The sequence below is a fragment of the Kandleria vitulina DSM 20405 genome (assembly GCF_000702065.1).
Taxonomy (GTDB): Bacteria; Bacillota_I; Bacilli_A; order Erysipelotrichales; family Coprobacillaceae; genus Kandleria; species Kandleria vitulina.
The window spans coordinates 1-44,012 of record NZ_JNKN01000017.1; the positions used below are offsets into that span (position 1 = coordinate 1).

General features: G+C 35.0%; 40 protein-coding genes, 8 tRNA genes and 1 other annotated feature. Of the genes, 6 read left to right on the forward strand and 42 right to left on the reverse strand.

Annotated elements, in window-relative coordinates; genetic code table 11:
- Positions 1-369: 369 nt before the first annotated feature.
- From T513_RS0105530 to T513_RS0105635, 22 genes are all read right to left on the reverse strand, one after another.
- Entirely contained in the window at positions 370-837 is a 468-nt protein-coding gene (locus T513_RS0105530) for a hypothetical protein (RefSeq protein ID WP_031589319.1), read from the reverse strand.
- 67 nt (positions 838-904) lie between these two features.
- The gene (locus T513_RS0105535) at positions 905-1,897 is read right to left on the reverse strand and encodes a sensor histidine kinase (RefSeq protein WP_031589320.1); all 993 of its coding nucleotides are present in this window, start codon (positions 1,895-1,897) and stop codon (positions 905-907) included.
- A complete protein-coding gene (locus T513_RS0105540) occupies positions 1,894-2,556 on the reverse strand; it encodes a response regulator transcription factor (RefSeq protein WP_029069877.1) in 663 nt (220 codons plus the stop codon). The genes T513_RS0105535 and T513_RS0105540 overlap by 4 nt, the downstream gene beginning before the upstream one ends.
- Before the next feature lie 108 nt (positions 2,557-2,664).
- Positions 2,665-6,378 carry a GH32 C-terminal domain-containing protein gene (locus T513_RS0105545; protein ID WP_051654405.1) on the reverse strand — a complete coding sequence of 1,238 codons (3,714 nt, stop codon included), beginning with the start codon at positions 6,376-6,378 and terminating at the stop codon, positions 2,665-2,667.
- Positions 6,379-6,553: 175 nt separating this feature from the next.
- Positions 6,554-6,636, reverse strand: a tRNA-Leu gene (locus T513_RS0105550).
- Between the two features lie 12 nt (positions 6,637-6,648).
- Positions 6,649-6,724 (reverse strand) — tRNA-Val (locus T513_RS0105555).
- A 32-nt stretch (positions 6,725-6,756) separates the two neighbouring features.
- Positions 6,757-6,839 (reverse strand) — tRNA-Leu (locus tag T513_RS0105560).
- A gap of 8 nt (positions 6,840-6,847) precedes the next feature.
- Positions 6,848-6,923 (reverse strand) — tRNA-Lys (locus tag T513_RS0105565).
- A 5-nt stretch (positions 6,924-6,928) separates the two neighbouring features.
- Positions 6,929-7,004, reverse strand: a tRNA-Thr gene (locus T513_RS0105570).
- Between the two features lie 7 nt (positions 7,005-7,011).
- Positions 7,012-7,087: transfer RNA gene (locus T513_RS0105575), tRNA-Val, on the reverse strand.
- A 4-nt stretch (positions 7,088-7,091) separates the two neighbouring features.
- Positions 7,092-7,167 (reverse strand) — tRNA-Glu (locus T513_RS0105580).
- 2 nt (positions 7,168-7,169) lie between these two features.
- A tRNA-Asn gene (locus T513_RS0105585) sits at positions 7,170-7,246 on the reverse strand.
- Between the two features lie 112 nt (positions 7,247-7,358).
- Positions 7,359-7,703, reverse strand: coding sequence for a tautomerase family protein (locus T513_RS0105590; RefSeq protein WP_029069876.1), 345 nt, complete (start codon positions 7,701-7,703; stop codon positions 7,359-7,361).
- 18 nt (positions 7,704-7,721) lie between these two features.
- Entirely contained in the window at positions 7,722-8,906 is a 1,185-nt protein-coding gene (locus tag T513_RS0105595) for an aminotransferase-like domain-containing protein (protein ID WP_031589322.1), read from the reverse strand.
- A 172-nt stretch (positions 8,907-9,078) separates the two neighbouring features.
- Complete coding sequence (locus T513_RS0105600) at positions 9,079-10,356, reverse strand: O-acetylhomoserine aminocarboxypropyltransferase/cysteine synthase family protein (RefSeq protein ID WP_031589323.1); 1,278 nt, start codon at positions 10,354-10,356, stop codon at positions 9,079-9,081.
- Between the two features lie 240 nt (positions 10,357-10,596).
- Positions 10,597-10,896: a YjgN family protein gene (locus T513_RS0105605; RefSeq protein WP_029069873.1), complete on the reverse strand. Its 300-nt coding sequence runs from the start codon at positions 10,894-10,896 to the stop codon at positions 10,597-10,599.
- The gene (gene lgt, locus T513_RS0105610) at positions 10,889-11,692 is read right to left on the reverse strand and encodes a prolipoprotein diacylglyceryl transferase (protein WP_031589324.1); all 804 of its coding nucleotides are present in this window, start codon (positions 11,690-11,692) and stop codon (positions 10,889-10,891) included. The genes T513_RS0105605 and lgt overlap by 8 nt, the downstream gene beginning before the upstream one ends.
- 2 nt (positions 11,693-11,694) lie before the next feature.
- Positions 11,695-12,630, reverse strand: a complete 936-nt coding sequence (gene hprK / locus T513_RS0105615) for an HPr(Ser) kinase/phosphatase (RefSeq protein ID WP_031589325.1) — start codon at positions 12,628-12,630, stop codon at positions 11,695-11,697.
- A gap of 9 nt (positions 12,631-12,639) precedes the next feature.
- Positions 12,640-15,462, reverse strand: a complete 2,823-nt coding sequence (uvrA, locus tag T513_RS0105620) for an excinuclease ABC subunit UvrA (RefSeq protein ID WP_031589327.1) — start codon at positions 15,460-15,462, stop codon at positions 12,640-12,642.
- Positions 15,449-16,792, reverse strand: coding sequence for a CCA tRNA nucleotidyltransferase (locus tag T513_RS0105625; RefSeq protein ID WP_031589328.1), 1,344 nt, complete (start codon positions 16,790-16,792; stop codon positions 15,449-15,451). Before T513_RS0105625 ends, uvrA begins: the two co-directional genes overlap by 14 nt.
- The gene (uvrB, locus tag T513_RS0105630; protein ID WP_031589329.1) at positions 16,782-18,755 is read right to left on the reverse strand and encodes an excinuclease ABC subunit UvrB; all 1,974 of its coding nucleotides are present in this window, start codon (positions 18,753-18,755) and stop codon (positions 16,782-16,784) included. The genes T513_RS0105625 and uvrB overlap by 11 nt, the downstream gene beginning before the upstream one ends.
- Before the next feature lie 11 nt (positions 18,756-18,766).
- Positions 18,767-20,173: a S41 family peptidase gene (locus T513_RS0105635; RefSeq protein WP_035876763.1), complete on the reverse strand. Its 1,407-nt coding sequence runs from the start codon at positions 20,171-20,173 to the stop codon at positions 18,767-18,769.
- 275 nt (positions 20,174-20,448) lie between these two features.
- On the opposite strand from T513_RS0105635, the gene T513_RS0105640 reads away from it, so the two are divergent.
- Entirely contained in the window at positions 20,449-20,964 is a 516-nt protein-coding gene (locus T513_RS0105640; RefSeq protein ID WP_031589331.1) for a phage tail tip lysozyme, read from the forward strand.
- An 84-nt stretch (positions 20,965-21,048) separates the two neighbouring features.
- On the opposite strand, the gene gap is transcribed toward T513_RS0105640, so the two are convergent.
- The 6 genes from gap to T513_RS0105670 form a co-directional block, all read right to left on the reverse strand.
- On the reverse strand, positions 21,049-22,059 hold the full coding sequence (gap, locus tag T513_RS0105645) for a type I glyceraldehyde-3-phosphate dehydrogenase (protein ID WP_029069865.1): 1,011 nt from the start codon (positions 22,057-22,059) through the stop codon (positions 21,049-21,051).
- Positions 22,060-22,302: 243 nt separating this feature from the next.
- Positions 22,303-22,635 (reverse strand): DNA-directed RNA polymerase subunit delta, encoded by a 333-nt coding sequence (rpoE, locus tag T513_RS0105650; protein WP_031589332.1) that lies wholly within the window; start codon positions 22,633-22,635, stop codon positions 22,303-22,305.
- Between the two features lie 11 nt (positions 22,636-22,646).
- Positions 22,647-24,308 (reverse strand): arginine--tRNA ligase, encoded by a 1,662-nt coding sequence (gene argS, locus T513_RS0105655; protein ID WP_029072557.1) that lies wholly within the window; start codon positions 24,306-24,308, stop codon positions 22,647-22,649.
- 75 nt (positions 24,309-24,383) lie between these two features.
- Complete coding sequence (cls, locus tag T513_RS0105660) at positions 24,384-25,901, reverse strand: cardiolipin synthase (protein WP_029069862.1); 1,518 nt, start codon at positions 25,899-25,901, stop codon at positions 24,384-24,386.
- Positions 25,898-26,281 (reverse strand): DUF1934 family protein, encoded by a 384-nt coding sequence (locus T513_RS0105665; RefSeq protein ID WP_029069861.1) that lies wholly within the window; start codon positions 26,279-26,281, stop codon positions 25,898-25,900. The genes cls and T513_RS0105665 overlap by 4 nt, the downstream gene beginning before the upstream one ends.
- On the reverse strand, positions 26,259-27,533 hold the full coding sequence (locus T513_RS0105670) for an HD domain-containing protein (RefSeq protein ID WP_031589333.1): 1,275 nt from the start codon (positions 27,531-27,533) through the stop codon (positions 26,259-26,261). Before T513_RS0105670 ends, T513_RS0105665 begins: the two co-directional genes overlap by 23 nt.
- A gap of 84 nt (positions 27,534-27,617) precedes the next feature.
- Here T513_RS0105670 and T513_RS0105675 point away from each other — a divergent pair, with 84 nt between their 5' ends.
- Positions 27,618-28,433: a purine-nucleoside phosphorylase gene (locus T513_RS0105675; RefSeq protein ID WP_031589334.1), complete on the forward strand. Its 816-nt coding sequence runs from the start codon at positions 27,618-27,620 to the stop codon at positions 28,431-28,433.
- A gap of 45 nt (positions 28,434-28,478) precedes the next feature.
- Here T513_RS0105675 and T513_RS11745 read toward each other — a convergent pair whose 3' ends face one another.
- The 4 genes from T513_RS11745 to T513_RS0105695 all read right to left on the reverse strand — a co-directional run bounded on the left by T513_RS11745 (position 28,479) and on the right by T513_RS0105695 (position 34,251).
- A complete protein-coding gene (locus T513_RS11745) occupies positions 28,479-32,306 on the reverse strand; it encodes an EAL domain-containing protein (protein ID WP_051654406.1) in 3,828 nt (1,275 codons plus the stop codon).
- Positions 32,307-32,451: 145 nt separating this feature from the next.
- Positions 32,452-32,976: a hypothetical protein gene (locus T513_RS0105685; protein ID WP_031589336.1), complete on the reverse strand. Its 525-nt coding sequence runs from the start codon at positions 32,974-32,976 to the stop codon at positions 32,452-32,454.
- Between the two features lie 228 nt (positions 32,977-33,204).
- Positions 33,205-33,498: a Dabb family protein gene (locus T513_RS0105690; protein ID WP_031589337.1), complete on the reverse strand. Its 294-nt coding sequence runs from the start codon at positions 33,496-33,498 to the stop codon at positions 33,205-33,207.
- A 45-nt stretch (positions 33,499-33,543) separates the two neighbouring features.
- Positions 33,544-34,251 carry an HAD family hydrolase gene (locus T513_RS0105695; protein WP_238551733.1) on the reverse strand — a complete coding sequence of 236 codons (708 nt, stop codon included), beginning with the start codon at positions 34,249-34,251 and terminating at the stop codon, positions 33,544-33,546.
- Positions 34,252-34,463: 212 nt separating this feature from the next.
- Here T513_RS0105695 and T513_RS0105700 point away from each other — a divergent pair, with 212 nt between their 5' ends.
- A complete protein-coding gene (locus T513_RS0105700; protein ID WP_031589339.1) occupies positions 34,464-35,087 on the forward strand; it encodes a hypothetical protein in 624 nt (207 codons plus the stop codon).
- A gap of 27 nt (positions 35,088-35,114) precedes the next feature.
- On the opposite strand, the gene T513_RS0105705 is transcribed toward T513_RS0105700, so the two are convergent.
- Genes T513_RS0105705 through T513_RS0105715 form a run of 3 tightly spaced genes read right to left on the reverse strand, consistent with a single transcriptional unit; the run spans position 35,115 to position 36,184 of the window.
- Positions 35,115-35,720 carry a hypothetical protein gene (locus T513_RS0105705; RefSeq protein ID WP_031589340.1) on the reverse strand — a complete coding sequence of 202 codons (606 nt, stop codon included), beginning with the start codon at positions 35,718-35,720 and terminating at the stop codon, positions 35,115-35,117.
- A 57-nt stretch (positions 35,721-35,777) separates the two neighbouring features.
- Positions 35,778-35,939 carry a hypothetical protein gene (locus tag T513_RS12180; RefSeq protein ID WP_155266075.1) on the reverse strand — a complete coding sequence of 54 codons (162 nt, stop codon included), beginning with the start codon at positions 35,937-35,939 and terminating at the stop codon, positions 35,778-35,780.
- A gap of 20 nt (positions 35,940-35,959) precedes the next feature.
- On the reverse strand, positions 35,960-36,184 hold the full coding sequence (locus T513_RS0105715; protein WP_031589341.1) for a hypothetical protein: 225 nt from the start codon (positions 36,182-36,184) through the stop codon (positions 35,960-35,962).
- Positions 36,185-36,323: 139 nt separating this feature from the next.
- Here T513_RS0105715 and T513_RS0105720 point away from each other — a divergent pair, with 139 nt between their 5' ends.
- Both T513_RS0105720 and T513_RS0105725 read left to right on the forward strand, forming a co-directional pair.
- Positions 36,324-36,854 (forward strand): helix-turn-helix domain-containing protein, encoded by a 531-nt coding sequence (locus T513_RS0105720; RefSeq protein WP_029069852.1) that lies wholly within the window; start codon positions 36,324-36,326, stop codon positions 36,852-36,854.
- Between the two features lie 5 nt (positions 36,855-36,859).
- Complete coding sequence (locus T513_RS0105725; RefSeq protein WP_031589342.1) at positions 36,860-37,432, forward strand: hypothetical protein; 573 nt, start codon at positions 36,860-36,862, stop codon at positions 37,430-37,432.
- A 20-nt stretch (positions 37,433-37,452) separates the two neighbouring features.
- On the opposite strand, the gene T513_RS11750 is transcribed toward T513_RS0105725, so the two are convergent.
- The 7 genes from T513_RS11750 to T513_RS0105760 all read right to left on the reverse strand — a co-directional run bounded on the left by T513_RS11750 (position 37,453) and on the right by T513_RS0105760 (position 42,199).
- The gene (locus tag T513_RS11750; RefSeq protein ID WP_051654407.1) at positions 37,453-38,058 is read right to left on the reverse strand and encodes an ABC-2 transporter permease; all 606 of its coding nucleotides are present in this window, start codon (positions 38,056-38,058) and stop codon (positions 37,453-37,455) included.
- The gene (locus T513_RS0105735) at positions 38,055-38,879 is read right to left on the reverse strand and encodes an ABC transporter ATP-binding protein (protein ID WP_031589344.1); all 825 of its coding nucleotides are present in this window, start codon (positions 38,877-38,879) and stop codon (positions 38,055-38,057) included. Before T513_RS0105735 ends, T513_RS11750 begins: the two co-directional genes overlap by 4 nt.
- Before the next feature lies 1 nt (position 38,880).
- Complete coding sequence (locus T513_RS0105740; protein ID WP_031589345.1) at positions 38,881-39,255, reverse strand: GntR family transcriptional regulator; 375 nt, start codon at positions 39,253-39,255, stop codon at positions 38,881-38,883.
- Between the two features lie 97 nt (positions 39,256-39,352).
- Positions 39,353-40,126 carry an ABC transporter permease subunit gene (locus T513_RS0105745; protein WP_031589346.1) on the reverse strand — a complete coding sequence of 258 codons (774 nt, stop codon included), beginning with the start codon at positions 40,124-40,126 and terminating at the stop codon, positions 39,353-39,355.
- Positions 40,123-40,998, reverse strand: a complete 876-nt coding sequence (locus T513_RS0105750) for an ABC transporter ATP-binding protein (protein ID WP_031589347.1) — start codon at positions 40,996-40,998, stop codon at positions 40,123-40,125. The genes T513_RS0105745 and T513_RS0105750 overlap by 4 nt, the downstream gene beginning before the upstream one ends.
- A 91-nt stretch (positions 40,999-41,089) precedes the next feature.
- Positions 41,090-41,812 carry a hypothetical protein gene (locus T513_RS0105755; protein WP_031589348.1) on the reverse strand — a complete coding sequence of 241 codons (723 nt, stop codon included), beginning with the start codon at positions 41,810-41,812 and terminating at the stop codon, positions 41,090-41,092.
- A 117-nt stretch (positions 41,813-41,929) separates the two neighbouring features.
- Positions 41,930-42,199: a GNAT family N-acetyltransferase gene (locus T513_RS0105760; RefSeq protein WP_029069845.1), complete on the reverse strand. Its 270-nt coding sequence runs from the start codon at positions 42,197-42,199 to the stop codon at positions 41,930-41,932.
- Between the two features lie 366 nt (positions 42,200-42,565).
- Positions 42,566-42,791, forward strand: a binding site (T-box leader).
- Positions 42,792-42,832: 41 nt separating this feature from the next.
- On the opposite strand from T513_RS0105760, the gene T513_RS0105765 reads away from it, so the two are divergent.
- A complete protein-coding gene (locus T513_RS0105765; protein WP_029069844.1) occupies positions 42,833-43,858 on the forward strand; it encodes a bile acid:sodium symporter family protein in 1,026 nt (341 codons plus the stop codon).
- The last annotated feature ends 154 nt before the right edge of the window (positions 43,859-44,012 follow it).

Genomic DNA, 44,012 nt, shown 5'->3' on the forward strand with positions numbered 1-44,012 from the left:
CATTCATCACTGAAATATAAGACACCTGTATCTGGCTTGTTTGATAATAATATGCTAATGCCTGATCAGTGGCTCAAGCTCATTGAGATATCACATAAGTACCATCCAGCAGACAATTAATCATTTCTCCAAGCAGTGCTCCAGGAGACGATACCCTCATTGCGCCTTTTTTAGGTGTTTTTTTATTACCTTCATAATCATTCGGTTTAGAAAAATTCAAAATATTCAATTTTAATACTACATGAATGATATCGCATCGTTCATCGATCCCTGAAATCTGTCATTCATCAAGTTTTTCATAAACTTTTGACTCTACCTTCCTCTATAGCATACTTCATGTTCAATTCTCTGTCGTTTGTTCAATATGACTTATTGTGACAGATCTGTCACATTCTGTATGAGAATAAGACTATGAAAGATGGCATATCCCATCAGCATCTTTATAAACATCGAAAGATCCATCATAAATGAATAGCTCATTATCACAAATAGGACACTTGTCACTCCAAGAAAGATCACAAGTTCCATAAAGGATTCAAGACAGATTAATCTTAATCCATACCATCCAATATACTCTTCTCTTTTTTCATTGATTCTCATGTGATTAATAATCAATAATGCACTTGCACAAGCGATAAGAAGAATGATGGTAAAGATGAACATCAAAGATAAAAGCTTCTCCATCTTAAGATGCATTCCTCTTTCTTTTATATGATAGACAGTATAAAACATCGGTAATAGTGTCATCACGAAAAATGTCATCATATAAACAAGTGCACCGCTCTTTAATTGTTCTAAAGCATTACTAAATGCCTTGTTCCATATAGACTCCTTCATAGCTCTCCTCCTGTTATTATCATAGAGAAGAAGATCATTTTTGTCGTTTATTAAAAGTGACAAAACATTACAGTTTTGTCACATAGTATTTTTCTTTATAGAATATCAATGTCACCTTGGTATACTCTCCTTCTTTAGAGTCTATCGTAAGACCGTGATGTAAAGCATCGCATAGTCTTTTAGTAATAAATAGGCCCATACCGGTAGATTTTTCTTCTTCATGACCATTAAATCCCGTATAGGATTTCTTGAAGACCTGAGGCAAATCTGAAGCACGTATACCTATGCCATTATCGTAGATGGAAAGTACAACCTTGTCTTCATCTTCTGTCGCACTAAAACGAAGAAGAGGGTTTTCTTTATGATACTTCATCGCATTAGAGACAATCTGATTTAAAATGAATTCCAACCATTTTGAATCAGATTTCACTTTGCAGTCAAGATGATCAGTTTCAATAGTAAAATGATGCATCAGCAGTTCATCTTTATTATGCATTAAGACATGATTGATGCACTGATCTAATTGATGCTCTTTAATAAGATAATCCTGAGCATCAGATTGACTACGAATATAATAAAGAACCTGCTCAGTATAATTTTCAATACGCTTAAGCTGATTCAAGGCTTTATTGTTTTTATCCTTATGCAACATTAAAGATAAAGCAGAAATCGGTGTTTTTACTTCATGAATCCACATTTCAATATATTCCTTGAAATGCTTTGTTTCACTTTGGTACTCATAGATCTTCTCATTCATAGATTTGGTTATTTCATATAAGGCATCATGCATTATCTCTCCTTCATAAAAAGAAGGACGATTCAATGTCTCAATAATCAAATATTTCTCTTTCATCTTTAAATGATGATCTAATTGTCTATAAAAAGAGACTTTTCTCATATAATCATAAGTGAAGATAATAATGATAAATATGATAGTTAAGATGATCTGAGCATATAGAAAAGCTTTTTCAATATGAAAAGCTTTTCCCATTAAATACTGAATGATGATAAAAACAACGATAAGAAAAATATGTTTTTTGTGGTCTGCTAAATATTTCATGAGAGAATATACCCCTGTCCTTTTCTTGTCATGATAACATCATCATATCCAAAATCTGATAGTTTTCCTCTTAATCTTGAAATATTGACAGTTAAGGCATTATCACTGATATATTCCTTATTGTCCCATAGTTCTGTCATAAGATCATCTCTAGTGACAATCTCATCAATATGAGTAAGAAGAAAATGAAAGATGATCATCTCATTTTTTGTAAGAACTACTTCCTGTTCACTATTCTTTAATGTCCCTTTAGCAAAATCTACTTCTAGATCACGATAGTGAGACAATTGACTATTAGATGGTGAAAGACGCTTCAATACGGCCTGTATTCTCAGCAGCAACAATGTTGGATTATAAGGCTTGGTAATATAATCATCTGCGCCATAGCTCATTGAAAGCACCTCATCTATCTCGTTGCTTTTACTTGTCACCATGATAACTGGCATATCCGATTCTTTTCTTAACTCCCTCAGCAGCGTTTCTCCATTCATATAGGGAATCTGTATATCCAAAAGCAATAGATCCGCATTAGCATCGAGTATCTGTTTTTTTGTTTGAGTAAAGTCTTCAACACATTCTACTTCATATCCTGCACCTTCTAGAAGAATCTTTATTTCTTCTCTAATAGAGGCATCATCTTCTACAATTATGATTTTCATAGGCTTTCTCCTTTTTTCCTATTATACCAATAATATCATTTATCACAACTTTCATATGACATAGAATATAAAAAGAAACTATTTCCTTGGAAATAGTTTCTTTACTTATTATTTAACTTTCACTTTCTTGATAGAAGAGAATGTTCCTTTCTGCTTACCTACTACAGTTCTTACTTTTACTTCATAAGTCTTTCTAGACTTAAGTTTCTTGATAGTCAATGAAGTGCGAGAAACTTTCTTGTAGCTCCATTTCTTTGTACCTTTCTTGCGGTAAGCCACTTCATAAGTTTTCACATTCTTTATTTTCTTCCATGAAAGCTTGATAGATTTCTTCTTTGCCTTTGCTTTAGAAATCTTTACCTTTTCTAATCTTGCATCTTTGATATAGACCTTAATGCTTACAGTCAACTGACGTGCTTTTCCCACTACAATGTAAGTGCCAGGCTTTTTCACATTGACCTTAGAAACATCCCATGTTACTGGTACGTTTTCTTCAGTAATTAAGTTATCACTGCCGGCAAGTTTTACTGTCTTAGGAAGAAGTTTCTTGATTTCATCAAGTGATGCATTAACACGTGGATGTATTCCATCAGCATCCAATACAATACGATCAGGAGTTTCATAGACATAGTATTCAGAAATACGTAGTGTACCTACATTAAAGCCGATTCCTACATAACCGTTGGCATAGAAGTGATCATTTGATACTTTTGTATCAATGGCTTTTTTACCATTGATATAGATCATCAAGTGATGATCACGTACAGAAATCTTAACAAGATCATTACGTGTTACACTTGCTTTACCATTGGCAATAACAGCGTTATCTTTAGTATCTTTTACTACAATGTTCCCTGAATCATCAATAGTAACTTTCCAAGCGCCACCTTTGCCCTTCTTCTGTGATTTTACGATAAACGATACTTCTTCAGTATCTTTCCAGTTGGCTTTAACCTGATAATCGAAATCTTTGTTTCTGATGTATTCACTATAAAGAGTAGATTCTCCATCTTCATATTCACCTACATACTGATCTCCATCGATATACCATTTACCTTCATCTGGTTCAAAGACATTGACATTTGTCTTTAAGTTATTTTCCTTAATATCAATTGTGATTTCTTTAGAATAGCTTGGATCAGCTTTTGCATAGACTCTAACTTTAGCTTTGCCTTTCTTTAGACAAGTAATAGTCGCTTTTGTACCTTCCTGCTTAATCTTAATAAGATCCTTGCCTTCTACTGCTTCATAGACTACATCCTGTTTAATATCTTCAGGTGCTAAGTCAGTATTTACTTCATAAGACTGATTAACATATCCATCAATATGATCAGTGTCACATTCAATACCATTTGGCTTTGTAAGTGTCTGCTTATTTGTCCAGATAGACTTAAGTGGAGTCACTTTCACATTACCAATCGCATTCTTATCACTATAAATCTGTAACCCATTGCTCTTAAATCCAGGGAAAATCTGCATTGCGCCTTCTACTGTATAGTCATTATTGAAGACTTCGACACTGCTTCTATCGACATAGATTTCAAGGTCAACACTGCCATCTTTATTCTTTTTCACTTTATGTGATACATTATTCATATCACCATTAACAATAACACCAGAGCTACTACGATCGATAGTTAATGTTTCTGTATCAAAATTATAAGTTACAAGTGTACCTTCCTTATCGCTTGCACGTACTTTAAATGTTACTTCTTTACTGTCTTTAGGATCAACATGAGCATTAATCACATAACTACTTGATCTAAAATCATTGAAAGCTGTATTCTTTTTCGTTAATTTAACATCCTTGTATTCTTTTGTTTCTTCTTTTAGATCATCATATTCCTTGATTGGTGTCTGTGTTAATTCATAGTTATCCCCTGTTTTCTTGATACCCATCTTTAATGCCAAATTGAATGTTCCATTAAAGACACTGTTGCCATTCTTATCTGGAATAGAATTACAGAAGCCACCTTCCCAAGTGTTCATCCAGTTTACCGCGATAACGTTATCTACAACTGATTTATTATAGCTATTACCTGAACCAAATTCACCAGTATAGTATGTCATAGCGGCATATGAATCATAACCGAAGTTCATGATACCATCATTTTTTTCATCGCCCATTCCTTCTCCGTTCTCACTTGCATATTGAGATAATGGGACAAACTTGTATTGACCATCGACTTTCTTGAAGTCACCAATCTTATATTTTCTACCACCACGTGAGAATACCCATTTTACTTCACCGGTATCTTTGCCATTTTCATCTCTGACAACGACTGGGAATAAGTCTGGACATTCAGTATGACAGTCTTTATAAGCTGATTCCTGATTCCAATGTACTAAATCATCTGATGAATAGATTCTTAATGGTCCACCAGCGACTACCATAAACCATTTATTATCATAACGGAAGACTTTAGGATCTCTGAACGCTGAAGTATTAAGTGAATCTTCTTTCCAATGAATAAGTACTTTTCCTTTTTCATACTTATGGAATGTTTTTCCATCTAAGCTGTAAGCTCCAATGATTTTCTGATCATCATTGCCATTATTACCATTAGCTGTAATTAAGAATACAAGACCTTCTTCTCCTTCTTTAAAGATATCTGGAGCTGTATCATGATTGGCAATGACTGCACATCCTGAATACATTGTTCCATATTCATCTGGATAGAAGGCAATTGGATGTTCTTCCCAATGAATACCATCCTTGCTTGTGGCATGCATCCAATGCATTGGACCCCATTTATCTCCATCATAGTACTGATGGAACAAATGCCATTCTCCCTTGAAGTAGACCATACCATTAGGGTCATTAGCCCATCCATCTTTAATTGAATAATGGAACTGGCCACGCCATTTTTCATTATAGTATGTTTCATCTTTCTGACAGCGATGTAATCTTAGACGATATACAACTTCAGCTGAACCATTTGTAGCTTTTAAAGTATAAGTCTGCATATCTTTAGTGATAGGTAGACCTTCTGAATAATCTACTTGGTTTCCTTCTTCATTATAAGCTGTAACTGTTGTACCCTCGTTCTTATCTAAATCAAGTTTAACTGCATGAGTATCATGCTTAACATTAGCGATATAGACATACTGTCCTTTTTGGAAGAGGATATCTTTATCGATACCACCATCAACCGCATTAAGTTTAATGCCATTTAATTGTGGAGAATTATCATCAGTAATTGTGGCATACTTGATATTACTGTAAGTAACATCGGATTCCCAAGTAAGTAAACCTAACTTACCTTCTGTCAACGAATCATCCTGTCCCCAATGCCCATTGCTCATTGTATAATCGGCAGAATTAAGGACAAGCTGATCATCTACATAATAGACAATGTGATTACCTATAGCGACAACTTTTAAATGATATGTATTGCTGTCTTTTACTTTCACATCTTGACTTGGTCCTAAATCAGCTGGATCTCCAAACTTAAAGACAACAACATGACCGGTTTCTCCATTTAAATTAGCTACATAAGAATATTTACCCTGAGCTCTAAATACCAATGAAGCAGCACCTTTTTTCTCATTGAATTTAACATCTGCTTCATAGACAAAGTCCTTGGCTTCAGTATTGCTGTAAAGGAATCTATCACCACTACCATGGCCTCTGATTCCTCCATCTACTTTTTCATAATCATCATTAAGCTCATCAAACTGCAATTCCGTACTCTTTAAACCTGCCTGTTTCATTACCTGCTGATATGAATAGCTAGGTAGAGTACGAGCATAAGCGGGGATTGTACTTGTAAAAATCATCGTTGCCCCAACAAACGACGCAAAAATCTTACTCCCTTTCATCTTTTTCCTCCTATTGATTTGATATCAATATTTTATAAAAAAGAAAAGATTCCTACTATTCACAAATGTCATCAATGGTAATTAACATATATAATTCAATAATATTGATTTATAAGTCATTTTCATTAAAACACAAAAAAACCTACTTAATTATAAGTAGGTTTAATGTATATGATGGTGCGGGCGACAGGACTTGAACCTGCACGCCGAAGCACTAGATCCTAAGTCTAGCGTGTCTGCCAATTTCACCACGCCCGCATATAAAAAAAATGGTGGGGGCTAACGGGCTCGAACCGCTGACCCTCTGCTTGTAAGGCAGATGCTCTCCCAACTGAGCTAAGCCCCCAATAAAAAAACACCGTTACCAGTGTAATAAGATGGTGCGGGTGACAGGACTTGAACCTGCACGCCGAAGCACTAGATCCTAAGTCTAGCGTGTCTGCCAATTTCACCACACCCGCACTAAGAATGGTGACTCGCAGGAGATTCGAACTCCTGACCCTCTGATTAAAAGTCAGATGCTCTACCAACTGAGCTAGCGAGTCATAAATGGTGCCGGCTATAGGACTTGAACCCACAACCTACTGATTACAAGTCAGTTGCTCTACCAATTGAGCTAAGCCGGCTTATAAATGGTGGGGGCTAACGGGCTCGAACCGCTGACCCTCTGCTTGTAAGGCAGATGCTCTCCCAACTGAGCTAAGCCCCCATAATGGTGACGGATACGGGATTCGAACCCGTGAATGCATGCGTGAAAGGCATGTGAGTTAACCGTTTCTCCAATCCGCCACTGGCGCCTGTTGTAGGACTCGAACCTACGACCCCCTGATTAACAGTCAGATGCTCTAACCAACTGAGCTAAACAGGCATTTGTTTTTCAGTGCTCACATAATATACCATGAGATTTTATATATTGCAATAGCTTTTATGAATTTTTTTACACTTTTTTTATTGAATCAGAAAAAGAGCCTTTCGGCTCTTTATCCATTAAGTTTACCATTAAAACCAAACTCATCAAACTCTTGGATTGTTAAGTAAATATTGTTCTTTGGAATAGCAGTAATTTCTTCTACCTTATCCATAAGAGCTTCAGTGAAAGCCTGACGTTCTTCTTTATTTGCATGTCTATAGATTTTACAATCCACATACATAGCGTCCTGTTCGTCTCCCTGATAATACATAATCTGATTATCTTCAATATGCATCATAAGAGCACTTTCACTCTTGCCTGGGAAAAGTGAAATCACTTTTCCAGCAGCTTCCTTAAGTTTTCTATCCTGTTGTAATGTTAATGTTCTATTAGTTGTAAATCTTAAAAATGGCATAAAACAAACCTCCTAAAATTAGAATGTCTGCGTCATGTCTCCCAATATTTTCACACCTTTGATGATATCCTCACGAGAAGGTGTCGAAAAGTTCATACGAAACGCATGACATTCTTGACTATCATCAGTTAAAAAAGCAGCTCCTGGCACAACCGCCACTTTTCTTTTTAAAGCCTCTTTCACAAAGGCATCTGTATCTACATGAGAAGGAAGGTGCACCCAAATAAACATACCACCTTCTGGAGAAGTGTATGTAACCTGATCAGAAAAGTGCTTTTCCATCTCATTTAACATAAGTTCACATTTTTCTTTATAAATTTTTCTTAGTTTTTCTAAATGTGCATCCATGTCCATGGAATCTAATAAACGAGCAATAACTTTTTGTGCCCATAAGTTTGTATGAACATCCGCTCCCTGCTTTGCGACAACCATCTTTTCAATTAATTCATGATTGGCGATGGCACACGCAACACGCATACCTGGTGCCATGATTTTTGAGAAGCTTGCACCATAGAGAACTAATCCATCTTCATCTAACTGTTTAAGTGAAGGAATATCTTCTCCTTCAAATCTTAGTTCTCCATAAGGATCATCTTCTAAAATAAGCACTTCATATTGTTTTGCCAATGCAAGAACCTTTTTTCTTGTATCTAATGACATTGTTGTTCCCATTGGGTTCTGGAAATTAGGGATTAAATACATAAACTTAGGCTTGGGCTGTGATGATAAAGCAAGTTCTAATGCTGCTAGATCAATTTCACCATCTTTATAAGGTACACCTCTTAATTGACAGCCATTTTCCTTAAATGAATTTAATGACCCAAGAAATGATGGTTCTTCTACTACCACAACGTCTCCTTCGTTGCATAAGACCTTGGATGCAAGATCCATGATCTGCTGAGAGCCTGTCGTCGTAATAATCTGATCTCCTTCTTTAATAATGCCGCCTTTTCTATTAATAAAAGCAGCTGCTTTCTTTAAAAAGAAAGGGTCTCCTTCAGTTAAGCCATACTGCAATACGGAAATAGGGTTATCTTCAAGAAGCTCTTCTGATGCTTTTATTATCTCATCTACTGGAAATGCATCCGCTGCAGGGTTACCTCCTGCAAAGCTAATAATTTCCTTGTCGGCAAGCGCCTTGAATATTTCTCTAATCGCAGAAGCTTTAACGTTCTGCATCTTTCTAGAAAACTGATATTTCATACTGTTACCTCGTTTACTCGCTATTATAGTCCAATTGAAAGCGTTTTACAAGTTACCTGTAACTGTTTTTGCATACGCTTACAAGTTTTATATCTTTATAGCGTAATTTTTTTATTTGATTTATTTTAACATAATATTTAAGAAAAATCATAAAAAGAACTCTAGAAATTTTCTAGAGTCCGATAGATGTGAATGCTTGTGAGAGGTCTTCAATTAAATCATCCACATGTTCAGTACCGATCGATAAACGAATAGTATTCTTATAGATACCAGCTTCATTTAATTCTTCTTCATTAAGCTGTGCATGAGTAGTAGATGCTGGATGAATGACGAGCGATTTTACATCTGCTACATTGGCAAGTAATGAGAATATTTGAAGATGATCGATAAAGTCTTTAGCTTTTCTTTCATCACCTTTAATTTCAAAAGTGAAGATTGAACCTCCTCCATGAGGGAAATACTTCTGATATAATGCATCATTGTTAATTGATGGATGATGTACTTTTTCAACACCTGGATGCTGATTTAAGAAGTTAACAATCTTTAATGCATTTTCTACATGACGTTCTACTCTTAAAGATAATGTTTCCAACCCAAGCAAGAATAGCCATGCCTGGAAAGGTGACAATGTTGCTCCTTCATCACGAAGAAGAATGGCTCTAATTCTTGTAATATAGGCAACTTTTCCTACATCTTTTGCGAAATTGATACCATGGTATGATGGATTTGGTGTAGTAAGACCTGGGAATTTATCTTTGTGGGCAAGCCAATCGAATGTTCCTCCATCTACAATGACACCGCCTACGCCAATACCATGTCCACCGATGAATTTAGTTGCTGAATGAATAACCACGTCTGCACCGTAAGAAATAGGTTTAACAAGATAAGGTGTAGCGAATGTATTATCTATTACTAGCGGTAAGCCGTGCTTATGAGCTACATTTGCAATTGCTTCAATGTCAGTGACTTCACTACGTGGATTTCCTAATGTTTCAATGAAAATTAATTTTGTATTGTCCTGGATTGCGGCTTCAAATGATGCTGGATCTAAATCTTTTACAAAAGTAGTAGTAATACCATCATCAACTAAAGTATGTGCTAATAAGTTATAAGTTCCACCATAAATATTGTTAGCGGCTACCACATGATCTCCAGATTTTGTGATGTTCTTGATCGCATAAGTGACTGCTGCGGCACCAGAAGATAAGGCTAATGCTCCTACGCCTCCTTCTAAGGCTGCAATACGCTTTTCAAATACATCCACTGTTGGGTTAGTTAGTCTTCCGTAAATATTTCCTGCATCTGATAATGCAAAGCGGGCAGCTGCCTGATCCGCATCTTCAAATACATATGCGGCTGTCTGATAAATAGGTACAGCTCTAGCTCCTGTTGTTGGATCTGGCTGCTGTCCTTCATGTAATTGTAATGTTTCAAATCTATAGTTACTCATATTCTTCTCCTCCTCATTATCTATAAATATCTATGTGATTCTTATCTTGAAATGCACATTCGATCTAAGGCGAGAAAATAATCAATTGTCAGAATTTTCATAGCTGCCTCCTTCAACCTACTATGTTTGTAGGAATTAATAATATCCTACCACTTTAGTAGTTTATTGGCAATATAGTAACTTATATGCGTTTTCTATATCTAATTATTAGAGAAATAAAAAAGAGCGAATCGCTCTTTTTTAAATAAAATGAGTATGGGCAACTTTCCATTTTTTCAAAGCAATAGCTACCCAGAAAGAATAAATCCCTAATGTGATAATAATGAGAAACAGCCATTTGATCCATTGTCCAAATAAGCCCATTGCCGTTCCATCAAATCGCAAGCGTCTTCCATCGATGACACTGTGAGAGATTTCCCAACGATAAAGGGTTACTGTGCAATATGGGAAAGCAATCCCAAATGTAATGACTGTCAGTATGAAGCATATAGTTTTTATTACAATCAATGAAAGAAGACTACCATCAAAATAACTATTCATCTACTTGCTTATCCTCTCTTTTAAAGTGAATATAGAGTATTCCTGCTATACCACATACAATGAAAATCAATGAGATGATCTGAGCCATTCTTAATGACCCAAGCATCAATGAGTCAGTTCGCATTCCTTCTACAAAGAATCGAACAATCCCATAACCTACAAAATAAGAGAAAAACTGTATTCCATTCTTTTTTGATATTCTCTTTACTACCAGAATAATCAACAAGAACAAAATGACATTTCCTACTGATTCATAAAGAAACGTAGGATGATGATAAGCACCTTCAATATACATGTGATTAACAATAAATGAAGGAAGATGAAGTCCTTTTAAGAAAGAAAGAGATACTTCTCCACCAAAGGCTTCCTGGTTAAAGAAATTCCCCCATCGTCCACATGCCTGAGCAATAAGTACTCCTGGCATAATAGCATCACCGGCTACAAAGAAATCTATTTGATGTTTCTTAAAATAGTAGACACTATAAATAAGCCCTGTGAAAAGACCTCCCTGTATTGCCAATCCTCCATGCCATATCGCAATGATATCTTCTGGATGACTAGCATAAAGCTCTTTCCACATGAAGATCACATACCAGATACGAGCACCAATAATGCCAGTAACCATTACGCCAAAGAAATAGTCAGATAAAATGTTAGGCGCGTATCCTAATTTCTTGAATCTATATCTTCCTAATTGATATGCAAATAAAGCACCAAGGAGGATGCATACCGCATAATAGCGAATATTAAATCCTCCTATGGATACTAAAGTATGAAAGTTTGGAAATAGCTTCATGACTATTCCCCTTTCATCTTAATATTTTTCATGATTCTATTAACAAATTCTTTACTTGAATCAAAGCCATCAGCCTTAAGCTGCATGTTCATGAGTGCTGATTCAATAATAACTGACATACTACGTCCACCTGTAACTGGAACAACAATCTTTGGAATAGGGACATTTAAGATTTCTTCTGTCACATCGTCTTCTTCTACACCAATACGTGTGTATTCTCTTGATGGTAACCAACGGTCAAGCTGGATAATCAAGTCTACATTATCTTTCGCAAGACATGAGCCAATTCCAAACATCTTTGATACATCAATGACACCAATTCCTCTGATTTCTAGAAGGTTGTTCAATACAGCAGGAGCTTTACCTACAATATGTTGTCCGACATGATAAAGTTCAACAGCGTCATCCGCAATAAGCTGATGTCCTCTTTTGACTAGTTCAAGGGCAATTTCTGATTTTCCAATCCCACTATCTCCACGAATGATAACACCTTTACCATAAATATTTAAGAATACCCCATGAATCAATGTTTCAGGTGCTAGCTTCTCATCCAATTTAGACTGAAGATCAATTGAAACACGTCCAGTTGGCATATTTGTCTCAAATATTGGGAAATTTCTCTTAATAGCAATATTTCTTAAGATATCTGCACATTTATATCCTTTACACACAATAATGCATGGTGTTTCATCATTGACTAACTTAGAGAAACAAGCTAACTGTGCTTCTCTTGTCATTTCATCAATAAATGCATTTTCTTTTTCTCCAAGAAGAATAATTCTTCTGAAGTCACTGTGCTTAAAGAATCCAGCCAATTCGAAACCTGGTCTATTTGTATCAGCTACAAATACTTCTCTTTCAAGAGAGTTTTCATCACCAGAAATCTGTACGAATGTAGACTGTGGTAAAAGATCCTTTAATTTAACTGATTTTGCCATAATGCCTCCTTATAATAAGTCCTTAAGGAACTGTCCAGTACGACTTTCTTCACATTTTGCGACTTTTTCAGGTGTTCCCGATACTACAATTGTACCACCTGCGTCTCCGCCTTCCAACCCTAAATCGATAATGTGATCCGCAACTTTTATGACATCGAGGTTATGTTCAATAATGAGAACGGTATCACCGTTATCTACTATTTTATTTAATACTTCTATAAGTCTTGCCACATCATCACTATGTAAACCTGTTGTTGGTTCATCAAGAATATAAAGGGTCTTTCCAGTTGCACGCTTCTGTAGTTCAGACGCTAATTTAACACGCTGAGCTTCTCCACCTGACAAGGTTGTTGCCGATTGACCAAGCTTAATGTAGCCAAGTCCCACATCATAAAGTGCTTTTAACTTATTATAAATACGAGGAAGATTTTCAAAGAAAGACAATGATTCTTCCACAGTCATTTCTAATACATCATAGATATTCTTATCTTTAAATGTTACCTGAAGTGTCTCTTCGTTATAACGTTTTCCACCACATTCTTCACATGGCACATACACATCTGGCAAGAAGTGCATTGAAATACGTTTTACACCATCACCCTGACACGCTTCACAGCGTCCTCCTTTGACATTGAAAGAGAAACGTCCTTTATCGTATCCGCGCATCTTGGCTTCCTGTGTTTTCGCAAAGAGATCTCTGATATCATCAAAGACGCCTGTATATGTTACCGGATTAGAACGTGGTGTTCTTCCAATTGGTTCCTGAGATACTTCAATGACCTTATCGACATTCTCAATACCTCTTATTTCTCTATGGGCACCTACACGATCTTTAGAATGATAGATTTTTTCTCTTAATCCTCTACAAAGAATATCATTAACCAATGTAGATTTACCTGAACCTGATACACCAGTTACGACAATCATCTTTCCAAGCGGGAACTTCACATTAATATTCTTTAAATTATGTTCCTTAGCTCCCCTTACTTCAAGGAATAATCCATTACCTTTACGTCTTTTCTTAGGTACTTCAATTCTTTTTGTACCTGCAAGATACTGTCCAGTAATAGAGTTAGGATTATTCATGACTTCCTGTGGTGTCCCACATGCGACAACCTGTCCACCATGAACACCAGCTCCTGGTCCGATGTCTACAATATAATCAGATTCTCTCATTGTTTCTTCATCATGTTCAACGACAAGCACACTGTTTCCAAGATCTCTCATCTCACAAAGAGTGCGAATGAGCTTTTCATTATCGCGCTGATGAAGACCAATTGATGGTTCATCTAAAACATAAAGAACACCAGTAAGACGTGAACCAATCTGTGTAGCTAAACGTATACGCTGAGCTTCTCCACCAGATAACCCACCAGCATGTCTTGCTAAAGTAAGATATCCTAATCCTACATTCTGTAAGAATGTCAATCGATCTTTGATTTCTTTTACAATCAATCTTGAAATCTTTTCTTCCATGATAGAAAGCTTTAATGAAGAAATCCATGCTAAAGCATCATTAATAGATTTATTTGTTAAATCATAAATAGATAATCCATCAACCTTAACTGATAAGACCATCTCATTTAAACGTGCACCACCACAAGTAGGACATGTCTGTTCACGCATAAATGAAGAGTACCATTCCTTGGCCCAAGAAGAATTTGTTTCTTCATATCTTCTTGCAATTAAGGTTTTTACCCCTTCAATATACTGCGTTGCACGTGAGATATTTCCTGAAGAAGAAACTGTCTCATACGAAATAGGTTTATCTGATCCAATAAAGATAATCTTTAATTCTTTCTTAGTAAAATCTTTAAGTGGCTTATCTAAATCAATATGATAAGCTTCACATAGCTTAAGGAATTTCTGCCATTCTAATCGATCAGTTCCTACTGCTGTCTTAAAATAGCGCAATCCTCCCTGGTTAATACTTAAAGACCAATCAGGTACAAGCAGATTATCATCTACAACACTTTTAGTACCTAATCCTTTACAATCAGGACAGGCTCCTAATGGGTTGTTAAATGAGAAAAGACGTGGTTCAAGCTTTGGTACACTGAATCCACAAATAGGACAAGCCTGATTTTCTGAGAACAGCTTTTCTGTTTTCTTTGTAAGATTCTCTACAATACATTCTCCACCTGCTAATTTTAATGCAGTTTCTAATGAATCAGAGAGACGTGAACGATATCCTTCTTTTTTGATAATACGATCCACAACTACATCGATCGTATGTTTTTTATTTTTTTCTAAGACTATATCTTCATCAAGAGTAAACATCTCTCCATCCACCTTGACTCTGACAAATCCTTCTTTTCTAAGCTTCTCAAAAAGATCCTTATGTGTCCCCTTCTGATTCATAGCCATTCTTGCTAATACCTGAAGCTTATCTCTTTCATCATATTGATCGACAATATCGCACATCTGCTTAATTGTTTGTGCTTCAATACGAATATTATGATGAGGACAATACGCATGTCCAATACGCGCATATAACAATCTTAAATAATCATAGATTTCCGTAACAGTTCCAACTGTAGAACGTGGGTTATTGGATGTTGTCTTCTGATCAATCGCAATAGCTGGTGAAAGTCCCTCAATACTATCGACGTCAGGTTTCTCCATTCCCCCAAGGAACTGTCGTGCATAGGCACTTAACGATTCTACATATCGTCTTTGCCCTTCCGCATAGATTGTATCAAATGCCAAGGACGTCTTTCCGCTACCTGATAACCCTGTTAAGATAACAAGTTTATTTTTAGGAATCTCTATGTCAATATTCTTCAAATTGTTTTCCCTTGCCCCTTTAATGACAATCTTATCTGAATTCATGCAATAGTCTCCTTAATATACTTTCTTTCTTCATACCCTGAAGCTGCCATTCATAAGCCTGACGCAAAATATCACCGTATTGACGATGATCCTCTATCGGCAATGCCAATAGATCTTTCCCACTCACAAGTGCCTCTTGTGCATGATCTCCATACGAAGACACATATTCCTCTAATCTTTCATTAATCAATTCCATATCTTGAATGGCACATCTTCCTGTTCCCGCTTTATCACATCGCGAAAACCAGACCAGATCATTTAATGGGAAGATGCCATCAATCTTCTTTAATAATCTTTTATAGACAATTGGTCGAGAATGATCATAGAAGATCTTCATCAGTTCCATATGAACAAGAATCATCATTTTCACATAAGCACGAAGCTTCTTATTCTTAATGATCTTCACATCCTTAAAAACCTCCACTCCTGCTTCATGATGACCAATAGCTCTTCCATCTTCTGTTGTCACTAACGGCTTTCCAATATCATGCAACAAAGCCGACCACATAAATGCGAGTGGCCAGCTGGTTTCCCCTTTAACTTCAGCTGCATGATCCAATACTAGCATCGTGTGATTCCAGACATTTCCTTCAGGATGATAATCAGGTCTTTGATGGGTATGAATCAATGCTTCTAAATAAGAAGGCAAAACCCCAACATCCTTTAGAAATGTCATGCCTAATGAAGGAAAATCTCCCATGAGAATCTTGACATATTCCTCATAGATTCTCTCTTCACTTAAATACTTTACTTTTTCTTTCATGTTCTTACAAATTGTCTTAGTACGTTCACTTGCTTCAAGATGAAATCTTGATATAAAAGATGCTCCTCTATATAAACGTAAAGGATCTTCTTGAAAAGATTTTTCATCAATGACTTCTAAACGTTTGTCCATGAGATCATCATAGCCATGAAAGAAATCAAATAATTGTTTTGTCTTATAGTCAACCATCATCGCATTGATGGTAAAGTCTCTTCGTCTTGCAGCTTTTTCTAATGGAAGTTCACTATCGATAATGATATCGAAGTCCTGATGGCCACTTCCTCTGCTTTTTTCCTGTCTTGGTAAAGCAAATTCACAGTTTTGCAACAAATCCAGATGAACAACCGCAAATGATGCCCCAAAGGTTTCTACATGTCCAAAACGTGAAAGTATCTCACAGAGCTTATCATAGGATAGATGAAAGACTTCTACATCGATATCTTTTGATTCTCTTTTTAATAAGGTATCTCTTACAATACCCCCTACAAAAAAGAGCTGTCCTCCTTCTGATACAATTGCATCAAAGACTTCTTTTTCTTTTTCACTGATGGGAATATTAACCTGCATTTTTTATCTCCTCTATCGCATCACGCAGTTCCATTGCACGTTCAAAATCAAGGACTTTAGCTGCTTCACGCATCTGTTTTTCAAGTTCCGCAATCAGTTCACCCTTAGCCTTCTTGCTTACTTTCTTGCCACGCTTAACAAGCTTGCTGGCTTCTTCTTGAACTTCCTGTCCTCTAATTGCATCACGAATTTCTTTCTTGATTGTCTGTGGCACAATATGATGCTCTTCATTATAAGCAATCTGAATCTTACGACGGCGTGATGTTTCATCAATAGCGGCTCTCATTGAATCTGTCATACGGTCTGCATACATAATGACTTTCCCATTCGCATTTCTTGCAGCACGTCCGATGGTCTGAATCAATGATCGAGAATTACGTAAGAATCCTTCCTTATCCGCATCAAGAATACAGACAAGCGATACTTCTGGAAGGTCAAGTCCTTCTCGTAAAAGATTGATACCAACAAGGACATCATATTTACCTAATCGAAGATCTCTTAATATTTCCGTACGTTCCAAGGTTTTTGTATCTGAGTGAATATAGGCAACCTTGAAGCCATATTCTTTAAGATAATCAGTTAAATCCTCAGCCATACGTTTTGTAAGGGTCGTAATAAGAACACGTTCATCCTTCTCGATACGTTCTTCTATTTCACTGATAATATCATCAATCTGCCCTTCAATAGGACGAACATCCACAATCGGATCAAGAAGACCAGTAGGACGAATAATCTGTTCAACCACTTTACCCTTCGTACTTTCGAGTTCATAATCACCCGGTGTCGCAGACACAAATATAGCTTCCGGGATAAGCTTTTCAAATTCTTCAAAACGTAAAGGTCGGTTATCAAGGGCCGAAGGCAATCTGAATCCATATTCTACCAATGTCTCCTTACGACTGCGGTCCCCGTTGTACATTCCTCGAATCTGCGGCAACATGACATGGGATTCATCTACGATGATAAGAAAATCATCGGGGAAATAATCCAAGAGCGTATAAGGTCTCTGTCCTGGTTTTCTGCCGTCAATATGACGAGAGTAGTTCTCAATTCCGGGACATATGCCTACTTCTCTAAGCATCTCTATATCATGTCTGGTGCGCTGGTCGAGGCGTTCATATTCTAGAGGTTTCTCTTCTTCTTTATAATAAGCAAGACGATCCTCTAATTCCTCAGAAATCGTCTGGCAGGCACGCTGCATCTTTTCAGCACTTGTAACATAGTCATCTGCTGGATAGATGGTGTACGTATTATAAGATGCAAGCAGTTTTCCTGTTAATGGATCCACTTCACAGATACGATCGACTTCGTCTCCAAATAATTCTATACGAATGATATAGGCTTCAGAGTGTCCTGGTACGATTTCGATTGTATCTCCACGTACTCTGAATGTTCCTTTAATCTGATCCATATCGTTTCTTGTATATTGTCTGTCTACCAAGAATGTCAACAGTTCTTTTCTGTCGATGATCTGACCTACTCTTAATGAGAAGATCATCTCTTTATATTGTTCTGGATTACCTAAACCGTAAATAGAGGCTACCGAAGATACGACTATCGTATCTTCTCTTTCAATTAGAGAGTTCATTGCGGCACTTCTAAGCATCTCTATTTCATAGTTGGTTTGTGCTTCTTTATCAATATAGGTATCACTTGATGGAATATAGGCTTCTGGCTGGTAGAAATCGAAGTTTGAAATAAAATATTCTACTCTATTATTAGGAAAGAATTCCTTTAATTCTGAATAAAGCTGTCCGGCCAGTGTTTTATTATGTGATAGTACAAGCGTCGGTTTATTGACCTGAGCAATCACATTGGCAAACGTAAATGTCTTACCAGTCCCTGTTCCACCTAGTAGAACCTGTGTTTTCTTTTTATTCTTTACCCCTTCTACAAGCTCTCTGATCGCTTCAGGCTGGTCACCCATAGGGGCAAAATCAGATACGAGCTCAAATTTTTTCATAATGCATCCTCCTATTTAAGCATGGATAAAGCTTTACTGTAGATGGGATCATAGCTCTTTGTACCAACTGCGTAAACATAAGCACTTAACAAATGATAATAGCTTTCCTGATCATAGTTTCCAGACTCTTTAAGATGTTCTTTTTTCTGGAATGCTTTTAAAGCATTTTGCGCATCCTTAGAAAAATAGCCATCCGTACGTCCTGGCTTATAGCCCAATGCATCTAACATGACTTCCATTGTTTTAATATAATCATTCAGCTGATCAAAATGATATGTAGCTGGTACTTTTTCTAGCTGTAGTTTGGCAAGTGGTGCATCACTTATTACTACATTTGGGACAATACCCACCTTATTGATGGACGTTCCATCCGGTGTCAGCCATTTGGCATAAGTGTATTTTAAGACACCACCGTTAGCTAATGGCATTTCTACTTGTACAGTCCCTTTACCATATGTCTTCTCACCAACAATTGTGTAATTATTATTTTTCTTTAAAGATGAAGCCATAATCTCACTGGCAGATGCACTCATATTATTAACAAGAATTAATCCCTGTTCAAACTGATAATGATCATCTGTCGCATCTTTCACCTTAGTTACTTTTCCATTTTTTGTTTTTGTCATATAAAGTACAGTGTCTTTTTTATTTAATAAAGCAAGACATTCTTCTGCCGCATCGACATATCCTCCCCCATTATCTCGTAAATCAATAATGAGTGATTTCACGTTATTCTTCTTAAAAGAGGCAAGAGCCTTCTCAAACAATGAACTTGTAGCTGTACCAAACGTATTGATATCCACATATCCACAACGATGTCCATTGATATCCTTAATTCCATAATTAAGACTTGAATCCAATGATGAACGTTCAACATGAAGCACCATTCTCTTGCCGCCACGCAGTACTGTTAAAGAAACAGCTGTTCCCTTTTCACCACGGATAGCCTTGCCAATTTCTGAAGATGATTTATTATTCATTGAAATGCCAGCCACCTCAATAATAAGATCACCAGGCTGAACTTTTCCTTTTAAAGCTGGCGTATCAGGATAGACTGTAGTCACAATCGCTCCTTCTTTAGTTGTTAAATAATCAATACCAATACCATCATAGTCACCATCGACAGTATCCTGAAAAGAATCAAATTCTGATTTTGTCATATAGCTTGTATGAGGATCACCTGCACCAAGAACTAATCCTTTAGATAGACGTTCAAGTAAAGATGTATTTTCATTGGTTGTATCATAAAACTGATTATTCATTGCATTATAAAGCTGAAGCAGTGTGCGATTATTCAGTGAAGACTTTTCTGTTTCTTTATGAAAAAGAACGTATCCACCTCCGATGCCAAGAGCAAAACATAGAATACCAACAAGAAGGACAAATAGTGGCTTTATTCTTCTTTTTTTGCTTGCCATATACACAATAATCACCTCGTCTACTCATTTTATCATAATTGACTTAAATTTTATACAGTGTTGCATAGAAATGAATTTATCCCCTTTATCTTATTTTCACCTTTTGTAAAAAAGTCACTTTTTTACTGTATATAAGCAATAAATTTTAATTTCTTAAGAAAATCTTAAGAAACAGTGTTGACTTCTCCCTCATTTATGGTATAGTAACAAATGTATTCAAAAGTTAAGAAATTCTTAAGAATTACGTAAGAATTTCTTAAGGAAAGAGGATAAATATGAATAAATTAATTAAGAAATTAACAATGTTCGCATTAGCTTTTATTATAATGGGTGGCGCATTTGCCATTAGTGCTGAAAACAGTGAAGCATTCGCTGCTACAAATAAAGCAAGAGTTTACGCTGAGTTAAAGGCATCAGGCTACAGCAAGGCTACAGCTGCTGGAATCATGGCTAACATCAAGCATGAATCTAACTACAACCCAAACGCTGGACGTGGCGCTTATGGTTTAATTCAGTGGACTGGTTCAAGAAAGAGCGCATTAAAGAGATATGCTAAATCTAAGAAATTAAGTTACAAGTCAGTTAAAGCTCAGATCGGTTATATGAACAAAGAGCTTAAGAGTGGATATAAAGGACTTTACAAACATCTTAAGACAGTAAAGAACAATAAATCTGGTGCTTATAAAGCAGCTCATAAGTTCTGTTATGATTTTGAAAGACCTGCCAATAAATCAAGTCGTTCAAAGAAACGTGGCAATACTGCTAAGAAGATTTATTCAAAGCTAGCATAAGTAATAATCCTCCGGTTATCCGGAGGATTTTTTTATTGAGATCAAAAAAGAACTCCCGAAGGAGTTCTTTTAGAATGTCTAGTATTATAATTCAGCGAAATACTTAATAGTTCTAACCATGTTAGAAGTGAATGAGTTTTCGTTATCATACCAAGATACAGTCTGAACTTCAGTATCACCATTTGGTAATTCGTTAACCATAGTCTGAGTAGCATCGAATAATGAACCATAAGTCATACCAACGATATCAGAAGATACGATTAAGTCTTCATTGTAACCGAATGATTCAGTCTGAGCTGCTTTCATAGCTGCGTTTACTTCTTCAACTGTTACTTTACCTTTAACTACAGAAGTTAATACAGTAGTTGATCCAGTAGGAACTGGTACACGCTGTGCAGAACCGATTAATTTACCTGCTAATTCAGGGATTACTAAACCGATAGCTTTTGCAGCACCTGTAGTGTTAGGAACGATGTTAACTGCACCTGCTCTTGCTCTTCTTAAGTCACCTTTTCTCTGAGGACCATCTAAGATCATCTGATCACCAGTGTAAGCATGAACTGTTAACATGATACCGCTCTGGATTGGAGCTAAATCATTTAATGCTTTAGCCATTGGAGCTAAGCAGTTTGTAGTACATGAAGCAGCAGAGATAATCTGATCTTCTTTAGTTAATGTTTCATTATTTGTGTTGAATACGATAGTCTTTAAATCGTTTCCAGCTGGAGCTGAGATAACAACTTTTTTAGCACCTGCTTTGATATGTGCAGAAGCTTTTTCTTTAGAAGTGTAGAAACCAGTACATTCTAATACTACGTCTACATCTAATTCACCCCAAGGTAATTCTTCAGCGTTTGGTTTAGCATAGATAGTGATTTCTTTACCATCTACAACGATTGAGTTTTCTTTAGCTTCTACTTTATCAGCTAAAGCATATTTACCCTGTGAAGAATCATACTTTAATAAATGAGCTAACATCTTTGGTGATGTTAAATCATTGATAGCTACGACTTCGTAACCTTCTGCACCAAACATCTGTCTGAATGCTAAACGACCAATACGGCCAAAACCATTAATTGCAACTTTTACTGCCATTTTATGACATTCCTCCTTAATTAATTTCTGCCCTTATTATAAGCCTTTGTGATTTATAAATCAACTTATAATAAAGTGTTTTCATTAATTTCATTTTCACGATTCATTTTATGCCCATTTCATGAAAATAATTTAATCTAAAATATTAAAAAATTACCATTATGAGAGCGCTTTCTCATGTGAAAAATATTTTTTATTCTATGAAAAAAGTAAAAAATGTGCAGAATATTCTGCACATTTTTATTAGTCATCTGAATATTTATCTTCGATAACTGAATCATCCTGATCATCTTCGTCAGATGCTTCTTCTTCGCTGTAGATATCGTTCATATCGATATGAACATCTTCAAACTTATGACGTACACGAAGATCCCATCTATTTTCACCAGTAGTGATCATACGTCCATCTAATGTAATATTTGTATAGAAGTTTGATTCATTTTCATCAATTTCTTCTTCAGTAAACTGTTTCTTTTCACAGATGATTGACCATAATTCATAGAAATCAATTGGCTGTGTTCTTTCCTGCATAATCTGATAAGCAAGATCAACCATTGAGATTTGTGAGTAATCCATTATTAATCCTCCTACATTTTTTCTGGTGCGGATACACCAATGACATTTAAAGCGTTGGCAAGAGTGATTCTTGTAGCTTCACATAATGCCATTCTCTGCTGCGATAATTCTTTGTTGGCTTCATCCAATACATGACAATCATTATAGAATGAATGGAATAATTGTGCAAGTTTCTGGATATAATTTGTAATTTTATGAGGTGCTCTTGTACGTGCTGCATCATTGATCACATTTCTGAATTCACCAATCTGCTTTAATAAATCTGTTTCTTTTGAATTAGTTAATAATTCATAGCTATCTGCTAAAACAAATCCTTTTTCGTTAGCACTTCTCATAATAGAGCACATTCTTGCATGTGCGTACTGTGCATAGTAAACAGGGTTTTCATTTGACTGAGATTTTGCTAAACCTAAATCAAATTCAAATGGTGTATTAGCTGCTTTTGATACGAAGAAGTATCTAGTGGCATCTACACCGATTTCTTCAATTAAGTCCTTGATTGTAACAGCGTTTCCTGTACGTTTGCTCATCTTGACAACTTCACCGTTTTCAACCATCTGGACAAGCTGCATAATATCAATATTAAGCTGATCTTTATTATAGCCTAATGCCTGAATAGCTGCTTTCATTCTGTTGATATAACCATGATGATCTGCTCCAAGTAAGTCTACAAGATAATCATACCCTCTATTAAGCTTGTTTCTATGATAAGCAATATCAGGTGTGAAGTATGTATAGCTTCCATCTTTCTTGATTAAGACTCTGTCCTTATCATCTTCGAAGTCAGTTGTTCTAAACCATAAGGCACCATCTTCTTCATAAAGATAACCTTTTTCTCTTAGTTCATCGATAACTGGCTGAATCATTTCTTCATTATATAATCTCGTTTCAGAGAACCATACATCAAATGATACTCTGAATTCTTTTAGAATATCCTTGATCTTCTGTAATTCATGAGCAGTTCCTAATTCTCTAAAGTAAGAGATAGCTTCTTCTTCTGATAAGTTTACATACTTATCTCCTGCTTCTTCTTTTACTTTTAATGCAATATCTTTAATATCCTGTCCAAAGTATCCATCTTCAGGCATAGCTCTTTCTATATCAAATAAAGCAAGATAACGGCTGTATAATGATAAAGCTAAGTTTGTGATCTGCTTACCGGCATCATTAATATAATATTCTCTTGTCACATCATAACCTGCCTTGCTCATGATACGACAGATTGAATCACCGACAGCAGCACCTTTGGCATGTCCTAAATGAAGATCACCAGTTGGATTGGCAGAAACAAATTCAACATCATATTTGATACCTTTCCCAAAATCTGTTGATCCATAGTTTTCTTTTTCTGATAAGACTTCTTTAATAATTGATGTTAACGCATCATTTTTCATAAAGAAGTTGATAAATCCAGGACCAGCCATTTCAATTTTTTCTACCTTTGCGTCTTCTAAAGAGAAAGCATCCATGATTGCCTGAGCAATTTCTCTTGGATTTCTATGTAGAACTCTAGTTAGCTGCATAGCGATATTTGTAGAATAATCGCCATGAGATTTATCTTTTGGAATTTCAATATTGATAGACGATGCATCATATTCTTCTAATAAAGATGATGATACAATCGCATTCTTTAAATGTTCTTGTAAAGTAGCTTCAATCTTATTAGCAGCCATTTTATCTCTCCTTTTCTCGTTTTTTAACCTTTAATACCATATCATATTTCATGTTGGTGTCAATGTTTTTTTCATCTACAACAACGGAGAAATGAGCCTTAAGAACGCTTCAATTATACCTACCTTATAATGCCAAGTCTCTTCAATCGTCATTCTTTGACTCACATACTCAAGATTCTTGAAATCCTGATATATGGCATCTATACAATGACACTGATAAAGTAAGGTGTTACATTCAAAATGCAAATAGAGTGAACGGTAATCAAAGTTAATAGTTCCCACAGTCGCAATCTTGCGATCGACCATCATCACTTTAGCGTGAAGGAATCCTGGTGTATACTCATATACCTCAATTCCTGCCTTGATAAGCTGATAGTAATAGCTTCTTGTTACACGAAAGACCAATCGCTTATCGGGAATATGTGGGGTAAAGACTTTTACTCTTACGCCATTTTTAGCGGCTAAGGTTAATGATTTTAACATAGTATCATCAATGATGAAATAGGGTGTCATTATCATTATTTCACGCGAAGCATGGGTAATCAGGTTTAAGTAGACATTTTCTCCTACCCATTCATCATCCAATGGTTCATCACCATAAGGAAGAACATAGCCATTTCCCTTAAATGGTTCAGGATGATGAACATGCGGTCGAAATGCATCCACATCTTCCTCTAGATCTGGATAATAGGCATAGAATGTCGATAAGAACATTGTCGTCAAGGACCAGACCGCATCCCCTTCAAGACGTATACCCGTATCTTTCCAATGTCCAAAACGTTCTTTCGCATTGATATATTCATCTGCGATATTGAATCCACCAGAATAGCCAATATAGCCATCAATCACACAGATCTTACGGTGATCACGGTGGTTCTGACTGATTGAAAACAGCGGTACAAAACGATTGAACGCCACACATTTAATTCCCCATGACTGTAATTTCTGCTTAAATTTAAATGGAATCGTTGATACTGAGCCAAAGTCATCGTAGATAAAACGTACATCCACGCCTTCCTTGACTTTCTCTCTTAATATTTCAAAGATAGTATCAAACATCAATCCCTTTGATACTATAAAGTATTCCATAAAGATAAAGTGTTTCGCATTTCTTAAATCCGCCAACATATCTCTATAATTATAATCTCCTAAAGAATAATAGATCGTATCCGTATTCTTATAAATAGGAAAATGCTGGGAGATAAGATAATCTAAAGAAATAGTTTTCTTATTAATAATAGTCTTTTTAATCTGTTCATCCTGATGACGTAAAGCATTCATCTTCTCAATACCGGGAAGCAGTTTGTTTCTAAGTAAAAAACTTGGTCGCTTGTTTCCGATAAGAATATAAAGCAGTCCGCCTATATCAGGTAAAACAAGTATCGCAATAATCCACGCTATCTTGTAATTCGTATTTTCATCCTTAGAGACAAGATAGATAGCAATGCTATAGGAAAGGATAATGAAGAAGAGGTGAATAAGCTGATTGTATTCTACAAGACGATAGGCCACAAATAATAAATAGATAGCCTGAAATAAGATAATTGTCATGTAGATGACTAATCTACTTAAAAAGATTTTTAATAGCTTCATGCGTAAACGCCTGGCTCTTGCATACGTACATAAAGGAAAACACGGGCGACATGCGTTTCCCCTTGATAAAGATGGTAGATAAAACGCAAAGTATCTTTTGTATAATTTAAGCTTTCCACTTCACTAACAAGTGGAATCTCACCCTGTATTGTCTTATAGTGATTTAAGATACGTTCACCTTTTTTAAATCTTAACAATGATTGATTATGCATAAGTCTTACATTTTCATCATCATAAAAAATACGCATCTCTCCATCTTTTGTACTCATGCGAATCTGGTGCTCTTCTTCTTTAATATAAGTACCTAACTCAATATATTCTATTTTATCCTTTTGTCCTCCGTAATCGAAAAGACTCTTATAATAAATCTTTTTTCTCATAATATTCCTCTACCTGTGGTTTCAATTCTTTCACAAAGAAGATCTTTTCATCTTCTTTTTCTTTAGCATGCAATATTGCATTTACTATTTCTGATTTATCTGGCAATGTCACAATTGTTCCATCTTCTTCTAGAATCTCAATATCCATGATATTGTTTCCTAATTCAAAATGACGATATGGTACATTTTTTGTAAAATCACTAGCAACATAGTATCGTGAATCATATCCTTCTTTATCAGATAAAGCCTTAATTTCTGCAATATCTTCTTTATGATGATATGTTCTATATTTAAGAAGATGACGATCCATATATCTTGTACAAAGATCTCTTAAAATAGCATCTTTTTCTTTCTTGAAATATGTAAAATACGTCAACATCATATTTTCATCGACATCTTCATATTGTTCAACACTAAAATCACCCTTTAACAATGGTTCAAGATAATCCATTGCGACATGAAAAGAATAGCCTTCTTCATAAAGATCCCTAATACGTCTAATAATCGCATATAACAGCTGTTCATGTGATCTTGCAGTAGGATGATAATATACCTGCCAATACATATGATATCGTGCAAGAATATAATCTTCTATTGCCTGTACACCTGATTCCTTAAAAACAATACGATCATCAACGATACGTAGTGTTCGTAAAATACGTGACATATCAAATTGTCCATATGTTACACCACATGCGTATGAGTCTCTTAATAAATAATCCATACGGTCGCTATCACACTGACTTGAGACCATCTGTACAAGCATTGGCTTTCCTTTATGTTCTATTATATTAGCCACATCTTCAGGTAAATCTGGATGAATGTCCCTTAAAATGTCACCTACTTCTGTTTCTTTAATAATCTTCACAGTCATTTCTTCATGATTAGTACGCATAGCTGACTCAAATGAATGAGAAAATGGTCCATGCCCAATATCATGAAGAAGTCCAGCACACATAACTGTCAGTTTTTCATAATCATTGATATGATCTTTTACCTGTTCAAGATTAATGATATTTCTAACAATCTCATATACACCTAAACTATGTACAAAACGAGAATGTTCAGCAGTAGGAAAAACCATATAAGTTCCACCAAGCTGTTTAATACGACGCAATCTTTGCATCTGTGGGGTATTGATCAGCTTCCATATTGGAGTATGTTCTACACGTACATAACCATGAATGACATCTCTAAATACTTTACTGTCAAATAATTTCACATCATCTAATCGAAAATCTTCTTTACGCATACTGATCACTCCTTTTGTACATTCTATCATTTTCTCTATTAGCTGCCAAATAGAATAGGCTATAATAAAGATGAGGTGATAGAAATGCATGAACATTGGATTTTTGAAGCAAAAGATTATATTGACTCTTACCTAGATGATCCTATTGATGTCGCAATCATATTAGGATCAGGTCTAGGATCATTTACTGATCATATGAAAGAACTCAAAGAGATTCCTTATGAGGAGATTCCCCATTTTCCTACTTCAACTGTTGAAGGACACGAAGGAAAACTGATTGTCGGAAAGATTGGGGATAAGAACGTTCTTATTATGAAAGGTCGCACCCATTACTATGAAGGGCACGACACATCACTTATTACCATTCCTATTCGCGTCTTTTCATCATTGTCAATTAAAACATTAATTATCACAAATGCCTGCGGTGGCATTCGTGACGATCTCACACCAGGTTCACTTTGCGCATTAGAAGATCACATCAGCTTCTTTGCCCCATCACCACTTCGTGGCAAGAACCTTTCTGACTTTGGTCCACGTTTCCCTGATATGAGCGATGTCTACTCTTCACGTTTAAGAGAGCACGCCATCAAGTGTGCAAAAGAGCTTGATATTGATCTTAAGACTGGCATCTATGCTTTCTTTGCTGGTCCTCAATTTGAAACGCCTGCAGAGATTCGCGCATTCAGAACACTTGGTGCTGATGTAGTGGGCATGTCCACAATCCCAGAGGCCATTGTGGCTAAACATTGTGGCATGGAGACTTTGGCTATTTCTCTTATTACCAATAGAGCAGCCGGTCTTTCTAAGAACACGCTTAGTCATGAGGACGTGCAAAAAACTGCTAGTAAGGTACAGAAAGATTTTGTTTCTTTATTAAAAAATATTATTGAAACTCTCTAACGGATTAAAAAAACCACGGAGCTGATCGTAGTCAGCTCCGTTTTTTTAACTCTCTTTATTGAGTTTCTTTGTATAGATAAGTACAAAATTTCTTCCTTTAATAGGCATCGCTCTTGCAATGACAACGTGTGTCGCACCATTATAAATGATCTTTGCCCATTCTTCATGTGTAATCAGTGCTTTTTTCGCAATACAAGATGAGCAAGGATGATCTTTCTCAAAGAACTCGTAACAACGCTTTTTAACTTCTTTTAATTTGCAGTCTTCTAATATGTATGTCTTATAAGAATCGATATCTACACATCTTACAACATCAAATATTTCCTGATATTTATTCATTTCTTCCGCAATCTTCTGTTTTACATCATCGTCTTCTTGAACTGAATAATTCTTAGAAGCACGCTGCTGAGCAAGTCTAAAAGCAAGTTCCATATCATTTGTTTCACTAAATGCACATACACCAATATTAAATCGCAATGTAAAACTGATACGATCAACTTGGGTAACTGTAGAAATATGCGCAAGGAGTTCTCTCTTAACTTTGACCATATCTTCCTTATTTTCAAACTGCTTCAACACAACGAATTTCCCCATTCCGATATAGCCGACAACTCCAGTTACTCCAATATATTTAGAAATCTGTTCTCCTACATTTTGAAGCATGTGTGTTAGTACTTCTTTTCCGTGCAGCTGATTGTAGTAGGTTATATTAAGAACATTAATATAGACAATCATAAACTCCTGATTTCTTAATTGATAGCCTTCAATGTAATACATACTATTAGACATGACGCCATTCCAATTAAGCATGCCTGTCTCAGAATCATGATTTCCTAAGCTCTTGATAATATTTGCACGTTTCTTTTCATCAGTGGTATCCACAAAGTATCCCAGTAATCCAACAATCTTTCCATCATTGTATACTGGCATCTTGCTTGCCGCGATTTCTCTGTTTTCACCTTTACACAAACATTTGCCGGGTACATTTCTTGTTCGTTCTCCTTTTTGAAGAACTCTTATTTCATCGTTCATAAATGGATCTGGATCCACATGCCAGCCCATTTCTTCATCATTTTTACCAACAATGTCATCCATTGACTTGATGTCATAATAGTCTCTAAACATCTTATTGACACCTACAAAGCGACGGTTTGTGTCTTTCCAGAACAATCCTGCTGGCACCTGATCTTTAAGTGTATTCCACAAAGCTTCTTCAGTAAGTCCAGTATCTTTACTAACTGAATATCCATGGAAATTAAGGTATACATTTTTCTTGCTTTCATCTAGTGGTCTAATAGAGAAAATCACTTGATCCTTATTATTGGCATAGGATAATTCAAAAATTCTCCACTTATATTCCATACTCGATTCCGCATAGCGGAATGCCTCTGAAACGACATGAGTTTTCTCAAGTCTTGTATTAATATCTTCAAGATTCATAAACTCAATGAATCGATCTCTATCATCTATGTAGATCATAGTTTTGACAGTCTTATCAATCAGCTGTGTTAAATTACTAATATTGTTTTCCTTCTTAAGTCCCACATGAGTATAGATTGTTTCAACCGCATTATTCTTTAAATTAACCAGATAAACCTGATCAAAGAGTGCATAAATTGTCTGCTTTGTCTCATCAAGTCGCATATTTCGTAAGACCGAGTATTCTTTTGATAAGTTTCTTACAGACATGAGATATGCCTTACGATCTTTAGCAGCCGCGATATTCTTATAACGCAATGCAATAAGATTTTTTCCATCGATAAAATCCATACTTGTTTCTTCTCCGTATTCAAGAGAATCCAAGGCTTCCTGCACTCTTTTGGCTGTGGAACTTATTTGATCTTCAATTCTTCTTGCCAATTCCTCTTCCGTTTCAATTCCTATAGAAACCAATTCATTTAAAAAAAACTCATTGGTATAAAGAAACTCTACTTTATTATCCTTTTGTTGGAATATTCCAATTGGAACATTAGTCAAATGTAATCCTTCATCTCCAAATGGATCATTTGAGAGCGGATTAATTTTACCAATATCTTTATAGTAGTAACGTTGATTTTGATCCTCAATATCAGCTTCACCGCAGATGACTTTATTCATAATATCGTCCATCGGTTCAGGTTTACCAAAGTAATACCCTTGAATCTTTTCACAGCAAATATCCTTCAAGAAATCAAACTGTTCTTTTGTCTCTACACCTTCAACTAAAGTATGAATACCTAAAGCTTTAGCCATATTAACCACGAATTCAATAATGGTCTTAGAACGTTCTGAGAAGTTTTTCAAGAAAAGCATATCAATCTTTAGTGTATCAACCTTGTAGTCTTTTAAGACATTAAGTGAAGAATAGCCACTACCAAAATCATCAAGCCAAACCAGATAACCTGCATCATTGAACTTTTTAATCTGTTTTTTCATATAGTCCTGATTATTACTTAATAAAGATTCAGTAACTTCAATCTGGAACATTTCTCTTGGCAAATTAACCTTTTCTAATTTACGATCAATTCTTTCCAATAGACTAGCAGATTCAAAATCAAGTATAGAAAAATTAACGCTGACAGGAACTACCGGTACCTTATCGACATAGTAGGCATATTTCTCACATATACAATCCACCACATAATCACTCAGCTTTGTAATCAGATGATAGCGTTCAAGCACACCAATAAAGACATCCGGTCTGATCATGCCAAACTGTGGATCATCCCATCTTGAAAGCGCCTCAAAGCCACAGATGCTTTGAGACAGCGTTCTAATGACTGGCTGGAAATAGATCTTGATCCATTTCTTTTGTAATGCTTCATCAATATGATCGACAATATGCTGTTCTAGTCTGAGCATAGAATCCATTTCACTATTGAAATAGTTGAAATGGACATTATATTTACGTTTAATCGCATCGCAGGCAATCTTAGCCTTATCACAGGCAACCGTAATGTTCTTGCTGGCAAGATGATCCACACGATAAATACCAGCTTTTAGTGTAATATATTTTGCCAAAAATTGTGTTGCGATACTTTCAATTTTCTCTTCGACTCCCTTTTCATATGTCAATACGAGGAAGTGATCTTCCGCAAATCGGGAAACCAGTCGATTAGGGAATGTTTTTTTAAGTTCAGCGCCAAGGTCTCGAATCAATTCATTTCCTGCTTCAAAGCCGTAATTTTCATTATAAGCTTTAAAGTTTTCAATATTAAAATAGATAATGACCTTTTTAAGTTTCTTCGTGAATTCTGTATTGATAATTCTCTTTGAATACTCGATAAAAGCATCCATATTCATAAGACCAGTCAAATGATCTTTTCGACCATCTTTATGATATCCTAAAAGCTCCTCCAAATCTTCGATATGATCATCCACATAATAAAGATCGTTTTCAAAAGCAATACGTTGCTTCTCTTTACAATTATTCAACATGTTATCAATGGTGTTTTCATCATTGACATTACCTTCAGAAATACCTACAAATACTTTTACTTGAGGTTTAGATAAAGAGAATTTAAATGAAGTAATAAAGCTTCTATACTCTTCTAACTTATCAATGAAATGCCATTCTTCATCAAAATGTTCAGTTACAACCAAGAAACCATCCAATCCTACACGGAAAACACAATTTTCTCCAAAGTAATCTACGAGTATATAACCTGCCACATGAAGAACTTCATCACAGACAGCGTATCCTTTAACATCAAGCAGATAGCTCAATCCATATAGACGAATATATGCGACACGAACATACTTATTCTTAAACAATTTTTCATAATGACTAAGATAAGCAATTTTTATTGTCCCAGTCTGTTCATCATGACGTTCTTCCCATTGAAGCTGTTCACGGATTTCTTCAATTGTTAAACCTTGTTTCTTCTCTTTCATAGTCATCCCCTCTTATAATATTAAGGTAACACATATACAATTTTTTTACTATAAATTGACGATTTTGAAAAAATAAAACACGCCTGAGCGTGTTTTATTTATATAAAGTAATAAGTCATTAACCATCCACTTGTATTTAAATAGACTACTTCCCAATAAAATCCATGTTTTTCTCATCCTCCACAAACCTGAGAATCTTATAATAGGCTCTTTTATCACGTGAATTGCTTTTCCAATTTCCTCGGATATCTGTCAGCTCAGATAGAACACTATATGTTGCTTGGAGACTATATACTAGATCCCAGTTTTTAAGCAGATAATCATAGATGCGAAGGAGTGTATCACTGATGTCATCTTCATTCTTTAATTCTTTAGAAAGTTTTGTTACTTCATCATCTTCTGATCTGTCTCCTTCTTTTCTTATTGTCCTTAGTTCTTGGCCAACCCCTTCCAATTTGTTTTGAAGATATCCTGTTTCTTTACTGTATAACGGTTCTCCATAGCGCTTTTCCTGTTCCCTCGCAAACTGTACTAGCAGCAAGTTATCATACTTTGCGAAACCTTTAAGACCTAACTTGTTTTTGTCAAATTGCTTATTTAGATCCTTGCAGATTGAGAATTCTCCCCTTAATTCATTTTTATTCAATATCTTCCCAAAAATGTGCTTCAATTAAGTTATTTCCTTTCATGATGATAGAATTGTACTGAAATGCGATTATATGCAGTTGTAATGTAATCAATTGTAAATCATCAGTATTGTGGTGTCGTTATCACTTCTCCTTTCATTTTGAACATCAATATATTATAAATACATTTTAATACATATTAATTTAAAAATTAAGCATTTAGATCTTCATCACAAAAGAAAAAACATCGCTTACGCGATGTTTAAAAATGACTAATCTTCATAGTCCATACATACACGACTGCATGTATAAGGACGTACTTTTGTATTGGCGATTGCGGCATGTTCTGGATGAACTGCGTATCCCTTTAATGATTCTTCATCTTCAAAAGTAGTAATTAATAATGCATCCGCATTTGAAGATTCAAGACAATCAATCTGTACATGAATATCAATCATGCCAGGAATCTTTCCCTGAAGACTTTCAAGACCTTCCTTGATTCCTTTTTTGATTTCTTCTGTCTTATATTCTTCAGCTAACTGCCATAAAATAATGTGTTTTACCATCTTTGTTTCCTCCATGTCTATAATAATAAATATCTGTACTCATGTCTAGAGAAGAGAAGCTTTAAGTTCTTCTACTGTATCTACAATATGAATGTTTTCATACTGTTCAAGAAAAGCTCTTTTTCTAAAGCCCCAGGATACTGACACACAATCCATCTTTGCATTCTTTGCACTTTGAATATCTATTTCTGAATCGCCGATGTAGACTGCTTCTTCTTTATTGACATGAAGTTCTGCTAGGCAAGATTCAATCATATCTGGAGCCGGTTTTCTTCTGATTCCTTCTTTTTCTCCAATAACAAAATCAAAGTAGCCTTCAAATTGATCTTTTACAAGTTCCAATACTGCATCATTTTGTTTATTAGAAACAACCGCAAGCTTGACTCCTTTTTTTCTTAGCATCTTTAATAAAGACAAGATTCCCTCATATGGTCCAGTCTTGATTTTACAGTGTTCTTTATAATATGGTCTAAAGATTTTCTGGATATCATCAATCTCATCACTTTCTTTAACTGATGAATCTGCAGTCCCCACCTTGACAAGTTCTTCTCCACTCATTCCTTCTTCATAAGCAATAGCTCTCATCATGGCTACCTTCACACCACTGCCAAAAAACTGTTTTACTTCTTCTACACTGTAATTATGTCTATGACCAGCTTTTTTCATCGCATAGTTTAATGCGGAAGTCAGGTCTTCGATAGTATTAAGAATTGTGCCATCCATATCAAAAATAGCTGCTCTATACATGTCCATACCTCTTTTCTAGCTGTCATTATAGTGTATTTCTTATTAAAAGAAAACATCCTAAATATTTTCATTACAGGAAAAACTCTTTACATATCGGAATAAATTGTGTATATTAAGAAAAACTTAAGAATTACTTAAGAAGTAGTTAAGAAATATGTAAGAACTGCTTAAGAATTATGAAAGGTATTCTTAAGAATTAAAAAAAGGAGACCCACTGTATGAAGAAATTATTTAGTAAGTCGCTTTTAAAAATTGTTATGATGATGACATTGGCACTAGGATTAAGTGCACTTTCAATAGATCAGGCAGCTGCCAAAACAAGTAATCAGGAAATCGCTCTTCCTATTACTCATACCTTAGATGCTGCTACAAAAACAGCTTCTCGTAAGGTTAAGATTGCTCATAAGGCAATGCAGATGGCCAAATATAAGAAATATACTATTAAAAATGGTGTTAAGTTCTATACTTACTTTAAAGCAGAAAATGTATCAGACATTGAAAATAGTGAAACATATAAGGCTGTTCAGTCTGTAAGAACTACTAGTTCAAGATTAACTAAATCAGCTGGTGCTATTACTGGTCCTAATGGTAAGGAAACATATTACAACTTAAATATGAACGGTGTTGTTCGTATTATGAGAAACCATGGTAATACTGATAAGTATTGGGTAAGAAGTGATGGTGTTAAGATGCTTGGTAACTATGTTATGATTGCAGCTGATCAAGCAAGAAGACCACTTGGTTCTATCTATGAAACATCTTTAGGATTAGGTATTGTATGTGATACAGGTTCATTTGTATCAAGCAATCATAATCAGACAGATATTGCGACAAATTGGTAAAAAGAAAGGGAGTCACGTGACTCCCTTTTATAGTGCTCTTGAAACTTGAATAATATAGCGATCATATGAAGGAACATGGGATAGTTCTATTTCAAATGAAGAACTTTTTTTCTTGTTTATTTCATCTAATTGTACACTGTTCCCACCTACTCCTTTTTTATTTCTTATAAGAAGTACGGATACCATCAAAGGTGGTGTTGTATCAGATGATTTATTAGAAACATTTCCTTTAAAGACTATTCCACCAAGATCATCTTTTTCTACTTTTACATTATTGATCTTATATTGACTAATATCAGCCAATCCGCGATCTTTTCTCCATGATTCTACACTTGTTGTAAAGCTTACACCCTTTACTTCACTTTCACACATTATATTCCCTGCAACAATCCCCTGTTCACCATCTTTCATACTGCTAAGAGAAGCTTCTTCAGTTAAATCCATCCCTTTGACTTTCACATTAACACTTGGATAGACAGCTTCTTTTCCAGAATGATTAGTAAGCTGACAGGCATAATAAAGAATATGCGTCTCTTGATCCCAGTAGTAAGATGCATAAGCAATTTTTAATTTAGGATGCGTCTGGCATCCTGCTAAAATGAAAACAAGCATAGCCATGAGATATTTTTTCATGTTCTTTTTCTCCTTTAAAAAAAGCTCATTATGAGCTTCTTTATTATAACATACTTTTTATATATGACCTTTTATTGTTTCCTTCTGTATTAATTTTTGTACACTATACACATCCATTTCACCACTCTGTACGAGGTCAAAGAGCTCCTGAGCTCTTCTTTTTCCTTTATGTGTCAATAGCCAAATATACATTTCAATAGGTAATACCGGACTTTCCAATGCAACCTTCCCCCTTCGCACTAAAGTACAAGTCCAAATATAAGCAATAGCACCAAGATTAATAATCCCGGTAATAAAAGCAAGGCAAAGCCTGACATGACCATTCCGATTAGTACTAGCGGAAGGGCAAGTAAGCTAAAAGCAATTTTTACAATTCCCCAAGATGCCTTTAATGCCAATGAGAATAAACTTCCAAAGATAATAAGAAATACAATAAACATTGTCATAACTAATAATGTGAACATACGCCCCACCTTCTTTCATATTATATATACCTATTATAATCAAAGAGTATGTGATTTCAAATATCTAAATTATGAAAATAAAAAGTGCTAATTTGCCTTTTTGGCAAATTAAGATATACTTAAGAGTAAGGAGAACACAATGGGAAAAAGATCAATCAAGGAAAATAAAAATATTTACTTTCTTACAAGAGAAGAACAAGGACTAACTAGACTAGAAGCAAGTGAACGTACGGAAGGTATCATCACTGCCAGTCGTCTAGAAAAAATAGAGAACGAAAAGATTCAGCCTCATCCTGAAGATATTCTTGCCCTTGCAAAGGCTTATAATAAACCTTCACTCATTCATCATTTTTGTTCACATGAATGTGCTATCGGCAAGATTCATCGTCATGATGTGCATATCTCATCATTATCAGAGATTGTATTAAGTACACTTTCTACATTAAATACATTAAACAAAGAAAAAGATCGACTTATTGAAATCACCGAAGATGGGATCATCTCTGATGATGAACTAGAAGATTTTGCGATGATTGCCAATCAGCTAGAAAAAATATCCATAACTGCGGACGCACTTAATCTTTGGGTCAGTGATACAATTGCCTCAGGGAAAATAGACAAAGAAAAATTCGAACTGATTCGCAACGAAAAAAGAAGTATAGAGAGGTAATAGTTTTGCATAAAATTGCTTTAATTAAAGATACAATTAACAAAGTAGAAGATCGTATTCTTCCTCTTATTGAAGATGAAGAAATAAAGAATAAACTACATAATAAATATCAGAATATACTAGAACATATTCCTGATAGTCAAAAAGAAACATCAAAAGATCTTAAGACAATCATTCTTCATGTTTTCCAAGAAGAACTTCCTATTGATATTGATCTCAATAAACTAAAAGAAGCCTTACATTACCAGATGCCTCAGCTTGTCGATCTAGCGACATTTGAATCATTGTTTAAGGATGTTCTTCCTGATTATCTTCAAGAAGAAAGAGAATCAAGAGAACCAATGATCCTAGGAGAATTCTGGCCTACTGAAGAAATGCTTTTCATTGATGGAAAGAAGCGCTATGCTTCTTGGAAAAACAATGAACCAGAATATCCACACAAATATGTAATCGCTAATACAGAAATGATCATCAATGCTACAAGTGAAGAAGTAGATAAGCTTTTATTGATGACAATCAAGACAACCTATATTGCACAAGAATACGCATATTATGGAGAATCAGATTTTTCAATTTAAAAGAGACCTAAGGGTCTCTTTTAAAAATCTTTCTTTAACATAACTGCTCTTGAAATTAGGATAGACATCAACATGAATAACAGTACTCCAATAGAAACCATGATTACCTTGAAGCCCTGTAATAATTTTATTATTGTCGCAAAACCTACTAAATTAAAGAGCAACGCGATAGAACCAATGATAATAAATGAAAGTAACACCATCGCGACAGTTGATTTTGCTGATCCAAAGTAAAGATAGATAGGAATATAAAGTGAAGACGCAAATATATATAATAACAATGATATAAAGATCATTTGAATATTAGCACCAATAATCAATGAATAAATCAGCCAAACAATGATAATTGGCAAAATAGAAAGAATACTTAAGACATATTTACTTAACACATACTGTGTTCTTGTAAATGGCAATGTAAACAAGAGAGGATAACCGTTGTCATATTCATCGTAAGTAATTGTCGTTAATGTTTGTACACACATCATATACATCAACATGGGTACCATCTGTTCAAAATAGATCTTCTCAGAAATCAGATTTACAAAAACAATAATAATAAATCCATACAAGATTCCCATACTGTACTTCTTCATAGTCATTAAATCTTTGATCAGTAGAGCCTTCATAGTCTTTCTCCTTTAATGTTCATGAGTAAAATATCATCGAGATTTATATTTTCAATAATCATTTTAGGATAATTTTCTAGGTAGAATTGTTTTTCATTAGTAATAGCACCATATCCCCATTTCTCTTTACAGTAATTAGAGATAAACTGCTTATCTAAAGTCTGCCATTCTTTTTCACTACATTTTATTAAACCATATGTTTCATTAATACGATCAATATCTTCATGGAAATTGATTTTTCCATCATTGATAATATAGATTTCATCACACAATGTATCTAAATCATTGGTGATATGAGAACTGATAAGAATTGTACGACTTTCATCTTCTTCCATATAGTCTCTAAGCATATCATAGATATCCATTCTTGCGGATATATCAAGTCCAGTTGTAGGTTCATCTAAGATCAGAACCTTAGCCTGATGAGAAAGTGCCATCAGTACTTTCAGTTTGGCCTTCATACCTGTAGAAAACTTTTTAATAGTCTTTTTTAATGGGAGTTTCATCTCAACTGCTTTCGTTAAAAAGAATTTTTCATCAAAGTGTTTATAGAAGGCCTTTAAGATAGTAGAAATATCCTTAACTGTATAATACTGACTTAACATAGAATCTGAAAAGACAACACCTACATCATTCTTGTCTTCAACACTATAAATAGAGCCTTCATCGATTGAAATCAAACCTAGCAATGCCTTAAATACTGTTGTTTTACCTGAACCATTTTCGCCAAGCAATCCTACTACTGTACCACTTTTTATTTCTAGTGAAACATCCAACTGAAAATCCTTATACGTTTTCTTTACGTTCTGCATTTTTAGCATACTATGATTCCTCCATAATCATTTTCATAATGTCTAATACATCTTCATTACTTAATCCACTTCTCCTTGCTTTTTTCATTATTCCAGATAACTCTTTTTCAATGTCTTTTACCTGCTGTTCATGAACAACATTTCGATCCACTGGTGCAATATAGCTCCCTTTGCCATGTACTGTAATGATAAGTCCTTCTTGTTCTAAAGCATCATACGCTTTATTAACAGTCAATGCGCTAATTCTTAGCGTATTGGACAATGAACGTACAGAGGGCAATTTATCTTTTTCTTTAAGTTCTTCATTATAGATACTCTTTTTTATCTGATCTACAATCTGTTCATAAATAGGTACCATTCCTTGGGTATTAATAATTATATTCATATGGCCCTCCTTTCTATAAACAGTATATAACAGTATACAACAGTTTGTAAAGTGTTATACACTGTTTATTAAAAAAAACACTACCTAAGTAGTGCTTTTAATAGATGTCTTTTCTTACATATTTAATTAGTCCAATACAAACCATAACGATACTTACAACTGTCCATATTATAATGACTGTACCATTCAATACATGTTTTGTAAGAATATCTGCGGTATCACTTAATGAGAAAGGTGAAAGCTTACCAAATAACTCTTTTTGATTTGAGATATTGCCTACAATATAAACAAAATACAGCAGAACAGCTAGTCCTAATCCAATCCCTGTACCATTTTGTCTTAAGAAACAAGAAAGTGAATAGGATATACTTGCGATAACCATATTGATAAAGACAACTGCCATATGGATAAGATAGAATTCTCTCACAAGGAAATCCTGTTTGATGATAATCATGCATATGATTGCAGCTATCAGCATTAATAGGTTAAATAGTATAACTTGAATCTGCATGGCTATAAACTTAATGAATGCGACTTTTCCTCTTGAGTAGGGCTGAGTTAAAAGGAAATCTGCAGTTTTTTCATATTCTTCTTTAGATATAATGTTTATGCCAATAAAAGCCGCATATAATGAACCACCTAAGGTCATCATCATGCCACATTCTACACCATAGAATCCAAAGAATGTTAAGAAGTTAAATTGATTTAAACCAAAGGCAGAACTGAAGGCACCCATATTAGAAAAGTCTGCCTTCATATTTTTCATTTCAGGGTAAACAAGAATACATACAGCTACAAAGAAAGCAACAAGAAGACTCCAGATCAATAGGACTTTTCGTCCTCTTTTTAACTCCTGTAGAAATAGTGTCATAGTTCATCACCTTCCTTATAGTAGTGCAAGAAAACTTCTTCAAGATCAGGATCTTCAATATTAATATCACTGATTTTTTCTTCTGAAAGCATCTTTAATAGTGATTTCATATGACCACGATAAAGGAATGACACTTGGCCATCTTCTTTTTTAAGATTTTCCATACCATCGATTGTAAAATCAATATCTCCTGTAAGAGTTATTCGTTTAGTCGTACTGTGCATAAGCGTACGTACATAATCACAGGCAATGATATGTCCTTCTCGAATAATGGCAGCACGTTCACAATATCTTTGTATTTCAAGCAGGTTGTGACTTGATAAAAAGATCGTTGTTCCTTCCTGATGAAGTTCCTTCAAGATAGAAAAAAATTCTTTTTGAACAAGCGGATCCAATCCACTTGTTGGTTCATCCATAATAAGAAGTCTAGGCTTATGCATCAATGCAATAACAATAGAAAGCTTCTTCTTGTTTCCTAATGAAAGCTGATTAACACGTTTAGTAGTATCAAGTGATAAACGTTCACAAAGCTTATAAGCTTCATCAACACATTTTTTGTTTTTAAGCTTAGCAGTGTAGGCAATCACCTGTTTCACTTTCATCTTAGGATAAAAAAAGACTTCCGAAGGCATGTAACCAACCTCAGATAAAATCTCTATCTTATCTTTCCTAATATCTTTCCCAAAAATATACCCTTCTCCAGACTGATAACGCAACAATCCTAGCATTGTACGAATAGCTGTCGATTTTCCAGCTCCATTTGGACCGATGAAACCGAAGAATTCTCCTTCTTCTACACTAAGATTCAACTTATCAATGCCACGTGATTTCCCATAACTTTTCGTTAGATCACGCAATTCAATAGCATTCATATTAGTCCCCCTTTCTTATATCATAATCATATCATATTGTAATAACATATAAAAATAAAAGCCCACATACAAAAAAAGAGCTCTCGCAAGCTCAATGTGGCAACTGCATTATTTCCATGGTATAAATACAGTTTTCATTATTTTTACTTAAATCCATATAGCATTGTGTTTCATCCATAAAACACATCAGCAGTTTATCTTCAATATTATATGAAGAAATGACTTCTTGTCCTTGAAGGATTGTCTGGTCAATTTCTTTTTCAATATCCTCAATCATCTTTCTTGAAGAAACAAGTTCCTTCTTTAACAAATCAAGATTATCATGATAATGACAATGCATAAAAGATGATGCTTCATAAAACGAAGAAAAGAACAGTATATCAAATGCCGCAAACTCACGATCATTTACACCTGCACATAAAAGCATATAAGGCTTAGTATCTATTATATGTTTATAAATACGTTTTAACTGAATACGATGCATATAGTCAGAACCCATTTCTTTATAAAGAAATATTTCAATACAATTACATGTAAAAGTAACGACCAGTTTTTCATCACCTAACATATAATTATACTTCCCACTTTCCTCATCTGATGAATGATAAAGTTTCTCAATAATATGAAATAGACTTTTTTTATGAAATTCTACCAATGATGAATAAGAAAGAGCATCTTTAAGATTGCTTAAAAGCAAATGATCCATCTCTCTACAGGCATCATGATCCTCCGTAAAAAACTGGACAGGACTTTTTAAATGATGACCGTAGTCCTGATAGCTTTCTTCAAAGATTAAATAAACATTTTCCCCCATAATATACACCTCTGCTATTTCATTATAAAACAATCAGAAAAAATAACATGGTCATATGTCCTATTGTGAACCTAAAAACTGGATTTATATAAAAAACTCTATCAAAACAGATAGAGTTTACAGTAAATTCCTTTTTTCCAATACTCTTGTAGCATAAGAGCATACAGACTTTAATGTGATATTTTGTCTTAATGCTTCATCAATAATAGTGTCTACAAGGCGTCTTGCGATTCCCTGACCTTCATAACCAGCATTCACTTCAGTATGATCAATAATCCATGTCTGATCTTCTTCTTTATATGTACATACACCAACTAAAATGTTTTTCTTTTCATCATCATAAGCTGCAGCACGATTACGGTCTGCTTCATAATTTACAGTTATCATTTTTATCCTCCTTGTAAAATCAACACATGAGATACTTCTTAATTCAAGAATAACGATTTATCTTCTGTTTTTCAATATAAATGCTTAATAAATATCAATAATCAATAACTGACTGTGGATTAATAGATAAGCAAAAAATTGAAAATAGAAGAACTTAATAAGATATTTATTTGGCATATCACTGTCATTGCTTTATCCATTGATACACCTATTATAAAGGATATCTTTTTGACATAAAAGGTTATAATATATTTTTGACCAAATATACACCATTTTCATAAATAGAAATATATATAATTGTCTTTTTAACAAATATTTGTTGACTTTTAAAAAAGTGAGGTCTATTATATACGCAAGAGCAAAATAAAAAATTCAATGACGGGAACACGTTGTGATCAGGAAGGCAATCAGAGAGTCTGTGGCTGGTGAAAACAGATTTGCTGATGATTACAGTATCGTCCCTAAGAAGCGGATTGAACAATATAGTAGATCTAGCCGGTTTCCACCGTTATATGGATAGCGTATGGTTGTACGTAAAGTGTCATGTTTAACATGGAAAAAGGATGGTACCGCGGATATATTCGTTCCTATATTGGAACGAATTTTTTATTTGCTCAAAGGGGGATATTTTATATGAAATTTTTACAGAAATGCAGTAAACTTTTATCTGATTACACAGCATTGTTTGTTATTGCTGTCGCAATCGTAACATTTTTTGCTCATAGCTTAATGAGCTGGGTCAACTTCTCATTATTCTTTGATTTTGTTGGAAACAAATTCACTAACCAATCATTGATTATCGGCATTATCATGTTCACTATGGGATTGACTCTAACTACTGAAGATTTCAAGATCTTAGCAGCTCGTCCTTTTGATATCTGTATTGGTGCATGTGCACAGTACTTGATCATGCCATTCTTGGCTTACACTTTAACAAAGGTTCTTAATCTTTCACCTGCTATCGCATTAGGATTAATTCTTGTTGGATGCTGTCCAGGTGGGGTTTCTTCTAATATCATGTCATACCTTTGTGGTGGTGATGTTGCTTTCTCTGTTGGAATGACTACTGTTTCTACACTTCTTTCACCAGTTATGACTCCAATCATGGTTTCATTGCTTGCTCATGGTGCTAAGATCAGCATCCATGGATTCCCAATGTTCGTTTCTATCTTAGAAACAGTTCTTTTACCTATCGCTGTTGGATTCTATCTTAACCACAAATTTGGTCAGCATAAAGTATTTAAAGAATTACAGAGCGTAATGCCTGGTATCGCAGTTATTGGTCTAGCATGCGTTGTTGGTGGTGTTGTTTCTTCTCAGGGAGAAAACTTCTTCACTTCAGGTGTTGTCGTATTCGTTGCAGTTTTCTTACATAATAGCTTAGGATATGCACTTGGATACTTAGCTGGTAAACTTGCTGGTATGAACGTTAAGAAAAAACGTACAATCTCAATCGAAGTTGGTATGCAGAATGCCGGTTTAGCAACTAACCTTGTTACTACAACTGCACAGTTTGCCGCATTGCCTCAAGCCGCAATCATCTGCGCTGTCTCTTGTGTATGGCATTCTATTTCCGGAACACTTATCGCTGCGCTATATGCTCAGATGGATAAACGTTCTGTATCAGTTAAAAACAAAAGCACACAGACTGAATTCTAAGCCAAAAGGACAAGCATTGCTTGTCCTTTTGTTTTGAGTTAATCATTGTATGAAGGGAAATTATGAATAAGTTGTAGCTTTATCTTTACTACAATTACAGTATATAAATACTTCGTGGCATAATTATCTTGTGATTATCAAAAAATATGTGATA

Coding starts and splice junctions, on each gene's coding strand:
- T513_RS0105530 (WP_031589319.1), bottom strand. CDS start 837: ATGAAGGAGTCTATATGGAACAAGGCATTTAGTAATGCTTTAGAACAA.
- T513_RS0105535 (WP_031589320.1), bottom strand. CDS start 1,897: ATGAAATATTTAGCAGACCACAAAAAACATATTTTTCTTATCGTTGTT.
- T513_RS0105540 (WP_029069877.1), bottom strand. CDS start 2,556: ATGAAAATCATAATTGTAGAAGATGATGCCTCTATTAGAGAAGAAATA.
- T513_RS0105545 (WP_051654405.1), bottom strand. CDS start 6,378: ATGAAAGGGAGTAAGATTTTTGCGTCGTTTGTTGGGGCAACGATGATT.
- T513_RS0105590 (WP_029069876.1), bottom strand. CDS start 7,703: ATGCCATTTTTAAGATTTACAACTAATAGAACATTAACATTACAACAG.
- T513_RS0105595 (WP_031589322.1), bottom strand. CDS start 8,906: ATGAAATATCAGTTTTCTAGAAAGATGCAGAACGTTAAAGCTTCTGCG.
- T513_RS0105600 (WP_031589323.1), bottom strand. CDS start 10,356: ATGAGTAACTATAGATTTGAAACATTACAATTACATGAAGGACAGCAG.
- T513_RS0105605 (WP_029069873.1), bottom strand. CDS start 10,896: ATGAATAGTTATTTTGATGGTAGTCTTCTTTCATTGATTGTAATAAAA.
- lgt (WP_031589324.1), bottom strand. CDS start 11,692: ATGAAGCTATTTCCAAACTTTCATACTTTAGTATCCATAGGAGGATTT.
- hprK (WP_031589325.1), bottom strand. CDS start 12,630: ATGGCAAAATCAGTTAAATTAAAGGATCTTTTACCACAGTCTACATTC.
- uvrA (WP_031589327.1), bottom strand. CDS start 15,462: ATGAATTCAGATAAGATTGTCATTAAAGGGGCAAGGGAAAACAATTTG.
- T513_RS0105625 (WP_031589328.1), bottom strand. CDS start 16,792: ATGCAGGTTAATATTCCCATCAGTGAAAAAGAAAAAGAAGTCTTTGAT.
- uvrB (WP_031589329.1), bottom strand. CDS start 18,755: ATGAAAAAATTTGAGCTCGTATCTGATTTTGCCCCTATGGGTGACCAG.
- T513_RS0105635 (WP_035876763.1), bottom strand. CDS start 20,173: ATGGCAAGCAAAAAAAGAAGAATAAAGCCACTATTTGTCCTTCTTGTT.
- T513_RS0105640 (WP_031589331.1), top strand. CDS start 20,449: ATGAATAAATTAATTAAGAAATTAACAATGTTCGCATTAGCTTTTATT.
- gap (WP_029069865.1), bottom strand. CDS start 22,059: ATGGCAGTAAAAGTTGCAATTAATGGTTTTGGCCGTATTGGTCGTTTA.
- rpoE (WP_031589332.1), bottom strand. CDS start 22,635: ATGGATTACTCACAAATCTCAATGGTTGATCTTGCTTATCAGATTATG.
- argS (WP_029072557.1), bottom strand. CDS start 24,308: ATGGCTGCTAATAAGATTGAAGCTACTTTACAAGAACATTTAAAGAAT.
- cls (WP_029069862.1), bottom strand. CDS start 25,901: ATGAAGCTATTAAAAATCTTTTTAAGTAGATTAGTCATCTACATGACA.
- T513_RS0105665 (WP_029069861.1), bottom strand. CDS start 26,281: ATGAGAAAAAAGATTTATTATAAGAGTCTTTTCGATTACGGAGGACAA.
- T513_RS0105670 (WP_031589333.1), bottom strand. CDS start 27,533: ATGCGTAAAGAAGATTTTCGATTAGATGATGTGAAATTATTTGACAGT.
- T513_RS0105675 (WP_031589334.1), top strand. CDS start 27,618: ATGCATGAACATTGGATTTTTGAAGCAAAAGATTATATTGACTCTTAC.
- T513_RS11745 (WP_051654406.1), bottom strand. CDS start 32,306: ATGAAAGAGAAGAAACAAGGTTTAACAATTGAAGAAATCCGTGAACAG.
- T513_RS0105690 (WP_031589337.1), bottom strand. CDS start 33,498: ATGGTAAAACACATTATTTTATGGCAGTTAGCTGAAGAATATAAGACA.
- T513_RS0105695 (WP_238551733.1), bottom strand. CDS start 34,251: ATGGACATGTATAGAGCAGCTATTTTTGATATGGATGGCACAATTCTT.
- T513_RS0105700 (WP_031589339.1), top strand. CDS start 34,464: ATGAAGAAATTATTTAGTAAGTCGCTTTTAAAAATTGTTATGATGATG.
- T513_RS0105705 (WP_031589340.1), bottom strand. CDS start 35,720: ATGAAAAAATATCTCATGGCTATGCTTGTTTTCATTTTAGCAGGATGC.
- T513_RS0105715 (WP_031589341.1), bottom strand. CDS start 36,184: ATGTTCACATTATTAGTTATGACAATGTTTATTGTATTTCTTATTATC.
- T513_RS0105720 (WP_029069852.1), top strand. CDS start 36,324: ATGGGAAAAAGATCAATCAAGGAAAATAAAAATATTTACTTTCTTACA.
- T513_RS11750 (WP_051654407.1), bottom strand. CDS start 38,058: ATGAAGGCTCTACTGATCAAAGATTTAATGACTATGAAGAAGTACAGT.
- T513_RS0105735 (WP_031589344.1), bottom strand. CDS start 38,879: ATGCTAAAAATGCAGAACGTAAAGAAAACGTATAAGGATTTTCAGTTG.
- T513_RS0105740 (WP_031589345.1), bottom strand. CDS start 39,255: ATGAATATAATTATTAATACCCAAGGAATGGTACCTATTTATGAACAG.
- T513_RS0105745 (WP_031589346.1), bottom strand. CDS start 40,126: ATGACACTATTTCTACAGGAGTTAAAAAGAGGACGAAAAGTCCTATTG.
- T513_RS0105750 (WP_031589347.1), bottom strand. CDS start 40,998: ATGAATGCTATTGAATTGCGTGATCTAACGAAAAGTTATGGGAAATCA.
- T513_RS0105755 (WP_031589348.1), bottom strand. CDS start 41,812: ATGGGGGAAAATGTTTATTTAATCTTTGAAGAAAGCTATCAGGACTAC.
- T513_RS0105760 (WP_029069845.1), bottom strand. CDS start 42,199: ATGATAACTGTAAATTATGAAGCAGACCGTAATCGTGCTGCAGCTTAT.
- T513_RS0105765 (WP_029069844.1), top strand. CDS start 42,833: ATGAAATTTTTACAGAAATGCAGTAAACTTTTATCTGATTACACAGCA.